This is a genomic window from Psychrobacter sp. 5A.1 (assembly GCF_030407455.1).
Lineage (GTDB): Bacteria > Pseudomonadota > Gammaproteobacteria > Pseudomonadales > Moraxellaceae > Psychrobacter.
Genome location: NZ_JASDDJ010000001.1, coordinates 57,672 through 115,342, shown reverse-complemented (window position 1 = coordinate 115,342; position 57,671 = coordinate 57,672). Strand labels below are relative to the sequence as shown.

Sequence of the window (57,671 nt, the reverse complement as noted above, 5' to 3'; positions counted from 1 at the left end):
CTAAATCTGATCGATACGCTCAAGAAAAACTGGCCGCCAGTCTAGAAAACTTAAAAGCACTGTATCAAAATGATGGCTATATACGTTTTGCAGTAGATAATGCTGTGCTCAATATCAGTGAAGATAAGCGCAGTGTGTTTATTGAAGTTAGTCTGAGCGAAGGCGAACAATATCAGTTTGGTGAAGTGAACTTCTTAGGCAAGCCGACTTTTGATAATGATGAATTAAAAGAATTGGTCACCTTTGCGCCCAATGAAAAATATTCGCAAGCCAAGTTGGATGCAACCACTGCCGCGCTAAAGAGCCGTTATGGTAATGAAGGTTATTATTTAGCGCAAATCAGACCAGTACCGCGTATCAATGATGATACCAAAATGGTCGATGTTGATTACTATATCGATCCAGCACGTCCTATTTATGTTCGCCGTATTAACTTTACTGGCAACTTAAAAACGCAAGATGAAGTACTGAGACGTGAAATGCGTCAATTAGAGGGTACACTTGCATCTAGTGAAAAAATCCAGCTATCACGTACACGTCTGATGCGTACTGGTTTTTTTAAAGCCGTTAACGTTGATGTAAAGCCAGTACCAAACCAGCCAGATCAAGTGGATGTTCATTATACCGTCGAAGAGCAGCCTTCTGGTAGTTCAACGATTGCAGCAGGTTACTCACAGAGTGGCGGTGTAACTTTCCAGTTGGACTTGACCCAAAACAACTTTATGGGTACAGGTAATCGCGTCAAAGCAGCACTGTCACGTTCAGAGACACGTGACTCTTATAGCTTGGGGTATACCGATCCCTATTTTACTGAGAATGGTGTTTCTCAAGGTATTAGTGCTTATTATCGTGAAACGAAATATGATGACAGAAACGTCAGCAATTATGTCACCGATGCCTACGGTGCGACACTGAACTATAGCTACCCTGTCGACGAAACCAAGCGCGTTAGTGCTGGTCTAAACGTTGATAAAACGTCAGTACGTGGTGGTCGTTTCCTTGGCATATCAAATGCTCAAGAAATCATCGATGATGGCGGTACAGTTGAAGACTTTACTGGAGAATTTGAAGGCCGTACAGGCTTCAAAAATGACTATCAGTCTTATAACTTATTGTTTGGCTGGGATTACAGTACTCTCGACCGCCCAGTATTTCCAACTAAAGGTATGAGCCATACAGTTGATGCAACCATTGGTCTTGGTGATGCCAATTATCAGAAACTTGTTTATCGCGGCAATGTATATTATCCACTCTATAAAGACTGGATAGCACGTGGTTATACCAAGCTTGGCTATGGTAATGACTTACCATTCTATGAAAACTTCTATGCTGGTGGTTACGGCTCAGTACGTGGCTATGAATCTTCCACACTAGGGCCCAAATCAGAAAGTTACTATAATGCTATTAATGGTAATACTCAGAATTTGGATGAAGATGTTGGTGGTAATGCACTAGTCAGCTTCGGTAGTGAGCTTATTTTGCCAATGCCATTCAAAGGTGACTGGGCAGATCAAGTACGTCCAGTATTATTTGCCGAAGGTGGTCAGGTATTTGATACTTCTAATAAAGAGGATCGTACTTTTATCAATCCTAGCAATGGGACCGATACAGGTGTGCCACTATTGACTCAAGACAATGACTTCCGCTTTAGTGCGGGTGCGGGTGTGACTTGGTATACGCCAATTGGCCCAATCTCGCTCAGCTATGCTGTACCGTTCGGTGATAAAGAAGGTGATGAAACTGAAAAAGTCCAATTCCAGATTGGTAACACATTCTAAATCAGCAACACCACTCGAATTTATTTGAGCAACTTTAAATGTTGATACAAATAAATTGAGACATCATGAGAGCTTAGTAGGTCGTCAAAACGCATTGTTATTTTGACGACCGTTTCATTTATAACCCTACTTTATTAATAGTCATTATGATAACGATTGAGCAACTTATCACTCGAATTGAGCAGCGTCAGCCTATTGTCAATAAGGCTGAGATGAATACTGAGCAATTGTGCCAGCCATTCAGCAGCGTCGGTAGTTTGACGACGGCCAATCATCAGCAGTTAAGCTTTTTGGCAGATCCTCATTATATCTCTAGTTTGGCCAATAGTCAGGCAGGTGCAGTGTTGGTGACGGCCGCATATCGTGACCAAGTGCCTGCATCATCGATCGCACTAGTCGTCGCAAATCCATATTTGGCTTATGCCAGTGCGAGTCAAATATTCGCCCGTCAATCCTTGGCTAATGGGATTCATCCTAGCGCTGTGATCGCGGATAGTGCTGTGATTGGTGAGCAAGTCAATATTGGTCCTTTTTGTATGATTGGTGACAATGTACAAATAGGCGCACGCAGCTCACTCGCGGCTCATGTGGTGATTGAAGCCAATACTGATATTGGTACGGATTGTGTTATTAAGTCACAAGTGGTCATTGGGCATGATTGCGCGATTGGCAATCATGTGAGATTACATGCGGGCGTGAGCATTGGTTCTGAAGGGTTCGGTTTTGCGCCGACCAAAGACCCTAGTGACACAGGTTGGGAGCGCATCGCTCAGTTAGGCCGTGTGATTATTGGTGATCATGTACGTGTTGGTAGCCAGACCTGCATTGATAGAGGTGCCATCGACGACACGGTGATTGGTAATCACGTGATCATTGATAACTTAGTACAAGTTGCCCACAATGTACGTATCGGTGACGGCACAGCAATTGCTGCCCAAACTGCTATTGCGGGTAGCACTACGATAGGTAAGCGCTGTATAATAGGCGGTGCTGTTGGTATCACAGGTCATATCGAAATTACAGACGATGTCGTTTTATCTGGCATGACAATGGTCACCAAATCCATTAAAATCGCAGGTTCCTATTCATCTGGCACCGCCGCGATGCCGACTGCCAATTGGCGACGTGCTGCTGTACGTTTTCGTCAGCTTGGTCGTAACTAGGGCGTGTCCTCAATTCAATCGATAGTCATCTAAATGGGTTAAAAATGGCTAAATCTTGCCAAACGGCGTCAAATAGCTGACTAATATCTCGATATTATCTGCGCTATTTTCCTTGTTTGACTGCGATTTATCTCATTTTTATCACCATTTTTAAAATGAGGACACGCCCTAATGCAAACACAAACAAATAACAGATATTTAAAACACAGCAAGGAAGCGTCATTATGAGCAGTAACAATATAGATATCCCGACTGATGAAGACGTCAAAAGCTTGGCGGAACAAGGTCTCACGCTACCATTGACGTATCATACTATTAAGCATTATTTACCGCATCGCTATCCTTTTATGCTGGTAGATCGGATTGTTGCTTGCACACCTGGTGAATGTATTACTGGTATCAAAAACGTGACTATCAATGAAGAATTCTTCAGTGGTCACTTTCCTGATGAGCCAATTATGCCAGGCGTATTGATGGTGGAATCAATGGCCCAAGTTTCAGGAATTCTCGGTTTTATTAGTGCAGGTCTGACCGCAGAAGATGGTTATCTATATCTGTTTGCAGGTGTGGATAAAGTGCGTTTTAAACGTCGCGTGATTCCTGGTGATCAGCTTATTATTCGTGCAAAAACTGTGATGCAAAGGCATGGTATTTACAAGTTTGATTGCACCGTTCATGTCGAAGATGAGCTTGCTGCTAGTGCTCAAATTATGATTGCACGTCAAGAGCAACAAAAAATTAATGACACTAAATGACACTAAGAGTGCTTAAATTAGTAGTAAGGTAAAATGTATAAAGAGCGATGTCAAAATCGAACACGCCCTAGTCATCAGTCACATTTAAGTGTAACCACGCAACGGGTATTAGCGTCATTAGCAAAGCTAAAATAGCGATACTTTTTTATTATTTACTCGCATCAAATGATACAAGGGCCCATCTTATGAGTCAGATTCATCCTACAGCACTCATCTCATCGTCCGCACAGATTGATGAGACTGCCATCATCGGGCCTTATTGTATTGTGGGTGACGAGGTATCAATTGGTGCACATACGGTTTTGCATAGACATGTGGTCGTGACTAAGTTGACTCGTATTGGACAATACAATGAGTTTTATCAGTTTTCGAGTATTGGTGAAGATCCGCAGGACTTGAAGTATGCAGGTGAGCGTACTTGGCTGGAAATCGGTGACCATAATACTATTCGTGAGGCTTGTAGCTTACATCGTGGTACGGCTCAAGATGGTGAGTTGACTAAAATCGGTAGCCATAATTTGTTAATGGTCAATACTCACGTAGCGCATGACTGTGTGATTGGGGATCATAATGTACTGGCCAATAATGTTGGCGTTGCAGGGCATGTAACCATTGGTGATCACACCATTATCGGTGGTAATTCAGGCATTCATCAGTTTTGTACGGTAGATGACTATAGTTTGATCGGTGGGGCAAGTCTCATTTTAAAAGATGTGGCGGCTTTTACGATGGTATCTGGCAATCCAGCAAAGACTCATGGGCTCAACGTCGAAGGAATGCGTCGTAAAGGATGGTCGAGAGAAACCATTGATGTGTTGCGTCAAGCGTATCGTATGATTTTTAGATCTGGCTTAACGACAGTGCAAGCGCTTGAGGGATTAAATAGCGAGCTATTACCAAAAGAGCCAAAAATCCAATTGCTTATTGACTCTTTACAAAAGAGCCGTCGCGGTGTGGTGCGCTAAAGATGGGATGGTTTTTTTCTGAAAACCATTGATAGCATTACGGTTTTAATTGTCTAAACGCTTGTCAGTTATAGATAAAATTCTTACGAGCCATAACCAATTGTTATGGCTTTTTATATTTATGAGTGCTTGACTTTTTTGGTCGCTTAGCAGAAACTGAGCGTTTATGGTATTGTAAACAATTCTTTCTTAATGTTGCTGGGCGCTTCAAATCGAGGCGTTTACTAAAGAGTCTCATGGTAAAACTGACTTTTTATGTTGATCAAGGAAGATTATCAGCAACATTAATTGAAGCACGAGGATGGATAAGATGGCTATCAATAAACAAGAACATGCACAGTGGAGCTCAAGTTTTGGCTTCGTGTTGGCAGCAGTAGGATCAGCAGTTGGTTTAGGAAATATATGGAAATTCCCATATATGGTTGGTGAAAGCGGTGGTTCAGCATTCGTCATCGCTTATTTATTCTGTATCGCGCTGGTCGGTTTTCCGATATTGGTTGCTGAGTGGCTGATTGGTCGCCGTGGTCAAAAGAACCCAGTCAATACGTTCGCAGATGTCGCAGCCAGCGAAGGTAAGTCACGTAGTTGGGGTATCATTGGTGCTTCAGGTATCTTAGGTGGCTTCCTGATTCTATCGTTCTATAGTGTCATCGGTGGTTGGGCGCTTAACTATATTACTAAAGTCGCTTCAGGCAGCTTTGCAGGTCAAGATAGTGATTCTGTCGCTGCAACCTTTGATGCCATGCTCGCGTCAGCAGGTACATTGACGATCTGGCACACGGTCTTTATGATTTTGACAGCAATCATCGTTGGTATCGGTGTGACCAGTGGTATCGAAAAAACAGCCAAAGTTTTGATGCCATTATTGGGTGTGATTCTTTTCGTTATCGTTGGTTATAACGTCATGAATGGCGGATTTGGTGAGGCAGTGGCTTACTTGTTCACACCAGATCTTAGCAAATTGACTTCTGATGTTATGCTGGCGGCACTAGGTCATGCTTTCTTCACGCTATCAATTGGTATGGGTATCATGGTTGCCTATGGTTCATACTTGGGTCGTGAAGTGAACCTACTCAAAACAGCACGTACGGTTGTTATTTTGGACACGGTTATTGCGTTGGCCGCTGGCCTAGCGATTTTCCCAATCATCTTTAGCAATGGTCTAGATCCTGCGTCAGGCCCTGGTCTTATCTTTGTGAGCTTGCCGATTGCTTTCGGTAGCATGGGTGCCGGTACGATTATTGGTACGTTGTTCTTCTTACTCATTACTTTTGCCGCTATTACCTCGTCTATCTCATTGCTAGAGCCTACCGTTGAGCTATTAGAAGAGCGTACTCCGATGAGTCGTACGGTAGCGACTATCGTTGCGAGTACTGTCATTTGGTTACTAGGTATCGCCGCATTGTTATCGTTCAACTTATGGTCTGACTTTACGATCATGGGTAATGGTATCTTTGATGTACTGGATAAAATCACCAGTAAGTTCATTCTACCTTTGACTGGTCTTGCCGCGATTGTCTTCCTTGCTTGGAAAATGGATCAAAACAGTATCCAGCAAGAGCTTGGCTTATCTAATGGCGCATGGAAGATTTGGCAAATCGTGGCGAAGTTTGTTGCACCGATTGCCGTTGTTGTGGTATTTGTTACTTCATTGATGGGTTAGTATCCATCATCATTGAATGATTTAGATGTCTGAATCATTCAATGATAAAAGTAGTACACACTAAAAAGGGCCTAAGATTATTCTTAAGCCCTTTTTAGTGTGTCTTGCTAAAGATTAAAAAAGATTAGCGTAAGTTTAGTTCAGGAACCGTTTGACCACGTTTGGTATAGAACTCGATGACAAACTCATCAAATGTGTCTTGTTCAATAGCGTCTCTGATACCCTGCATCAAACGTTGGTAATAGCGCAAGTTATGAATGGTCGCTAGCTGAGCGCCTAGCATCTCTTTGCACTTATTCAGGTGGTATAGATAAGCGCGGCTAAAGTTTTGACAAGTATAGCAATCGCATTCAGGGTCTAATGGGCCTTCATCGTTACGATACTGGCTATTACGGATACGTACCACCCCAGCATTGTCTGTATCGCCTGTCACGAAGTAATGACCGTTACGCGCGTTGCGAGTTGGCATGACGCAATCAAACATGTCTACACCGCGGCGTACCGCTTCTACGATGTCTTCAGGCTTACCAACGCCCATCAAGTAGCGTGGCTTATCTGCTGGCATGGCATTTGGCATATAATCCAAAACATCCATCATCTCGTCTTTCGGCTCACCGACAGACAGACCACCGATGGCATAACCGTCAAAGCCGATGTTTAGTAGGCCTTCGAGTGACTGCTGACGCAAATCGGCATACATACTGCCTTGGATAATGCCAAATAGGGCATTGGTGCTCCCCAGTTTTTTGTGCTCATCAACACAGCGCTGTCCCCAACGTAGAGAGAGCTCTAACGACTTTTTTGCTTCATCGTGAGTTGCTGGATAAGGCGTACATTCATCGAACTGCATGACGATGTCTGAATTTAAGCTGTACTGAATTTGCATGGATTTTTCTGGAGAGAGAAATACCTTAGCACCATCGATAGGCGATTTAAAATTGACACCTTCTTCGGTGATTTTACGCATGGCGCCAAGGCTAAATACTTGGAATCCGCCTGAATCAGTCAGAATGGGCTTGTCCCAATGCATGAACTTATGCAAGCCACCAAACTTATCAATGACCTCAGTGCCTGGGCGTAACCATAAATGAAAGGTATTGCCTAAAACGATATCAGCACCGATGGCTTCGATATCACGTGGCAGCATGCCTTTGACCGTACCATAAGTACCAACTGGCATAAAAGCAGGCGTTTGCACGTCGCCATGATTGAGATGAACTGTACCACGGCGTGCACGCGTTTCACCGCTGGCCGTTTTATGTAAGACAAATTGCATATGATAACCGCTATTTAAGCTATGAAAATGGCACTAATTATAGCATTGTTAGCGTTTTTTTTGGACATAGATATTTAATGTCATTGAGATGCGGTCAACACGCCCTAATGTCACTTTGCCATAACTAAAAAACACAGACAGTACCTCAAAAGATACAGACAGCGCTGATGGTCAGTTGGTAAAGTAGAAGTCATACAGGTGAGATAAGACTCACCAGCCATGATTTGAGAGATTGGAGACATACTATGAAAAAGGCAGTCTACTTATTATTAAGTGGTTCATTATTGATATCAGGAGGGGCTATGGCTACCGAAGAACCAGATTATACTGTGTTGTCGCAAGTGGATGACTTTGAGCTGCGTCGTTATGATGAGCAACTAGTAGCGCAAACGTGGGTAAGTGGTGACCAAGATTCGGCCAGTCGTGAAGGGTTTAAGGTTTTAGCGGACTATATTTTTGGTAATAACACAGCATCCAGTGGAGGCAGTAGTAAAATTAGTATGACAGCGCCTGTCACGATGCAAGCTGATAGCAAAGAAAGTGGGAATGAGTCACAGAAAATTGCCATGACGGCACCAGTGAGCATGCAGCAGGATAATGGCAAATGGCGCGTGCAGTTCACTATGCCTAGTCAATACACTATGCAAACGTTACCTAAGCCGAACAACCCAAATGTTGAGATTATAGAAGTGCCTGCACAGACTTATGGTGTGATTAAGTTCTCTTGGTTAGCAGGAGAAGAAAAAGTAGCGACGAAAACCGAAGCGTTGCAAACATGGATGCAAAACCAGAATCTGACACCTACAGGCGAGCCTGAATTGGCACGTTATAATCCACCTTGGACATTACCATTTATGCGTCGCAATGAGGTAATGATTGCGTATCAACCTAAATAACAATGAACTCATAAAAAAAGACAGCAATTGCTGTCTTTTTTGTACTTCATTTAAGGTATCTGAGTTAGACGTTTTGCTCACGGATGATATTGAGCATGCGGCGTAGTGGTTCAGCGGCACCCCATAATAGCTGATCACCAACGGTAAAGGCACCTAGATATTCAGGGCCCATATTGAGCTTGCGCAAGCGACCTAGCGCAACGGTTAATGTGCCAGTCACTGCCACTGGGGTTAGACGATTCATAGTCGCTTCTTTGTCATCTTCGACCAAGTCCAACCACTCATTACCACTGTTTTTGAGTGCAGCTTCGATTTCTTCTAATGGAATGTCTTTTTTGAGCTTAATGGTTAAGCCTTGCGCATGGCAGCGCATGGCACCAACGCGCACACACATACCGTCGATAGGAATCGTACTGGCGGCGTCATTACCAAGGATTTTATTGGTTTCAACACCACCTTTCCATTCTTCTTTTGACTGTTTGTTCTCTAGTTGAACATCAATATAGGGAATTAAGCTACCAGCGAGTGGCACACCAAAGTATTGCTTTGGAAAATCATCCGAGCGCTGGGTCTGAGCGATTTTTTTGTCAATCTCAAGAATGGCACTAGCAGGGTCAGCCAGCTCGTCTTGGACAGCGTCACGTAGCACACCCATACCATTGATGAGCTCGCGCATATTATTTGCACCAGAGCCACTAGCGGCTTGATAAGTCATGGCACTGACCCATTCAACCCAGCCTTTGTTAAACAGCTCGCCGATAGCCATTAGCATCAAGGAGACGGTACAGTTGCCACCGATAAAATCTTTTTTGCCATTGGCTAGGGCACTATCAATCACGCTGCGGTTGACAGGATCAAGAATGATGATGCTGTCATCCTCCATTCGTAATGAACTTGCCGCATCAATCCAATAGCCGTTCCAACCACTATCACGTAATGGTTGATGGACTTTTGACGTATAGTCACCACCTTGGCAAGTAATAACGACATCACAAGCAGCAAGTGCTTCAATATCATGAGCGTCTTTTAGTTGGCTGGTTTCAATACCCTCAAATGTTGGCGCATCACCACCAGCATTACTGGTTGAAAAAAACACGGGTGTGATACCATTAAAGTCATTTTCTTCCTGCATACGTTGTATCAATACTGACCCAACCATACCGCGCCAGCCTACCAAGCCTACTGTTAAATCACTCATGAAATTCAATCCTATTTACAATTATTTGTTGCACCGTTAACCAATAACAATGCCGTGAATAGTACTAAAAAGCAAGGCGTTTTGGCTATTATTTGGTCGTTTTTTATACACTATTAACTATGCCCTCCATAACTTTAAGTTATTACTATTGGAGAAATGCTTAGATGTCTGATGACTCTAAGCATGTGTGTTTCTTAATAAAGTACTCATTATGTTGCGTGAGCTAATATTGTAACGTTTTATGGTAGTTGTCGCATAATCGATACTCACCAGTAGGCGAGTATCTTTTGAAATGCTAAAGTAAGTCACAAGCTTTGTGTTTTTGAATAAATCCTTTTGTCATTAGGGTGTGTTAAACACTCACAATTAGTCTCTGTCAGTACCATGGTCGCATATCAGACACGACTTAAACGAATAATCATTGAATGTCTATCATCATGAGCCTCATTAATATTTCAATCAACGGTTAGTAGCTACTATGGATCTCTCACTATTATATTACGCCTTACAGTGGCTAGCAGGATTCATTGCATTTGTAACAGTCTGGGGCTGGTTACCTCTCGATAATTGGTGGGTACGCGGCGTTGAGTTTCCACGTATTCAAATAATGGTGCTTGGCATCATTGCTTGGGTCGGCATGATAGTATTTTTCTCAGAGTGGGAGTTAGGGCAGTGGATATTGTTTGCTGTACTGAGCGGTACGTTAGCATTTCAGCTGAGAATGATATTGCCGTATACCAAGCTATGGAAAAAGGAAGTTCAAAAAGCAAAAGATAAACCAGAAGGGCAAACGCATCAATTAAAAATAATGGTTTCAAATGTACTGACACCCAATGATGAAACGCAGAAACTGGTCGATTTAGTCGAGCAAAGACAGCCTGATATCTTGATTACGTTAGAAAGCGATAAAAAATGGGAAAGGGCATTACATCAAATCGAATCTGATTATCCTTATACCGTAAAAGTGCCTCTCGATAATCTATATGGTATGCACCTATATTCTAAGCTTGAGCTTATAGAACCTGAAATTAAGTATTTGATGATCGATGATATACCTTCTATACATACTCAGTTGCGCTTGCAAGGCGGTCGAGTCATTTGGCTGTATTGTTTGCATCCTATGCCTCCTAGCCCAACTGAGGCCGATAAATCAACGACCCGTGATGCCGAGCTATTAATGGTTGGTAAACATATAAAGGAAAATGATCAAACGGCGATACTGGCAGGTGATCTCAATGATGTGGCATGGTCAAAAACAACCCGCCGTTTTCAGCGTATTTCTGGACTGCTAGATCCTCGTATTGGCCGACATTTTATTAATACCTTTCATGTTAAATACCCTTTTTTGCGTTGGGCACTGGATCATATCTTCCATAGTGCTTGTTTTACGGTGGTTGATATCCAGCGTATGCCGTCCATAGGATCTGATCATTTTCCTGTGATGACTACCTTGCAATATGAGCCAGAAGAGACAAGCAAGCAAGAAGGTAATGGGCCTACTGCCCAAGCAAAAGACATTCAAGAGACAGAGCATAAAATCGAGGAAGGCAAAAAAGAAGGCGAAAAAGTGTCAGAGGCACATAGAAAAGAGTAGCGCATTTTTGGTTGATAAGCGATAAGGTTACGGGCTGAAATGTATGGTTATGACGTAAGCATATGCTTACATCAAATAAGGTTTTTAGCTGCTATCGGCACCAAATTCATTGGCCTATAATACAGCCATCAACACAAGGATACGCAAGGATGTAGTGTTGAGACGGTATCAATACAAGCACAGGTCAGCCCGCTGTCTTATACGATACTGTTAATGACTTAGGATGAGTCAACACGGAAGAAAGATAATAACAATAATATGAAGTATTGAAGCCCTGAACCAATCGCCCTAGGTTCGGGGCTTTTCTTTGTGTGTGATTTGCATGAGCTTACAAACGTAATCAAGTTTTTCAATGTTTGGTTACCTCTAGAGTTCAATGTCTAAATGTTTCAACACACCCTATTGATTGCCCCAATAAAAGAAGGGTATATGCCAATGCATATACCCTTCTTTTATTCTAATTTGTCAAATATTTTCGCGAATATCAATATTAACACTCATGTTATTAGCTCATGGTGAGGCATTAGCCAAGTACTTGAATATAAGCACCTGCACGTAGCTCTTGTAACCAGTCTTCTTTGGCTTGAGGTGCTAGGCGTTGGTACAATGCTTGACGCGCCATATTACGGCGGTATTGATCACTGATATCTTGCTGACGCTTACCGTCAACCTTTAAGATATGCCAACCAAACTGTGTCTTAAATGGTGCAGAGTAGTCACCGACCGCTGTGTTTTTCATCGTGGCTTCAAATGGACCAACCATATCTTCTTCACTGACCCAATCAAGATCACCACCGCGCCCTGCTGAGCCTGGATCGTCTGAATAAGTCGATGCCAGACCAGCAAAGTCAGCACCGCCACGTAGTTGCTCGTATAGGTCGTTGATTTTTTGTTCAGCCAGCGCATCAGTTTGTAAGTCATCGACTTTTACTAAGATATGGCGAGCACGCCACTGTGGTATAAGCATCGTGTTGCTGGATTTTTTATCAGCAAGCTTAATGATATCAATACCTTCAGGCGTCAACACAGGGTCACTCACTGCCCCGACGTCTAGCTTGGTAATCTGACTCGACAATTCTGTAGGCAAGGAAGCTGCTTTATGAAAGCCCATGTCTCCGCCTTGTAGCGGGAGAGGATAGCTACCTTGGCTAGCAGTAACGGCTTCAGCGACATTGACGTTTGGTGCAAGCAAGCGCGTACGTAGTGCCTGTGCAACTGTTAATGCCTCTTCACGCTGAGCGGCTGACAGACGGCTATAGTCATCTATATAAGGAACCCGTACATGAATGGTTTGATATTCGTTTTGATTCAGGCGTTTGGCTTCAGGTGATGCCAAAAACGCATCAATATCTTGCTCGCTGATACGTACTCGGCGAGTGATTTGGCGTTGTTGTAACGATTGAATGGCAGCTTCTTCAATCAACTGAGCACGTAGCGTCGCGTAACTACCAGGTCGTGCTGCATCTAAACGTTGCTGCAATGCTGAGATGCTATTCACTCCTTCAGATTGAGCAATTTGGCTTAGACGCTGGTTGATATCAGCTTCATCGGGAGAGACGCCAGTGCGTTTCACCATGGATAGCTGCAATTCACGCAAAATAAGTGCGTTCAGTACTTCAGACTGTAATTGTGCTGAGTTTGCAATAGGCTCTCCAGCAGCTTTCGCACGAGCTTGGGTTTGCGTAATAGCATCAATCAGCTCACTCTTTAAGATAGCGTTTTCATTGACTAAGGCAATAATACCGTCTGTACTAGTGGCAGGCGTCAAACGATTAACGGAGCTTTGCGCAGCAGTGGTTGACGCTTGTGCTGTTGCAGGTTTGACAGTAGCCGCTTGGGCACTTAACGTAAACGCAAGGCCAGCACTCATAGATAGCAATACCGCTCTGCTGGTCTGGCGTAAAGAAAAAAATCTCATGATGCTCCTCATCAATGTCATTGCATCGGATGGTAGTCGGTCAACTCTATCCAATACTCTTAATAATAAAATAGTCAACAGACCCTAATGCCGCAGCACAAAAGACTGATTAATCTTTCCATGCTGTTTGAACAGGCTCAAAACCCAAAATCTTATCAGACAGTAGTCGTGTCAAGCGGCTGCTACCACTGCCAAGACCATTCAATCTAATTTCTGCCATGATAGCTTGTGTCGGTTTGTCTTTCACATTCAAGTCATTGTAATAACGGCGACCATAAACGGCAAAACCAAAACAGCAATCTTCGTAATCAACGCCGATCAGAGAATCGAGCATTTTGTTACGTTTATAATCGTATTGACCTTGAGCCAGCACACGCCAGCTATTATTGATCGGGAAAACTGCAGACGCGGTAAATGCAGATAGTGGCAGTTGTTCGGTGTTTTCATCACGCTGACGTTTGACATAACCCACATTGAACAGGCTATTGTCTGATGGCTGATAACGCAACTCAGTCGTGATATAGTTCAAGTCGTAGCTTCTAGTCAGAGCGCCACTAACGTCAACCCAAAAGTTATTATAAGGCTGAGTACTGGTATCCCATACCATCCCCGAAGAAGACGATGTGAATACTGGCTGCTGATCGTTAAGTGTTACACGTCCATCATCTAGATAGAACTGTTCAGCAATGCTACCATCAAAACGTGTCACACCCGTTGCATCGATGTAACGATAATTGACGCCAGGCGTAATCGAGTGCAAATCTTGCAAACGATCATGACCTAAAAACCAACTGTCCGAAAATAGCTGCTCGTAGTTAGTAGAAGCGATACGGGTATTAAAGTTAGGAATGTCGTTTTGGTTTTTATACGGCGAATATGTATATTTCACTCGCGGGCTCAGTAAGCGATAGCCGCCCATGGTATCGTCAAAAGCACCGAATGGTGAGCCTGCTTGATAAAAATTCAGTCCCGCATCGATACTGGCTTGCGGAACAAATACTGATTGACTGCCATCTTTTTCACTCAGTTGGTTATCTGCTAAGCTGTCCTCATCATAAGAGGTATACAGATGCTGCAAACTGAGCTTGGGTTTGACATAACCCCAAGAGGTTTCCATTGGATAAACGGCACTCAATTTATTGTAAATACGCGCGCCGCTTTTTTCATTTTCAGAGCCATCATCGATGGATTTTTTGAAGTATGCAGAGTCATGCACACCAGTAATATCGAAACGCTCTGCCCAAGGCAGTCGATAATTGAGTTTGAGCTGTGGCAAACGTGAATACGGCTTGTCTTTGTCTTCTAAAGCCTCACCGCTATCAGTGAAAGCCTCCAAAGTCTGGAAGGTTTCTACTTTTAGCTCGCCATCGACATAATCATTGTAGTAGCTGACTCGCGCACGACGTGGCAAGTTTATCGTGCTGTCCGATAGGCCCAAAGTGTCGAAATCATTAAGGTAATCGGCATCCGATACATAGCTATATTTGGCGTCACCGCTTAGTCGAGGAATGCTTTTGGACGACCAAGTGTGATCATAAAATAAGCTGGTACGATTTTCGTCATCATACTCTTTATCATTTGGTAGATATGAGCCGTTAAAAATACCTTCCCCATAATTTTCAGTCAAATAGCGAAACTCGCCTGATAGCATAGGGTTGCGATCAGTATAAATATGCGTGTTAAGCGTGGCATCGTAATTGGGTGCTAAATTGAAATAATAAGGAATATCTACTTCAAGACCGCTCTCACTACTGATGCTCGCGTTGGGTAATAAAAACCCACTACTGCGACGACTGTCTATCGGAAAATTAAAGTAGGGGAGATAAAATACTGGAATGTCAGCGATACGGAACGTTGTGTTATAGGCTTCACCGCGACCAGTATCAGTATCTAAATCAATACTGTTGGCTTCAAACTGCCATTTACGGTTGGTGGGTGGACAGGTGCTAAACATGACCTGATCCAACTCGTATTCATTGTCGCTGCGTTTGTTTAGGCGTTTGGCATAGCCGTGCGCCTGTAGTCCAACACTAGCAAACGCCACATCATTGGCCGTTGATTGCCCAGTTTCAGTATTGTAATTCAAGCTATCTGCGACGCCAATGAGGCCACCCTGTGCTGCTTTATCATTAAAGCTGGCTTGGCTGTTATTGGTAGAGCCATTGCGTGTGCGTTGTATGGGCTGTCCAGTCGCATTATCAGTAAACAGGACGCTGCCTTGGGCAGCAGCAAGGCCATTACTGAGATCAAGCATGACTTTTTCTGCTTCGATATGTTGAGTGCCTTGATCTATTTTGACATTGCCTGACAGCTCAGCATAGTTAACGTTATTGTAATAACCGTAATCTGACTCGGTAAATAAAGGGGCTTGATTGTTTGGAGTACCTGCTACATTGGCTGCTGGACGGTCAGTTGCAGTACCAGCCTCATTCACTGCCCGCTGGTAATTCGGGTTGCTTTGAGGATATACCCATTGACCTTCACAGCGTTGGGCGCTGTCTACTGTGTTTGGCAAAAGGCGTAAGTCTTTGCCCACTTTGGGAATGGTCTGTGCTGCGGGCATTACGGTATCATGAGTATCGTTTGGTTCAACGTCGATAGCGTCATCGACACGGTTCAATGCCGATGTATCGGTATCTGGTGCTAGCTCATAAAATTCTGCTAAGCGCATGAGGCTGGCTTGAATACTCTCATCATTGATATCCAGCTTACCGTTATCTGTCTTTATCGCTTTAGGCGTAAAAGTATTATTGATACTTGAATCATTGTGCGCCTGATTGCTATCCGTGGTATCTAGAGAGGCGGCATCAGCGGTTTCAGTGTTAAAAACTTGGTTGTCAAAAGCGTCACTGTCAGTGGCTTCATTGATATCTGTGATATTTAGAGCATCGCTATTAGATGCGCCATTGTCTGATGTTATATCATTATCATTGAATAAATTGGCGTTATCAGCATCAGAGAAGTCAGAGTTCTCTTGATAATCTTCATTCAAAAACCCTGGCTCTTGATAGCCTTCATCACTACCTTGAATATGACGGTTATCATTGGTGTCAGCCGCTTCGTTAGAGACGTAACTGCCAGTACTATCAGCACTCAATGGCTCGGTTTTCTGCGTGTTGGCGTCACTAATGGCAGCATTGACCGTGAGACTGGATAAGCCTAAGGCACCAAATAGGATCAAGCGAATGCTTTGGTAAAGCGGAGAATATAACAAGGGCACACCTATGATTGCAGAGCTTATTGGATTGCGATACTGAATTGTGCAGATATATCATTTAACAGCATAGAGTAGTCAATGAGCGACTAAAATATGACGAATGTATTCTCAAGAATTCGGGTGTTTTACATATAATGACGACTAATCATAGTCAAAAAAAACCAAATCAGCTACACTATTTAGCAAAATTTATAATACGCCTGCTAGAGCAATTTTTTTGGCGCAAGACGCTACTATTTTAACAAGGTTTTGCCTGACTTATCACTACTTTAATTGTTTGTGATTTATATTTAACCGATGACGCCCATTATGACTGATAAAACGACTTTAGAGACTGATATGATCGACGATAACAACAACCGCCACCAGCAACTAGAACAGTGGTTACAGCAAGTATTTTTAGAACAAACATTTAGTTTGGATAGCCTGCCTGGTGATGCTAGTGCGCGTCGATATCACCGCATTGAGTTATTAGAAACAGAGACTACAGCCAGTAAGCATTATATCGTTATGGACTCTGCTGACGAACAAGACGCGATGCTGCAGTTCATCAATGTTGCTAAGCTGATGTCATCTGCTGTCAACGTGCCGACACTGACGGCGCAAAATGTAGAAAAAGGATTTTTGGTATTACAAGACTTTGGCTCGGTAGAGTTTGCGCATTTGCTCATTGATGCCAGCGCAGATCAAATCAACGAATACTATCAGCTAGCAATGCAGACATTAGTGGCGCTGCAAACGGTGCCAGTAGAAATAGCAAAGTCTCAACACCAGTTGCCAGATTATGATACGGCACTATTGAATCGCGAGATGGACTTGTTTAGTGAGTGGTTCATACCTTATATCGATGTAGCGCTAGCTGAGCAGGTCTGGGAAAATTTAAAAACAGCATTGATGCCCGCGATTTTGCGACAGCCACAAGTGATCGTCCACCGTGACTACCACAGCCGTAATCTGATGCAAGACCAAGCCGATCAATCGCGTTTGGGCGTGATTGATTTTCAAGATGCCGTCATCGGCTCGTATGCTTATGACTTAGTGTCATTAGTACGTGATGCCTATGTTGAATGGCCAGAGCATCAAATAACTGCATGGATTAGTGACTTTTGGCAACTGCAAAAACAAAAATTGCTAACCACCGCTGACAATGTGGGGCAGTTTGAAAATGATGTGAATGTCATAGGCGTGCAACGTCATTTAAAAGTGTTAGGGATTTTTATTCGTCTGTCTGAGCGTGATGGCAAAGACCGCTATTTGGCTGATATCCCTAAAGTCATGCGTGACTTACTCATTGAATTAAACTCGCTTGCCGAACATGGCAGTGATGAACTAAAGCAATCAATCATCCCTTTTAACCAATGGCTACAAGAGGCAGTGCTACCTGCTTATAAAGAGAAGTTTGCTTCAGCGTAGATGATGCTCAGCTACATTAATTTAAATAATAAAAATAGGAGCGCAGATGTCTACCTCTACGATTACACAAGCCATGATTTTGGCGGCTGGCAAGGGCACACGCCTACGTCCATTAACACTTGAGACACCCAAGCCTTTGGTGGAAGTCGCTGGTCAACCGCTTATTGTTTGGCATATTAAAGCACTACAAGCTGCGGGTATTACTGATATCACGGTCAACGCATCATGGTTGGCAGATAAGCTAATGGACAGCTTAGGTGACGGTTCACAGTATGGCGTAAAACTTCATTGGTCAGTAGAAGGTGATGAGCCACTTGAAACGGCGGGCGGTATTTTTCAGGCATTACAAACAGGCAAATTGCGAGATGAGCCGTTTATTCTGGTCAATTCTGACGTATGGACTACCTATGACTTCTCTCAATTACGAGGCTATACATTGGGAGCGGATCAGCGTGCGCATCTATTATTGATTGACAATCCAGAGCATAACAATGGGGGCGATTTCGCTATCAATAATGGTCTGGCTAGTGAACAGCCGGTTAGCGATGCAGACAAGCATACCTTCGCTGGTATTAGCGTGATGTCACCTAAGTTGGTAGAGGGACTGGTCATAGGGCAGCCTGCGGCATTGGCACCATTACTCAAGCAAGCCATGATAAAGTTTCAGATTACCGCTGAAGTGACGACAGATAATTGGATAGACGTGGGCACGCCTGAGCGTTTAACACAGGTTAATGAGTTTATCGAACAGAATGATATCGAGCATGCAGGTAAACCAAACTGATAAATTTAAGATAAATAAAAAGCAGCGTTGATTATTCAACGCTGCTTTTTTTATGCATACAGAAATATTTTTTACGACATGTCTAAGTAAAGTGTATTAGCAAGACAAAAGTGCAAATTTAGCATCTAGCAAGCTACTCATTAGCTAACTGGCACTCAATCGTATGATTAGGCAATTATGCTAAACACCCATGGCCAGTTTAATTAGCTGAGCAATCGTAAACACAACCAAAAACCCTGCCAAATATAGTCCGACGAACCATGCCCATTGCGATTGTTTTTTACTGAGTTTCTTCATAGAGTTCTCCTGATTAGCGTATGAATGTGATCACCATATATCAGCTATGGTGACCACACTTTTTAGCCGATCCATTACCAGTCGCTATCAGCGATTAGTACATTGGATTGTGATCAGATTTACCTTTAAACGTGTAATAGGCAAAAGCCGTATAACTTAAGATAATCGGTAACATAATACCTGCGCCAATGAGCATAAATGATAACGAAGTATCGGCAGCTGCCGCTTCATAAATCGTCATTTGATACGGCACGATGTAAGGGAAGATAGCAGAACAAACGCCGATATAACCCATCAAAAACAAGGCAACCGTCAGCAAAAATGGACGATACTCACGCTCAGTTTTTAAGTCTTTACGCATGATAAAGAATAAGAGCATGACAATGATAGGCATAGGAGCAAGGTACAACAAATCTGGAAAGCTAAACCATCCCTCTAACGCATCAATGTCTGAAAAGTACATAAATGCTGTGACCACAATCATGGCCACTACTAATGCTGTAAGCATCCAGCCAGATACTTTGCGTGCCCATATTTGCAAGGTGTGTTCTGTTTTTATGATGAGCCATGTAGAGCCAAGTAACGCATAGCCAATAATCATGGCAAATCCGCAGACGATCGAGAAAGGCGTGAGCCAATCAAATGGACCACCAGTATATAGACGGTTACTGGCTTCTAATCCTTGCACCAACGCCCCAAGCATGATGCCTTGAGAGAAGGTCGCAACGACTGAGCCGACAAAGAAAAAGGTATCCCATACATGCCGACGTGAAGACGACTTGAAGCGAAACTCGAACGCCACGCCGCGCATGATAAGACCGAATAGCATGGCAGTCACTGGCAGATAAAGACCTGTCATTATGATGCCGTAAGCAACTGGGAACGCAGCGAATAGACCACCACCGCCTAGTACTAGCCATGTCTCGTTACCATCCCAAAAGGGCGCAATAGAGTTCATCATGCGGCTACGGTTTTTATCTGAGCCTGCAAATGGGAACAAAATCCCGCAGCCCAAATCAAACCCATCAAGTAGAACATAGATAAAGACCGCTAAAGCAATCAGTCCGCCCCAAATGAGAGGTAAATCTAATACATCACCGAAGTTAAACATTAGCGTAATCCTCCATCATCGACATCGTTTGTAGGCGTATCTAAGCCTTCTTCCATCCCTTGTTCAGTGTTTTTGTCAGAATTGCCATCACCACTTAATGCGCGGCCTTGGCTCTCTGTCACTGAATGTTCGTAGAAGTTGTCTTTAGAAGGATCGGTGTAAGGCTTCGGCCCTTGAGCAATCAAGCGCAAGATATAAAAACTGCCGGCACCAAAGACAAATATATACAGCACAATAAAGCCAATTAACGTGGTAGCTACTTGTTGTGCTGCAAGCGGTGACATACTTTCAGCGGTACGAATCACGCCATAGACAGTCCAAGGCTGACGCCCTGTTTCGGTCACAAACCAGCCCGATAGTAAGGCGATAAAGCCAAGTGGCGTCATCATCATCCACGCACGGTGGAACCAAACACTGTCAGTATTGAATTGCTGTTTTCTGAAATACTTGTATAGACTGAATAGGCCGACCAGCACCATAAGCATGCCAATAGCAACCATGATACGAAACGCCCAAAACACAATAATGACGGGTGGCTGATCTTCGGGAGCCCAGTTTTTGAGGCCTTTGATTTCACCATCTAGCGAATGAGTTAGGATCAGCCCAGAGACATAAGGGATAGCGATTTCATATTTATTGGTCTGGTTTTCTTGATCAGGAATCGCAAATAAGCGTAGCGCCGCACCGCGTTCATCTTCCCAGATACCTTCCATCGCAGCCACTTTGGCAGGTTGATGCTCAAGTGTATTTAGACCATGCTCATCACCAATCAATACCTGCGCAGGTGCTACAAAGATGGCCATAATCATCGCCATGCCTAGCATCACGCGTCCATGCTCACGGTGTTTAACATGTTTTTTGGATTGGATATAGTAAGCACCGATACCACCAACGACAAAAGCTGTCGTTAGGAATGCCGCTGTCATCATATGAGCGTAGCGATATGGGAATGAAGGGTTAAAGATGATTTCTAGCCAGTTGGTCGGATAGAGCAGGCCATCTGCTCCCATCATAAAACCTTGAGGGGTTTGCATAAAGCTGTTGGCGGCCAATATCCAAAAACCTGAAATTAATGTACCAATCGCGACAATGGCAGTTGAGGCAAAATGCATGCGTTTGCTCACACGTCCCCAACCAAACAACATGATACCCAAGAAGGATGCCTCTAAGAAAAACGCGGTCAATACTTCATAGGCGAGTAGTGGGCCTAAAACGTTACCGGCTTTATCAGAGAATACGGCCCAGTTAGTACCGAATTGGTAAGACATCACCACGCCCGATACCACGCCTAGACCAAAGACGACGGCAAATATCTTGACCCAGTGTTTGTAAACTTCAGCATAGATAGGTTTGCCCGTTCTTAACCAGCGAAATTCGAGTACTGCCAGCCAACTGGCCAGTCCGATAGAAAAGGCAGGAAAAACAATATGAAACGAGATAACAAAAGCGAATTGGATACGCGCAAGCATCAGCGCATCGAGCTGGTCAATCATAAATGTAGCGAACATAAACGGTTACTCTCATCTGTTAGCTGAATAGCGCTGACGTCCATACAACGCTCAAGTAACTGTCCGTAACTATCCGTAGATTAAGGTGGCAAGCATTACGGGCAATAGCTCAGTGACGTGGTCTTAGCACCATTAGACATAAATTTTGGCTAAGTTTGCGATTCACTGTTTAGTTGAATTGAATAATTTATGTCCTTATAAATTTACATATGACGGTCATATACTGTAGGCATATTATGCGCTTACCTAGATATACACGCAAGCAAGCGCGCCTGTTAGTAGCAAACCTAACGGTCACCGAAACCATAGTGAATACATCTCGAAAAATAAAATTAATATCATTAAAAACAATAATTTATGTGTATTTATGTATTTTCTTTAAAAGCGATAATCGCTGTCTGAAGATTACGTTTTCTATGCCAAAACCATGATTCAGTAACAAAAACCTACATCACTCTTGTAGCTGCTTATGCAAAATTCGTCGCAAGGTTAAAATAGTTTGCGGATTGGTCTGGATGCTATGACCACCATTAATAATGGTCTCAGAAGTTGCCCCTTCGAGATGCGCACTATTGTAGGGAACGATGCCATCTGATAAACGCTCGGTCAATGCTTGACTGATATCGTCGTTGACCGTTACGGCGGCGACAAGCGGCTCAGGTGGTAGCTGCGATGCCTCCGTTGTCTCACTGATATCGACAACACTGGCAGTTGCGTTCGTAGACGCTTTTGCGACCGCTTGAGACAAATCAATCTTGGCGCCGTTTGGTTGCGTTTGAGCCAGCCCTTTAGTGATATCGGCATCGTTATTGGCAATGATGGAATGGTAAGTAATACGATTATTAATGGTGATGTCTTTGGTTAATTCTATAAAAGAAGACTTATCACTGAGCTGACTGGCACCATTTTGGAGATACAACGCGCCCAATGGGTTTTGTGTTAGATCGCCTTTCGTTGCAATCGTTGCCAAATTATCAGTAAACGTTTTGACCAAACCCACGGGTAAATAGACGATGCGGCGTAGCGCACGGGTAAACCAGCGATCTGCATAATCCGTGCCCCGAAAAGGCGCGGATAGAAAGACAGCGGTGTCCACTTGTGGTAATGCTTGTAGCTCAAACCGCTCTTTTAACTCATTTTCGCCAAAAGACGTATTGAGCACCTGGCGAATTTGCTGTTTTTCATTGCTAGAGAGTATGTCTTTGTCATTGAGCTTATCTAGGTCATCGGCCAGATTTTCATCAGATAGCATCATACGGGCGATGATGGCACCCATACTGTGACTGATAATCACACTGTTTTTACTGGCACGATTTTGCCCATTGGGATCAGTCTGTTGATACGTGCTGTTAATTAATTGTTGAATTTGATAACGGTTTTCTAAAATAGGCAGATTGGTTGGATAAAATATTTGCCAAACTTGGTAGTTATCGCGCAGCTTGTCATCATTAAAAATATCGTTGGTCAAATTTACCCAAGTAGCTGGACTAGATGCCAGGCCATGCAACATAATCAGCACGCGCTTATCAGGATCATAAGGTTCGAGCATAAATAACTTGGGCAGCTGCGCATCTGGCTGGCGAGTAATCAGGTTCAAATAACCCACACCATCTAATTGGTTCTCTGACAACCACAAGCCATAACCTGCTGAAAAGTTGGCTGCCAGTGGATAGTTGTTGTTCAAGATGTTGACGGTTTCGGTTCGATACGGGTTATATAAATGGATATCAAGGTGACGACTACTCAGTACGTCCAGTACGCTGTCACCACTCGGCTTAATCAATCCCGTCAATAACAGGTGCCCAGTCGGATAAATACGAGTGCTGGGCTTGCTGTCATCGGTGTTGTTATTCTCATTTGTCAATCGACCAGACAGGGACGATGCCAATAGCTGACGAATGGTGGTGGTATAGCGATCATCCAATGACGCAACCAAACTGATTCCTAGACCTGCGCGTTTGCTGACAGAATTGAGGCCAGAGAGACGCAATTCATAGGTCGATACTAAATCTGCCAGTGCAGACGCTTGTTTGTGAGCATTTTGCAGATAGCTGTTTTCGTTGGGCAAATAAATATCAAGGTTGTAGTCATCGACGGTTACTTTCATGACCTGAATCTGGTCGATGGCTTTACCTTTTAGCGGTGGTCGATTGGCAATCGCTGCTTCATTGCTGCTATCACGTTTGGTAGAGGTTATCGGTAGATACTCTACAGCTGTGCTACCCATCAACTTATTGGCATTTTCAGTCGATCTATAAAGCTGAGTAATCACATCATTACTGGCAGCGTTGTAGATGTCTTGAGTTTGAATGTCATTGTCATTTGGAATGCGGTTTTGGGTATGCGCGCCACTACTGTTTTGCTCAGCGTCTTCAAAATCGTGGGTCAGGCTGTCATAAAACAAGTAGGTATAGCTGTATTTTACGGCATCAAATAGTCTCTCTTGATAGTCGGTCAAACACAAATTGGTCTCTACTTGCTGCATTTTAGCCTCATCGTCACTCAAAGGTGCGTTGGCATAATACGGATCAAGTGGTGGGCGGGCGAGCGCATTACGACAGTTTTTAGAATCTGCAAGCTGGCGCGCTTTTGCATAATGCAACTCTGCAAAAATCGCTAAAGTAGGGCGATAATGTCGATTCAATATACTGTCAGAGAGCTGAGTCAAGCATAAGTCAAATTGTTGCATACAGGCTTGCTCATTAAGTCCTGCCGATAATAAAGCGGATGCCGTATCACTGCTTAGCGTATTGTCGGTGACAATATTGCCACGCTGCGCTGAAATAGTCTTGGCAGTGGCTTGTTTGTTCACTGTCACCGTACTACAGGCTGTTAGCGATGCGGCTGCCGCTAATAGTATGGCCGAGGTGATAGGCAGAGTTCTTTTATGAGCATGTAGTACTGTCTGTTTGCTGAGGCCAGCGAAGGTCATAAGTCAGTCCAATAAACGGTAGTCATGAGAGTATGAGCAATGAAAGTAGCAGTTGATAGTGAGTGTAGCGCAACTTGTGGCGTTAGACTATTTTATTTCAGACCATAAAGGCGTGCTATAGTCGGTGAAATACTAAACCGCTACGGCGTTACCCTCCTTAGATGTACTACTTGTACAATCTGCAGTCGGCTGCCTTGTAGCCGTTTTAGAGTTCTTTGACTATATTTGCCAAGTAGGATTTTGACAGTCGAAAAAAAGCGCCTTTGTCTTATGGATATAAAACAAAAGCGCTTGGTACTTTAAGCTTGTATTTTTTATTGATGAGTCTATGAACAAAAGCTTCTAGGGCATGTCCTCAATTCAAACAATAGTTATCTAACTGGGCTAAAAATGGCTAAATTTTGCCAAACATCGTCAAATAGCTGGTCAATATCTCGATATTATCGACGCTATTTTTCTCGTTTGACGGCAATTTATCTCATTTTTATCACCACTTGTGAAATGAGGACACACCCTAGTCATTCAATATTTTATTTATCTAATTAAAGGTCTTATTTATCAAGCCTTCAGCGTGTTACCCATTAGACTCAAGAAATATAGCCAGTCTAAGCACCTGGTTTTACATTAATGTTAGGTGCAGGAATATCCCAAATATAGAATTTGCCTTCTTCAACGAGTTTGATTTGTTGAGGAATGACGGTATTGCTAGGGTATTTTCCTTCGAGGCGGCGTAGGCGCTCCAATGCGTTAGTACGGCGGTCACTGAGTAAGTCTGACTGTGCCAAGCTCTGTTCGGCTTCGGTGTACCCTAAAGCGACAGCGCGGTCTAGATACTTTTGACCTTCTTTGAACCCGCCGCCCTCTGATAGCATCAAGCCATACAGGAAGTTGGCTTCACCGCTATCAGGCTGAATCTTAATAGCGCGATCCACATATTGCCCGCCACGTACCGTGTAGTCTGAGCCCAAATCTAGATTACGACCCATACCATTCAGTTTGGCTGCACGAATCAATACATCGTAAGAAGCATTCGGTGATTTGGCATAGGGTTCGATCCACTCGGCCAATACTTTGATTTTTTCACGCGTGTAATGGCGCTGTGTGCGATTGGGGAAGTTTGGTGGATAATGACGAGCGTTAGGGGAGACATCTTCGATGAAGTCATCGAGTAAGCTGACATCAAGCTTGTCAGTCCCCAGACCTTTTTGTTGCGGGATTAGTACGGTTTTGACAAAGCTCATATCTGAGAGTTGCACCTGCGGTGTGGGGATGTTCGGAAGCTGTCCGCTGCGCAGATCGATGCCGGTGGCAGTCATTGGGCCAGGCTCATAGACGCGAGTGGTTCCGCTCATCACAGGGGCTGCCGCAGGTGTCATCATTTGTGGTGTTTGGGGCTGTACGGCGGTGACAAACGTACTGTTTTGTTGAGCGCGAGTGGTTTGCGTATTATTTGGCGGAGTACTGGTCGGCTGAGCGTTGTTAGCAGGTGCTGCTGGCACGTTTGTTTGAGTAGCACTGGTTTGAGCTGTACTAATGGCTGCATTCGGACGAGCAAGGCGAATCACACGTTTGCTTGAATCTATCGCACTAGGTACAGCCGTTGCATTGGCATCACTTTCTGCAGCGTTCACAGGTGCAGAGAGCAGCATGGCACAAGCGGTGGCCATGACGGTCAACGTTGCAAACTTTGGTGACTTAATAGAGAGGGTTGTTTTCATAAAAATCGTTACCTTATTTAATGTATTTGGTTGTTATTCATTAGGGCGTGTCTTCATTTAGATTGTAAGGCTTAAAATTTAGCCATTTTTAGCCCGTTTAGATGACTATCGAGTGAATTGAAGACACGCCCTAGGTCATTGCTGCAAAATCGTACAAATTTTTAATACCCTAGCAAATTAAGCTTCACGCTATCTGTGGTAGGATTGTTAATCGCTATTACGAAGTAAGTCCAGTCCTGTCAGTCATGGTACGGTGCTCAGTTGCTAGGATAGAAAACAACTATACTGATGGCTACAGGTGGTAAGCAGTGGCTTTCATACGATTTGCCATCCATCGCATGGTGTGGCGTACTGGAGGCGATAGTGCCGCGCCGCCACTGGCCAGTGCTAGCTCGCGATGATGCAGCTCCTCAAGATCCATTTGTGCCAGTATTTCTTTTGAGCGTTTATCATGTTCAGGCAATTGATTGATATGATCTTGCAAATGTTCACTGACTTGGGCTTCTGTCTCTGCCACAAATCCTAGGCTAAACTCGTTTGAGATTGCGCCTGCTACCGCACCCAATCCAAAGGACATACCATACCAAAGTGGGGTAAAGACACTGGCATGGCTACCAAGTTCGCTCAAGCGAGTCTCGCACCAGACTAAGTGATCCACTTCTTCTTCGGCGGACTGTTGCATGGCTTGCTTGACACCATTGTCTTTGGCAGCAAACGCTTGTCCGTGATATAGGCCCTGTGCGCATACTTCGCCTGTATGATTGATCCGCATGAGGCCTGCGACATGCCGCGCATCGGTGATGGTCAGCTCAGGAATTTCGTCGCAACTGACAGGCAACGGACGGGTGCTAGGGTTGGAATGTGGCACGATAGCTCGTAATGCTTTATCAACCCCAAGTAATAATTGGTCGACTTTGGATAAAGGACGCAGGGTCATCATTCACTCCTGATGGTTTAAATACAATCAACAAATTGAGATTTTCTGTTTTTTAAAATAATAGCTTTGGGTTATATGAGTCTGAGCTATGGAGAGGGTTCCTCATGCGTTTGGATAACCGCCTGCTTGATATGCTTATTGAGCTTGATGTATAAAAACGCACCAAACGCAATATTTAATAGCCCTGTTACCAAAAACAGCTGCGGTAGCGTAAACCCAAGCGTGTTCAGAATAACAATCGCAAAAATAGCCGATGTGACCATAAATATCGCATTAAAAATATTGTTAGCACCGACAATACGTGCTCGATGACTTTTGGGTGCGTAGGCTTGCATAGACGCATATAGAGGCACGATATACAGACCGCCACTGAATCCCAATAAAAATAAATCCACAAACACGCGCCAGCTACCATTTATATCAAACAAGTCACTGATGCCAAGCAACGTCTCATTATTCACATTTATATCTAAACCCGAAAGTGAAAAATACAAATCAATAGCAAAGATACTTAAACCAGCAATACCGAAAGGTAGCAGGTGCAAGCTAACTTTGTTTTTGGTCAATGACTTGCACAGTACCGAACCGATGGATACCCCAACAGAAAACAGCGTCAGTAAGAAAATCACCACGGACTCATCACCGAGCAAAATCACCTTGCTGAATTCTGGCACTTGGGTCAAAAACGTCGCCCCATAAAACCAAAACCAACTGTTGCCAAGAATGATAAAGAATAGAAAAGGCAGAGAATATAAGTAGCGTACAGTGGCGATGCTGGTCGTAAAAATATTCCAATTAATCTTAAGGTCAGGCTGCATCGCTGGCATGTTGGGGATATAACGGGCTGCCAAGTACCCTAAAACAGCAATGACCAACACCGTGGCACTAATCCAGTACAGTGATTGTGATAGCTGAGTCAAAATGCCAGCGACAATCATACCGACGAGAATAGCCAAAGAAGTGCCCATCTGAAAAAGACCGTTGGCACCGACCAACTCGTCTTCTTTCATTGCTTGTGGCAAATAAGCGTACTTAATTGGTCCAAAAAAGGTCGAATGTGTTCCCATCAAAAACAATGCGACAAACAATAGCGCATACCACTCAAAGACAAACCCCACTGCTGCAAGCGCCATAATAACCAGCTCGAGTAGTTTGATAAACTGCGTGAGCTTTGATTTTTCATACTTATCAGCAATCTGTCCTGCCAAGGCAGAAAACAAAAAGTAGGGCAGTATGAACAACATGGCGGCCAAGTTATTTAGAATGCTGACCTCTACCCCTAATTTGCTGGCAGCGGTATAAGTCAGTACCAGTATGAGCGCTTGTTTAAAAATATTGTCATTGAATGCGCCCAAAAACTGGGTAAAAAACATAGCGCTAAAACGACGACGCTTAAATAACTGAAACTGATTGGACATGGACATTCCTACCGATAAATCACGACTGATAAAGAAAAGAGAGGCGTTAAACGACACTTTTTGTGTGACAATAATCGTAAATTTTATTAAAAACTATATCAAGCTATAGCATAGGTTTTATCAATATTAAGCCGTATAATAGCAAGGCTTTCGTGAAAATACATGCGGTCAATGCTATGATTTGATATTTAACTCAGTTATGATTTGTAAATTTATCTGGTTACGTTATAGGGTATAAGCGCCAGTAAAAATAAAGCAAGGCTACCCATAAAAACTGTCTATATGACGATGACGACAAGGTGCTAACGCTTGCACTATATCACCAGAAACAAAAATCACCACAAATAAAGTCAAAAGTAGTAAACCATTAATTCCAGATAACTGCTATAAGTTTATTCACCGGTCAGACTTAGCGATTGCTATCGTTGATAAGATTGTGCCGCGTGAGCTGATAGGACGTAAATATGATAAAGCAGCCTTCAACTCGAGCACGAAATGTACTGATGATACAGCGTGATACGGTCATTATCCAAAACGATAGCACTACTTTACGCACACGTACTGCAGTGCCGCGTATACATTTTACGCGTTCGGCACTTTTTACTGCGCTTGCCACCAGTCTAGTGGGTATTGCACCTGCGGCATTGGCAGACACTATTAATCATACCAATACCAGCAATCAATCTATCAATAACCACATTACTAATAACCAAACCGCGAATGCTCAAGCATTTAGTAAGCAAGCAGTCACGTTGTCAGAAGATGATACGCAGTTAGATAGGGCCTTAGATGCGCTGCGTCTAAAAAAAGCAGTAGATCAAGGTATCGTTGATGAGTCGGTATTGGATGATTATAGTGAGCAAAGCCTAGGAATAAAAAAGTCTGGCTCTAAGAAACCAACCCTAAAAAATCCCAGCACGCAAGATATAGAAGGCCTCAACGGCAGTTCAAGCACTTCATATACCCAAGATGAGTCTCAAGCGAATCTTTCTAACGATGACTTGTTGCAACAAGCCGCCGCGATACAACAGCAGGGTTATCAGATGATGACACCTGAGCAGATAGATCGTGAGCTGGCGGCGATGGATAGGCAAAACGCTCAAGATATTGATAGTATCAATGGTCATCAAAATCGCAACAATGACAGCGATTTTGATGCGCCAATCGCAACATTAAATGACACAGCATCGCCAATCGGTCTCGATGTAGAGCTAGATGCCACAAACTTGCCAGCCCCTAGCAATCTTGATACGTTAGGTAGAGGTGAAACGACAGTAAAAAAGGCGACCACTAAAGCTGTCTCTGCGACTGATGATGTCAGTGATGAAACAGTCGCCGGTACGAATGCGCCTACCAATGCAGAGGGCACAGCGACAGATATTATCAACCCTAATGATTATTTGCCCGACTATCAGAACGATACGGATGCCAGTAATCAAGGTATCGAACAGGCCAACAGACCAAAGCCGCGCGCCCGCAATCGAGGCAATATCGTCAAGCGCCTCTACAATCGCTTATTTAGTGATGGCGGTGTGATGGCTCTGCCAAATGTGGAAACCACCATTTATATAGAGCAAGTAGCGGCTGAAGATGCTGCCAATGGTAAGGCGAAACTCATCGAGGCCGACCAAGATATTCAACCGATGAAAAATATCAAAGCGGCACTCGAAGACACCAACGTTCAGTCGGTCATTGACTTTACCGCCGCGCTGCCACGTCTACGTGAAACAGCGCTGAATGCTGCTAAAGCCGTTGGTTATTATGAGGTTGAGCTGCGTTTGACCCAGCCTGATCCTGACACGATTAATGTGGTGATTGAGGAGTTGGGAGAGCCGGTACTGGTAGATAGCCGTATTGTTGAGGTTCGCGGTGCAGGCGCTGAGCAAGAAGAGTTTGCCACGCTGGAGACGGATTTACCACCGCAAGAAGGCGATATTTTCAATCACCGTGTCTACAAGAGCAGCAAAGCGGCCCTAGAATCTTTGAGCAATACTTATGGGTATTTTGATCAATATTGGTTAAATAAATCCGTTGATATCATCTTGCCAGACAATAAAGCAGATGTCTCATTGGTTTATAACACAGGTGATCGTTACAAGTTTGATGATGTGGTGTTTTTTACCTATGACAAAGACACCAATACGCTGACCCAAGATCCTGACAAGCTACCAGTAGAGCTGTCATTATTACAACAGCTCTATGGTTTTACACCAGGTGATCCTTTTTATCGCCCAGCGGTCACGAATTTTAGCAATGATTTATCAGCGACCCGTTACTTCAACACGGTCAACGTCGAGTCCATACTACCGCCAAATGATAGCAGTGAAGCCACTACCTTGGCGTTTGATAATGCTGCTACCGATGGCAACGGCACACTAGATGCTGATATCAATAATGTTGATAATGCTGGCATCGCAGACTTGGATAGCAATGCTGGCTTAGCCGCTTCTGATGTGCTGGCTCGCAGAGAAGATACGGTGAGCGATAATAGTGATATCGGTGGAGAGGGCGATAATGCGTTGAGTGCCAATAGTGGAGAAACAGTCAATGAAGCCGACATCGCTGCTATTGAGTTTGAGGCTGATGAGGCCACCCTTGATAAATTGCAGGCCGTCAAACAAAAAGCAGATCGTCTAAGTCGCTTGCCAAATGATCGAGTGTTGGATGAAAAAGATCAAGAAGCCGAAAATCTATTGGGCAAAATCAGTGACTCAATCAGTAATGTCGCTCAAAAAATATTCCCTGATGAAAAAAGCCTGCTTGCGGATGAAAACTTTGTACCGCCAACGCTAGTAGGACGTAAAACGCCGCAGGAAGTGGCCGCAACCAAAAAAGTACCGCTGTATGTTTTTGTATCCGCCAATAAACCGCGCGATGCCCAATTGGGGCTTGGTTACGGGACAGATACGGGCGTTCGCGCCACCGCAAAAATAGACTATAACTTGCTCAATCGCCAAGGCTATCAAGCAGGTGCAGAAACAGAAGTTTCAAGAATCAATAAGAACGTCGCCGTTTATGCGAGTCGGCCGTGGAAACATCCGCTCAATGACAAGCTAGATGCGCGCCTGACTTATGAAGAAGAGGTCATCGATCAAGGTAAAGGTAACTTTGACTTGTCTACCCAGACGCTAAAGGCGGCCTTGGCACGTAATATCCGCCGCGATAATGGCTGGAATCGCAGCTATTCTGTGCGTTACCGTTTGGATAAGCTTGAAACGGGTGTTGAAGGTGCAGCGCTGGATGATCTTCCTATACGCTTTACTTCCTCAAATCCCAAGCAGCGCGCGCTATTGTTTGGTTATGGTATGAATAAGACAAGTACCGACAACGCTACCAACCCGACACGTGGTATTCGTCAGTATTACTCAATAGAAGCGGGCACGGATACCGCCTTTAGCGATACGGACATGGCGATTGTGCGTGCAGGTGTGAGTGGTATTTATAGCTTTGGCGATGAAAAAAAGCACCAAGTACTGGGTAGTGTGAATGCGGGTTATATCTGGGCAGATGATTTTTATGATGTGCCTTATAAGTTGCGCTTCTTTGCAGGTGGCGATCAGAGTATTCGTGGTTATGACTATGAGAGCTTATCGCCATTAGACAAAGGCTATCTGACAGGTGGGCAAGTGCTGGCGGTCGGTAGTGCAGAGTACAACTATGAATTCAAACCAGGGTTTCGCGGTGCATTTTTTACTGATGTCGGTAATGCCTACGACAAAGATTTTGACACTGATACAAAAGTGGGTGTCGGCGTCGGCATTCGCTGGGCATCTCCAGTAGGAATGGTGCGTGTCGATGTGGCTGCTGGCGTGACAGAGGAAAGTATTCCAATACGCCTGCATTTCTTTATTGGTTCACCGCTATAATTGCTTAATGTAGTTGCTCCAAATGTTTTTTTATGACTTATCGTACCGATTGCTGGTCTTCATTTTTTAACGTAGTTGAGTGTCATGCTGACAGAAAATACCCCGCCTAATAACGCACCAGATGAAGACCCAGCACAGCGTGATGCTCGTGCCGTTAGGCGTTGGTACCCGTTATCTTTTTTATTCAAACTCCTAATATTGATTCTGATCGTACTGGCGATTATGTTTGCCCTATTCTTTTATGCAGCAGGCACTGACGCTGGTACAAAGTTTATATTAGAAAAAATCAGTGCTGAAACAGGTATCGATTTCAAATACGGGCGCGGCAATTTACGTGATGGTATTTGGATCACTGATATCGATATCGAAGCGACTGAAGATCTTGAGATATTAGTGGACAAAGCCTATGTCAAAATAGGCTGGCGCGCGGTGTTTGCAAAAGAAGTGCATTTGAGTGATGCCACTATACAGACCATCGAAATTATCAATAAAGAACCGCCCACTGATGAGCCATTTGATTATAAAACCTTAAGCCTGCCAGTCAATCTACGTTTTGATCAAGCAAAAATCAAGAAAGTTACTTATAAGCAGGTGACTAAAGAGCCTATCATTATTCAAGATATTATCGCTCGTGATCTAACGTGGGTAGGCAGTACGGTCACAGTAGGTCGTGGTGACTTGCAGTATGCTGATATCGTGAAAGTCAGTGCTTTAAAAGGTGAAATTGATTTACAAGGCGATTATCCATTAGATTTGAGTGCGATTACGGAAGTCAGTGCGCTTGAAAAAGCCTACATCGACCCATTAAATATCTCTGCAACAGGGACGTTAAAACGTACCGTCGGTAAAGTACGTAGTCGTTATAATGATAATGACGTCAGGGGCGACTTTGTGGTTCAAGGGTTAGATGCAGGTGTGCCGTTTGACGCAAAACTACAGTGGGATGATATTCTTATCCCTTATGCTGATAGCCAAAACATTCGTCTACAAAGTGGTACAGCCACTGCCACTGGTGTCATCTCTGAAATACGGTTGCGTATCAATACTGAATTGACTGCCAAAGACATTCCGTCAGGAAATTATCAAGGCCGCGCTGTCATTGCAAACAGTCAACTGCGTATAGATCGCTTAAATGCTGACGTGCCAGCTGGACGTTTGGCATTGCAAGGTATTTTGGATTGGAAGGACAGCTTTAAGGCCACAGTACGTGCGACGGGTAGTAACTTTAATATTCGCCGTGCTATCCCTGATGAGTATGCTGACTTTAAAGCTTATGCCCCGCAAAACCTCGATGGTAGGCTGTCAGTGCGTTATCAGCAGCAGAATAGCGCTGGTAATACGCAGATTGATGCAGACTTGCGTCAGCGTGATGGCGAGCATGTCAATGCCAATATAGCCAGTGGCAAAACGTCAGCGAAATCTAAGCAGGCCGCGCCTTGGTATATTGATGCCAAATGGGAAAACCTAGTGCGCCGTGATGTGCCTGATGTCGGTAATATCAATAGTCCTAGCGGGCAAGCGGATGTCATCATCCGTGGTTCACGATTATCAGTCGATGCCAATGCGGTGATCAATGAGCTCAATGTTGCTCCCAAAGGTAACTACGATGTACGTGTACGTAAGGCTGGCGACGTCATTGATGTCAGTCGCCTTAACTATAACGGCATAGTAGGGGATCTATCGGGTACTGGCCAAATTCAATTAGCAAATAAGAAGCGCCCATTGACGTGGCAGATTGATGCCAGTACCAAAGGTCTACTTCCTAACAAGTATCGAAGCGATTTACCGCTTGAGCGCCTAACAGGTAATATAAGCGCACGTGGTCGATTGTTAAATATCACCAAAAAAGGTGTCAGTGGTCAGCGCCACGTCGTTACTTTGAATAATACTGATATGCGAGTACAGCTCGATGTCACGCAAGACAGTCGCACGATTGGTGTGACGGGTGCTGGTGATGCCAGTGTCGATATCGTAAATGGTGAGCTGTCGGTATTTGATGCGCGTTTTGACGGTCAAGTTGATACAGCAGATGTACCAAAAGGACAGCTGTCTATCGATGCAGCTGGTACGCCAACGCTAATGAGTATTCGTAAGCTGAATTATAAGGGTGAAGCTGGTGCAGTCAATGCAAAAGGGGTCATCGACTTACGTAAAAATATCGGCTGGAATGTAGATGGTCGTTTTGATCAATTCAATTTGGGTTATTTTTTGCCCAACAATCCAGCGATTATCACAGGCGATCTAAAAACCAGTGGTGAATGGAAAAATGCGCCAAAGAACAGCAAAAACACGGCAGGTACCTTGCAACGCTTTGCCATAAATTTTGACGGTATATTGGATGCCGAGCAACTGCCAGCAGGCAAGCTGAACATTGAAGCCAGTGGTGACAGTCAGCTGATACGTATCAATCGTTTCCGTCATGTGGGCGCGGCAGGTAGTATCGATGCTAGCGGAACGGTCGATGTGCGCCAAGGTATCGCGTGGGATATCAACGCGGTGATGGATCGCTTTAATGTTGGGTATTTTCTAAAAGATACCCCAAGCCTTATCACCGGTACGATTGATACAGATGGCCGCTGGAGTGATACGCAGCAACAAATCAATATTAAACAAGTCAATCTAAAGGGTATGTTAAAAGGACAGACGCTGAGTGCCAAAGGTAGCCTATCAGCGAAGATGCGTTTGCCAAAAGACTTAGCAAGCTACTTCAAACAACTTCAGACCCAAGATGCCCAAGCACAATATAAGCAAGTAAATGCTCTGATCGATAGCTTAAACGCTGATAATTTGGTGCTGCGTTGGGGCGACAACTATGTCACGGCCAATGGTAATGCCAAACAGCTACAAACCAAAATTAATATCACCAGTCTAGATCAGCTGTCTAACCAACTGGCTGGTAAAATCACTGGCGGGGCCACTCTGTCTCAACCAGCTGGTCAAGCACTGCCTACTATTTATATTGATTTGGTCGGTGAGCGACTCGCGCTACCAGGCTTTATATTGCGTCAAGGCCGTGTACGCGGCAAGCTCGTTAACTTAGCCAATAGCCCCAGTCAGCTAATCGTGACGGCTGAAGGTTTGGATGCTGCTGGTCAAAGTTTTGATAGCGTCAAAGCGTCCTTTAATGGCACAGAGAAATCTCATGTGGTCGATCTAAATGTAGCCAATAAGCAACTCGATGTCGGCGCTAGGCTAAAAGGTGGCTTTGATCGAGACAGATTAAGCTGGTCAGGTGTCATTGGAAAAGGTCGCATCAAATCCAAATACGCCACTTTAAATCAATTACAACCTGCACAATTGGTTGTGGATTTGCCCAATAATCAAAAAGGTAATAACCGTGACCTAAAAGTACAGCTCGCCGCTCATTGTTGGCAGGCCACGGATCAAACGGGCAAACTGTGTCTACGTGAAAAACTGGTTGCATCGCCAGACCAAGGTGACGTCAACGTAGCCTTGCAGAATTTAGATACATCGTTATTCTCAGTGTTTTTGCCAAAAGATATTGACTGGAATGGCAAGATTAATGGTAAGGCCATTGTCGGATGGCAACGTGGTCGTCCACCAACCATTAACACCACGCTATATTCAGACAATGGCAAGATTGGCCTCGTTCAAGATGGTGAAAGCACATCAGTGACTTTGCCCTACAAGCGCGTCTCTCTCATTGCTCTGTCTGTGCCTGAGGGCATCAAGCTGCGTACTGATATCAATACTGGACGCGGCGCTCGTGGCTATGCTGAAGTGGTTGTAGATCCTTATAAAGATCCTAAACCAATCTCTGGAGCCTTGGTACTAAACGAGCTTGATTTAGCGATATTTAAGCCTTTCTTCCCTGGTATGCGCGTACTAAGAGGTAGCGTCACAATGGCAGGCGGCCTAGGCGGTACGTTAACCAAGCCCCAGTTCTATGGTGACGTAAAACTCTCTGATGGTCGTGTCGCAATGCTCGATCTGCCAGTAAATCTGTCCAATGTTAATGCTGAGGCCAAAATACGCGGCACGCAAGCGACCATTGATGGCACGTTCAATAGTGGTAAAGGGGAAGCCGCCTTAACGGGTACGGTCAATTGGCAGCAAAAACTACAGGCCAAATTAAGCATCGTTGGTGAAGGTTTGGTCATTACGCAGCCACCGCTACTGGTGGCCGAGATTGATCCTGATATCGATATCATCGTGCGCCCAGGTGATCGTTATGTCGATATAAAAGGGGCAATCAGCGTGCCGTCCGCCACCATTCGTCCGCCAGAAGCCAGCGAAGACATCATCACTCAAACCGAAGATGTGGTTGTGTTAGATCGTCGTTTGATCGGCAATATCGATGAAGTATTGGCCATCTCAAAACCTTGGTCGATCAATGCTGATATTGGTGTCGACTTGGGTGACGATATCAATTTCCGTGGCTTTGGTGCAGTCATTCCATTAGCAGGTGCGATTAACATAAATCAAAGTGGTACGGGTATCATGCGTGCCAAAGGCGTTGTGCAGGTCTCACGTCGTACCAACATCAATGCTTTTGGTCAGAGCTTAGAGCTCAACTATGGCCAAGTGCGTTTCAATGGTGATGTGATGAAGCCCAGCTTGAGTATTGAAGCAGCCAAAACCATTAATGGCAAGACAGTAGGTCTGCGTGTCAAAGGAACCACCGAAAGCCCCAATATTGTCGTCTTTAACAATGCAGGGCTGACCCAGCAGCAAGCAATGAACGCCTTGGTGACAGGTCGCATCGATAATAAGAGTGCAACGCAAATTAGCGAACAAGGATTTAAGTCGCAAGTGACCAATAATTTGGCTGCCGCTGGCTTGAGCTTTGGTCTTAGTGGCACTCGTAGCCTGACCAATCAAATCGGTCAAGTTTTTGGCTTACAGAGTCTGACAGTTGATGCCTCAGGCAGCAGCGAAGACACCAATGTCAATGTCACAGGTTACGTGACGCCTGATTTGTACATTCGCTATGGCGTGGGCGTTTTCAATGCCCAAAACAGCCTGTCTGTTCGTTATCAGCTGACACGTCGTATCTATGTCGAAGCAAGCTCAGCAGCGGAAAATGCAGTGGATGTGGTCTATAGTTGGCAGTTCTAAATTGTTTATTAGGGCGTGTCCTCAATTCAATCGATAGTCATCTAAATGGGTAAAAAATGGCTAAATCTTGCCAAACGGCGTCAAATAGCTGACTAATATCTCGATATTATCTGCGCTATTTTCCTTGTTTGACTGCGATTTATCTAGGGTCTGTTGAACATTCAAATGTGGTGCTGGCAGTCACTATTTTTTAGACAATATGCAGTGAAATTTTTGACGCCTAGTGATTCTAGGTTAAACAATTTCGCCATATATTGGCAGAAAATAGTACTGCCCTGAAAGGCTGATGCTAAAATCACCCCAAACGTTGTTGCAATCCTAGTTAAGGTCTCGACATTATCGTCGGCTTGCGCCTAATTTGGTGCAATTTTAGCAATCAGCAGCCCTAATATTTGAATGTTCAACAGACCCTAATTTTTATCACCATTTTTAAAATGAGGACACGCCCTAGTAAGACAACTGCTTTCTAGTTGATGTCAACTGAGAGAACTTTTGAAATTATTTTTAAGTTGTATAGCCTATAAAAAAACGCCTTCGTTATGAGGCGTTTTTTTATAAAAGTATAGAAAGGGAGGCTATTTGGTTAGAATCAAGCGATTGTTGCGAGTTAGGCGTAGTCGATACTCTTCGCCTTCATGCTCGATACGTACCTCTTTAGTAAGGGCAAATAGATGCTGTGATTGTAAAGTCGGTAGACGGTTTTCACGGCAGTTTAAATAACGAGAGATGACCATGCTCATAGTAAATTCCTTTTGATAAGAAGTGGCTTTAAAATTGGCTAACCATAAAGTAATTGCTTTAACGATAATAATTATCATTTAGATTGAATCAATTTGCAAGACAATTGATAAAATAAATTGCCGTTATTATGTAAACTTATCTATGCCTACTGTCATAAAAATGCTCGAGTTTATTTTTTATCTATATAAATGAATGGTTTAGGTGATAAGTCTCAACGAAAAACCTGGCCTATAAATGTTATAAAATTATTAAAAATAATCAGAGTAAACACCGAAATAGAGGATATCAGCATGCCGAATGGGCCAAATCAACCGTCAAAAACTAAGACAGACACCAAGACGAAAACTAATAAACCAAGCATCGTAAACGTTGCAGTGGCTGTTATTCATCACGGCGACAAGTATTTGCTTGGGTTTCGAGACGCGACTCAGCATCAAGGCAACCGCTATGAGTTTGTAGGCGGGAAAATAGAAGCCAGTGAGTCAGCAGAGCAGGCATTGGTCAGAGAAGTGGCCGAAGAGACAGGTATCCTAATGGACAGCAATACCATCGTTAAACTTGGGCGCTTGCATCATGATTATGGGGATAAGCAGGTTAGCTTACAGGTTTATAAGATTGAGCTGACAGCAGAGCAGTACGAGCAGCATAAACACCATGAGCAGGGTTTAGAAGGGCAGGCATTAACTTGGGTAAGCCAGTCTCAGCTTTTGGCAGGAGCGTATCATTTGCCCGCTGCTAATAAGACAATTCTGGATTGGTTAAGGCTGCCATCCACCATCGCCATTACTTACCCTTTGGCATACTTTAGCGCCCACACAGATGCTGCGATGGCATGGCGACAGTATCACCAAGAACACATAGCATCAGAGTCGTGGGTATATATTCGCTTGCAGCACTCTGACTCAGAGCATCTTGCTGACCAGCTGATGACAGCACGCCCAGATATTCTAGCGATTTTGCCCTACGACAACGAGCAGCAGCCGTCAAATATCGAAAATTTACCAACAACTCATGATGTAAAAATTGGACAGCAGATAGTCGCCAAACACCTAACACACTCGGTATTGATTCAGTGCTGTGAGGACATTGAAAACCTGCCGGCTTCTGTGCAGTTGCTACCTAGTGATTATCCATTAATCGTCAGCTGCCATGATGTCGCTAGCATCATGGCGGCCAATAAACTTGCCCGCATGAGGATACAGCGAGCGTTGCCACCAGTGATTGGCGCTTTTTTATCTCCTGTGCTCGCGACCAAAACCCATCCTGATACGCCGCCACTTGGCTGGGAAGTATGGTCAGCGTTAGCAGAGTTAGCTGATATGCCTGTCATTGGGTTAGGTGGTTTGGAGCCTGTAATGCTCAATCAAGCATTGCAGTATGGCGGTATCAGTGTGGCAGGTATTCGTCAGTTTATATCATAGAGAACATCCAAAAAATCTCTATCAGTCTCAAGGAAACATTGGCAGCCAATAAAGCCCCTGCAGTCAATAATGGCATTTGCATGAATGTGAACGCCTATTAGGGCGTGTCCTCAATTCAATCGATAGTCATCTAAATGGGTTAAAAATGGCTAAATCTTGCCAAACGGCGTCAAATAGCTGACTAATATCTCGATATTATCTGCGCTATTTTCCTTGTTTGACTGCAATTTATCTCATTTTTATCACCATTTTTAAAATGAGGACACGCCCTAAAAATTAGTAAGTAAAAACGACAGGTTTTTATTTTATTTATCCAAACAGTAACTATGTGGTTGTGATGTGTGCATAAGACACCTTATCCACATAGTTACTTACAAACCGTTGCGTTTTCCTACATTGCGACACTGTTTTAATAGTCAAGTTGTCCTTAATATAGAATACCTAATTAAAGAGTGTTTACTCTATCATTCGTAAGCAAGCTGCCTATTATTCAAAAGCAAATTGCCTATGAAAATATATTTTGACCTTTGTAATAACATCAAATTCTATAGCGTTGGTTTACTTGTTAGACACGCTTTTTGAGTTTGACGACGTTCAGAGAGTTAGACTAGGTGGATAAATACACAAAGAATTTTTCACAGTCATTATTAATAACGGTAATTCTATGAAAACCAACAAGTTACCTAAGTCAGGATGGTCTGATTCACAGGAAGCTGGTTCTCAATCTCAGCAGACTAGTCAGTCAAGCAGTTATTATCTGAATAAAGATAGTGCGCGAAAGGCAGGCTATGCCAGCAATGATGCTAGCTACAACCATGACGAATCGAATGATGAGTATCCGAGCCATTCGGTAAAAGACACGTCTTCGCCAGACAGCTATTTTGGGTACAAAAGCGTTGTCAAAAGCCTGCTAAAGGCAAAAGAGTCTGCTATGTCTGATAATGACATTACGAAAAATAATGATTTGAAGAGCAGTCTTGATCAGTCCCAAGGACTGACTCTGCCTGCGCCACTCATCTCAGCATCTGTAGATGACCAAACGGATCTCTCGACAGATACGTCTGAGCATAGAGACTTCGAACAAGAAACCGATTCGTCATCGGATACCACTCACTCATCATATAAAGAAATACCGGAGCGCATATTTATGAATGGACTGATTAAGCATACAGGTATTGCCTTAGCGATTATTATACCATTGGCTGCGTTTTCAGCTTATGCTGCTACGCCTCCAGTCAATGCAGCGTCTATGGCTGCTACCAATGCAACGATGGATAAAACGCCAACAGAGACTCTGTCTATCGAACCAAGTAACATCATTCATAAGTCTGCAAATACCCCAACGACAGTCGATAGCGTCGACCTCGAAAAATATGCTGGAACATGGTACGAGATAGGGCGCTTACCGATGTATTTTCAACGTAAATGCGCAGGTGATGTTACCGCCAATTATGCCCAAAAAGCTGATGGAAAAGGTATAACTGTCACTAACAAGTGTATGGCCGAAGATGGCTCGGAGATTGTTGCTGAAGGCCTTGCCAAGACAGCGGATGAGACTGGCAGTAAGCTAAAAGTAACCTTCTTGCCCTCATGGATTCGTTGGTTACCAGTCGGTCGTGCCGATTATTGGGTACTAGCACGTGATGCTGATTATAAGACGGCATTGGTTGGTACACCTGATAAAGATTATCTATGGCTATTGGCTCGTTCGCCTAATGTCAGTCAAGAAACCTATTCTAAATATCGTCAGATTGCACAACAACAAGGTTATGACTTAAAAGAATTTAAGCTCACACCGCAAACCAATCAGACGGTAAATTTAACGCCATAGTTGATGTAAATATAAAACGTTAAATTTTAATTGCAGAATGAGTTTGTATACCTGATTGATAACCAGTTGTTATCAGGTTATTTCAATGAATAAAAAGTCATAGTAACTCTCATTCAAAAAAACTAATAAGGCAGCATATATGGCTGCCTTTATTTTTATCCCTATTTATATATGAGTCTGTATATGAGAATGAAACCTATTATGCACACCAGCTAATCGGTTACTACTGGCAAAATGAGGCGTTTTAGGCTAAAATCTATGCGATTCAAATACTCTAGTGTCAATAACCCATATTGATAGCGGTTGATTATCATATTAGAGTCACCATTTAGAGCATACACAACCCATCTATTTCATACTTCTTCATATTTTATTGATCATACATTACTGACCATAAGGATGTTTCTCGTGAGCAACGCTGATACCTTACGCCAATTACATCAAGACCACTTAAGCAACTATAACAATCAAGAGCAACAAGCGATTGAGCTAATGGGGTTATTGAATAAGCTCTATAATGCGCAAGACGTACAAGTGACCTTGTTCGGCGAAACGCTAGACTCTACCTCAGTTGGTCAAATACTCGCTTTGCATCAAAAAGTTGCGTTGCGTGACCATGGCGCTAAGTCTATTGATATCGCTGATACTTTAGCGATGGTAAAAGTCATCGCAGAGAGCAAAGACATTCAAGCCACTCGTATCGATGTGGGTCAATTGATTGCTAATGACACTGACGTACAAGCCGCTCTACAGTCTATCAACAACGCTGGTGCTGTGAATGGCGCAACGGATGTTGTGTTATACGGTTTTGGTCGTATCGGTCGTATTTTGACCCGTTTATTGTTGTCGCAAGCGTCAAGCGCAAAAGGTTTGCAACTAAAAGCCATCGTTGTACGCCCAGCTGCTGCTGGCGACTTGGCCAAGCGTATCTCATTGCTTGAGCGTGATTCGATCCATGGTAGATTCTTGGGTGGCATTAGTATCGATGATGACAACAACGGCATGATTATTAACGGCCGTTTTGTACAAGTTATCTATGTGAAAGACCCTAGTGAAATCGACTACACCGCTTATGGTATCAATGATGCTCTCGTTATCGATAACACGGGTATCTGGAAAGACGAAGCAGGCCTTGGCAAGCATTTACAGTCTACTGGTGTGAAAAAAGTGCTATTGACTGCCCCTGCTGGCGGCGATATCAAAAACGTCGTTTATGGTGTGAACAATGACACGGTTGGTGATGACACTATCGTTAGTGCTGCCAGCTGTACGACCAATGCTATTACACCAACGTTGAATGTGTTGAATGATGAATACGGTATCGAAAACGGTCACGTAGAGACTATTCACTCATTTACCAATGATCAAAACTTGGTTGATAACTATCATAAAGCAGACCGCCGTGGTCGTAGTGCAGTGATGAACATGGTTATCACGAGCACAGGCGCAGCAAAAGCAGTGGGTAAAGCATTACCAGAATTAAGTGGTAAGCTAACGGGTAACGCTATCCGTGTACCGACACCAAATGTCAGCTTAGCAATTTTGAACTTGACGCTTAAAACAGCACCAGAAAGTGCTGAAGCGTTGAATGAATTCTTGCGTAAAATTGCTAACAGTAGCGCTTGGCAGTCGCAGATTGCTTATACAGATTCTACAGAAGCCGTATCAACTGATTTTGTTGGCACAACTCATGTCGGTATCATCGATGCGCAAGCGACTATTCTGACTGGTAATCAAGCCATTGTGTATGTTTGGTATGATAACGAAGTAGGTTATAGTACTCAGGTATTGCGTCTGGCGACACAGATGGCCGGAATTAGCTACACTCAAATTCCTGCATAGAACGCCGAATACAGTAGAGCAATAACGTCATACCAAGTATAGTACAGTAGAGCAATAGCATCGCAAAATATGCGTTGTAATAGATTCTACTTTGCATAGCTTGGTATGACTTTAACTGTCATACTTAAACACCCGATAGTCCGATTGATTATCGGGTGTTATTGTCATAATGGGCACCGGGTAAAAGTAGTATTGATACAGTGCTCGTTGTGCCACAACAAAATAGCAAAACCCCAAAATACAACCGTTGGTTGTAACCAGTTTATAGACTGGATTGTGAATTAAGGAATGTAAGATGCGATTTATTGATGAAGCCGTCGTAACGGTAAAAGCAGGTGACGGTGGTAACGGAATCGCCAGTTTTCGCCGAGAAAAGTATGTCCCACGTGGTGGACCTGATGGTGGCGATGGTGGTAAGGGCGGAGATGTTTATGTCATTGCTGAGGATAACACCAACACCCTAGTTGACTACCGTTATACCCGTCGTCACGATGCCATGCGAGCTGAAAATGGCCATAGTAGAAACTGTTCAGGTAAGGGTTCTGATGATCTTTTTTTACCTGTACCTGTTGGTACGACGGTCATTGATACCGAGACAGATGAAGTATTGGGCGATTTGATTGAAATTGGTCAGACACTATTAATTGCTAAAGGTGGTGATGGTGGCCTAGGTAATACCCATTTCAAAAGCTCGACCAACCAAGCACCGCGTAAAGCGACGTCAGGTTTTGAAGGTGAGCTAAAAGTTCTTAAGTTTGAGCTAAAAGTAGTGGCTGATGTTGGCTTGATTGGTTTGCCTAATGCTGGTAAATCTACCTTTATTCGTCAAGTTTCTGCTGCTAGACCAAAAGTTGCTGACTATCCATTTACCACACTCGTCCCGAATTTGGGCGTGGTTGATATCGGTCGTCATCGCTCATTTGTGATGGCAGATATTCCGGGTTTGATCGAAGGTGCTTCAGAAGGTGCCGGACTTGGTATCCGCTTCTTAAAGCATGTGGCTCGTACACGTCGTTTGTTACATGTGGTTGATGTAAAACCAATTGACGGCAGCGATCCGGTAGACAACGCTCGTGTTATCTTGAATGAGCTTGAACGTTTTTCGCCTGAGTTATCCAACTTGCCTCAGATTCTGGTATTAAACAAAATCGATCAGGTGCCTGAAGAAGAGTTAGATGAGCTCTGTACCCATATTGTCGCCGAGCTTGATTGGACAGGCGATGTATTTCGCACGTCAACCTTAATGGGTGAAGGGACTGATGCGGTTAAATATCATTTGATGAATGAGATTGAACTAGAGCGTGAGCGTGAACTAGAAGATCCTATCTTCGCTGAAGCACAAAGAACACGTTTTGAGCGCTTAGAAGTAGAAGTACGTCTGAACACTGAAGCCCAGCGTGAAGCCTATCGTGCAGCTCGCAAAGCGGCACGCGAAGGGTTGGATTTAAATGATGATGACGATGACGACTTTGATGATGAAGACGGTGTCGAGGTGGTTTACGTTCCATAAGTAAACAAGCTTGAACTGATGTACCTGAATTTTTTAAATCAATCCCCTAATCAATTCATAAGATAAAAAGGAGTTTATATGGCAGCTGACATAGCACAGACGACCGAAGAAGCAAGGTTTGTTAAACAGCCCCGCAACTTTGATATCCAGCGCGTTATTGTCAAGATTGGCTCATCGTTGTTAACCAATAACGGTCGAGGGCTGGATCGAACTGCCATATATGAGTGGGCAAAGCAGATTGCCAAGCTGCATAAAAAAGGTGTTGAAGTGCTGCTGGTATCATCAGGTGCCGTTGCTGAAGGTGTGGTACGTATGAACCTTGAGGAGCGCCCCAAAAAATTAGCTGCACTACAGGCCTGTGCCTCCATTGGTCAAATGGGATTGATTGAAACGTGGTGGTCAGCATTGATTCAGCATGGTATTCAAAGCTCACAGCTGCTCCTGACTCATGATGATTTGTCCAATCGTAGCCGTTATCTCAATACGACGGGTGCATTGACGCAGTTATTAGAATGGCGCGTCCTACCTGTTATCAATGAAAACGATACCATCACGATTGATGAGATTAAATTCGGTGATAACGATACCTTAGGGGCAATGGCAGCGGCGATGGTCAATGCTGACTTGTACATTATCCTCACCGATCAAGATGGGGTGTTTACAGACAACCCACGTGACAATCCTAATGCAAAAATGATTCGTCAAGAACGTGCGATGGCGGATTATTTGTTTGATATTGCAGGGGACGGCGGTAAGCTCGGACGCGGCGGCATGTTGACCAAAATCCGTGCTGGTCGCCTTGCTGCAATGGGCGGCTGCCCAACCGTTATCGTAAGCGGTGCAATTGATGATGTCATTACTCGCGTGGTTTCAGGCGAGGCAGTTGGGACATTGCTGACGACCAACGATGAAGACAAAATCATCGCTCGCAAGCAGTGGCTAGCTGCGCATCTGCGTATGTCAGGCAGCTTGGTGGTCGATGCTGGTGCAGCAAAGGCATTGACAGAACACAATAGAAGTCTGCTACCTGTTGGTGTGGTAGAGGTACATGGCGGCTTTGATGAGGGTGATGTGGTAGAAATCATCCATCAAGATACAGGCGAACGTATCGCCGTTGGACAGGTGAATTTTTCATCGAATGATGCGCGCCGTGTGGCTCGTGAGCGTACCGAACAGTTTGACAAGATCTTTGGTAGTAGTGAAGAGCGTGTCGTGATGGTACATCGAGATAACCTTGCGCTAACCGTATAACGCTTTTATTTAATATTTTTTATTCCACCTTATTTTATCCGACATAGTGTCCATCAATAAGCATGGATGGTGTGTTGTTTTGGAGATTTGTACATGAGTGCTTCAGACAGTAGTAACTCGGTTCAGCAACAGTTTGCACCCTTAAAAAATGATAGGTTACTACGTGCACTACGCTTTGAGCCCATTGATACCACGCCAGTATGGATGATGCGCCAAGCTGGTCGTTATTTGCCAGAGTACAAGGCAACTCGAGCTGAAGCAGGGGACTTTATGAGTCTGTGCAAAGATACAGACCGTGCTACTGAAGTGACTCTACAGCCGTTACGTCGCTATGACTTAGATGCTGCTATTTTGTTTAGTGATATTTTGACCATTCCTGATGCGATGGGGTTGGGTTTATACTTCGAGGCAGGTGAAGGCCCTAAGTTCAAATATCCTATCCGTGAGCAGGCCGATCTTGATAGATTACCAGTGCTTAAGCCTAACGATTCTCTTGACTACGTTATGCGCGCCGTAACCAGTATTCGCAAAGCACTGAATGGTCAGGTTCCGTTATTTGGTTTCTCTGGCAGTCCATGGACACTGGCCACCTATATGATAGAAGGCGGTAGCTCAAAAGATTATCGTTATACCAAAGGGTTTTTGTATAGCAATCCTGACTTTTTGCATCAATTATTAGATAAATTGGCGACTTCAGTCATTGACTATTTAGACGCCCAAATTGTAGCTGGTGCTCAGATTGTACAGATATTTGATAGTTGGGGTGGCGCGCTTGCTCACCGTCAGTTTATTGACTTTTCACACGTTTATAATAAGCGTATTGTTGCTGAATTAAAGGTACGCCATCCACAAATACCAGTGGTGTTGTTTACCAAAGGTGGTGGATTGTGGCTTGATACTCAGGCTGATAGCGAAGCTGATGCACTGGGTCTTGATTGGACGATGCCGTTGGATCAAGCACGTCAAGTATTGACCGAAAGTCAGCGTCAATTGACCAAGCAGCATAAAAAACTGCAAAGTAGCAAGGCTATTCAGGGTAATCTAGATCCTGCGACACTATATGGCTCACCTGCGACTATCCGTTCTGAAGTCAATGCGATGCTTGATCGTGCTTATGCCAATGGTGAAAAAACTGGTTACATAGCAAACCTAGGCCATGGTATCACTCAATGGGTCAACCCTGATCATGCCAAAGTATTTGTTGATGCAGTACATGACTACAAAATTTAAGAGCTAGAAGACTGAAAGGTTAGAACATTTAAAAGCTGTTCTAATTTTTGCAGGATTGCATGAGTCATATGCAAAATTTATCGATGTATATTTAGTATTTACCAAGGAAAAAGGGTGTCTTATGATTTCAGCAGCGATTGTTGGTGGTACAGGCTATACGGGTATTGAGTTGATTCGCTTATTATCTGCTCATCCAGAGGTTTCTATTGATTTACTGACCTCACGTAGCGAAGCTGGCACTCGTGCTGATGAAATCTTCCCAAGCCTACGCGGTATCTCTAACCTTGTTTTTAGTGACTTAGGTGATAACACACTTGCCGCATTACAAGAGTGTGATGTCGTGTTTTTTGCGACTCCGCATGGCGTTGCGATGCAGCAAGCTGAGGCACTTACCAAAGCTGGCGTTAAGGTCATCGATCTGGCGGCTGATTTTCGTTTGCAGTCGTTGTCTGACTTTGAGCACTGGTACAAACAGTCACATGCGTGTCCTGAACTGTTAAAGACTGCTGTGTATGGATTGCCAGAAATCAATCGTGACAAGCTTGCCAATGCTTCATTGGTAGGCAATCCTGGCTGTTATCCGACCACAGCGATTTTGGGTTTAAAACCTATTATCGACGCCCAAAATAAGCAAGCAGAACGTTTGATTGAATCCCGTATTGTTATTGATGCTAAGTCTGGCGTGTCTGGAGCGGGTCGCCAAGCGTCGCTTGCGCTCAATTATGCTGAATCAACAGATAACTTTAAAGCTTATAGCGTCGAGGGGCATCGTCATCTACCTGAGATTGAGCAGGGTGTTGCACAATTATTAGACAGTCAATTTACCCATCGTATTCGTTTTTTACCGCATTTAGTACCGATGATACGCGGCATGCTCAGCTCTATCCATATGGAACTGACGGATGCTGGGGCTGCTATCGACTGGCAACAGGCGTTTGAAACTAGCTATGCGTCAGAGCTGTTTATTGATGTCATGCCAAAGGGGATTTATCCAGATACACGTAGTGTACGCGCCAGCAATCGTTTACGCATTGCGATACATCAGGATAATGAGCGCGCTGATCTGACGGTTATTGTGGTACAAGACAACTTAGTCAAAGGCGCCGCAGGGCAGGCTGTGCAAAACATGAACGTTATGTTTGGGTTTGATGAGTCAATGGGACTGAACTTTGCGCCGATTGTTCCTTAACATCGACAGCTTTATATTCCAATCATTCACATTTACGGTGCTAGGTATTGATTATAAATTCGGCTATACTAACTTGTCCTTACTCTTAAGAGATATTGTCTAAATGAGTGTTCAGCTCGTACTACGCTTTTTTTCACAGCCAGCACGGCCGTTGTGCAAAGATTCTGTTATATATAGCTTGGAGTGCAAATTGCATTCCTGCAAAAGCAATCATATCCCTATAAGTATTAATGCACCTATAGATCATAACGTCGCTATAAACAGTATTGCGAATACACAGCGAGGGGCGTCTATCCTAGTATTGGCATTGTTTGTGGTTGCTATATTAGTGACGGCAGCGGTCGGTCTGATATTTGGTCACAAGCTTGGCTACCAGCGTGGCCTTCATTCAATGGAGACGGAAGCCAAACAAGCGATTATCGATAGTAATGAGGCGACACAAGCGCTAGAAGATTTGCGCCTGAGTAATAAGATAGCCACCAATCAAGCAGCAACGGCCAAACAAGAACTTGCCATCAGTTTGGCTAATCTGAATGAGCTGCGTGAAAATCAGCAAGCATTGACAGTAGAAAACAGACAAGTGTCACAGCTCAATGAATTGTATTCCGATGTCATTAGGGACAAAGGTGGGATGCCTCTACAGTTATTGGGCGCAAAGATATCGCCATTGCCTGAAAACGCGTTTGAGTACGGTTTTGATATTGGCATGCTCAGTAGTGATGGTCAAGCCAAGCGCTTGAAGCCAGTATTGACGCTGCTTAATGATGACGATCTTGTAGAAGTGCCCCTAGATCCTGCGAGTTATGCGATCGAAGGTATCGTCCGTATACGTGGCCGTTTTATCATGCCATCAGGTTTTAGACCTTTGCAAGTTAAATTGACTTTGCAAGCTGGTGATCAGGAAGTAGAGCAGCTGTATGATTGGAAGCTCGGCGGCAATGTGGATAACATGTTACCATCGCTCTTGGGTTTACCAGAAGTTGATGAAAGCCCTATCATACCTTAAAGCCTGTGTCTAAAAGTCTGTGTCTAAAAACAACACCCAATGACGACGGTGTCGTCCAATAAGAAATATAATGGCGCTATCATAATGGTACTATATAGCGATTATGCTTCTTTAAACGATGATAGACCGCCTGCCTTGACAACCTCTTCTATTTTAAACTTACCTTATAATTATATTTTGATTATGATGAAAAAAATGATATCACAAGCCACGCCAACTGTTTCTGATTGGCATTTCCCGAATCTGCCTGCTCATCGTGCCCAAGATGGCGATACAGATGGTGAAACGTCACCTCAAGCAGATGTATTGGTTGAAGAACCAGAAGTAGCCAAACCGCCCATGTATGCCGTGGTTATGTATAACGATAACTACACGCCCATGGATTTCGTTGTATACATATTACAGTCAGAATTCCGTCATAGCATGGATTCTGCAGTCGAGATTATGCTGACCATTCATAATAGTAGCAAAGGTATTGCTGGGATTTACCCCAAAGATATCGCTGAGACCAAAGCCAAAAAAGTGAACAGTCTGGCACATCGTGAAGGTTATCCATTGTTGACCCAAATCGAACCACATCAAGGCGAGTAGGGACTTCTATCGATTGTTTATAGCGTTGTTTTACGCTTGTAAAATATCAGTCTTGCTTTTAGCCAATAGTCGTCATTAGCTCACTCACATAGTGGGCTTTGTCAATTTTACGTCACTCGTGCTATATTCGACGTTCCTCACATAATGACCATTTGGCCACTATATTCACCACTTGTAGAGTCTTGTTTTTCTTATCAGACAACCCTATTTTTTAAATCTATTCAACAGGTCCTAGGGTGTGTCATCAATTAGCACATTAATACAGTTAGTGGCCTTAAAATGGCTAAATATTTGCCAAACTGCGTCAAATGACTTGCTAATATCTCGATATTATCTGTACTACTTTGCTTATTTGGCCACCATTAATCTCATTTAATCACCATTTTAAAAATGAGAACACACCCTAAAATCTTGTGTTTTTTGGCTCCTCATTTATCAATTTCTTTTTCTATCTGTTCAGTTTTCTAACCTTTGATATTCGCTGTCAGGTCTGCTGCTACTCACTCGCAGCACGCTTTGATACATTTTAGTCTGCGTTAATAGATTGACTCCGTCCAAGTATCGTGTTGATATAAAGAAAAGCGGCCATGAATTATTATAATCACTGTTGGCTGATAGGTAGATTGTAGTGTTTGTCAAACAGTCTACGGCTCATCTCATTTATCCATGACTTCTAATAATGCGAATACAGCCCTTGAACAATCCATCTATCGCCCTGATTTACTTACTAACTCATTCATAAAACTATCAATTATAAAGATAGATATAACCGTAGGAAGTTGTTATGTTAAGTCGTCATCTTGAAGTTTCTCTGCGTTTAGCAATGACGCTTGCGCGCCAAAAGTCGCATGAGTATCTCACTGTTGAACACCTGCTTTTGGCCTTATTAGAAAACACTCATGCTGCCAATACGTTGACCGCTTGTAATGCTAATGTCTCGGCGCTGCGTACTGAGCTTGAGGTTTATATCAATAAACACACGCCCACCATCGACGCTGATACAGAACAGTCACCACAGCCAACGCAGAGCTTTGATCGTATTTTGCAACGTGCTATTTTTCACGTGCAGTCTATCGGTGGTGGTCGTTTGGTCGAAGGCTCCGATATTTTAGTGTCTATGTTTTCAGAGCATGATACTTATGCAGTGTATCTGCTCAAAAAACAAGGCATCAGTCGCCTTGAGCTAACCCAGTACTTATCACACGGTCAAGATAAAGAAGAGCCGTCTGAGTCGCGTGCTTCTACAAGCGGTGAGCGTCGTAGTGCCTCTGAAAAGACCAGCAAAGACCCATTGGTTGAGTTTGCGACCAACCTAAATCAGCGAGCCGCTGAAGGTAAAACAGACCCTTTGATTGGTCGTGCGTCTGAGATTGAGCGTGCCGCCCAAGTATTGTGTCGTCGCCGTAAAAATAATCCATTGTTGGTGGGGGAGCCTGGTGTCGGTAAAACCTCTATCGCTGAAGGCTTGGCATGGTTAATCATTAACGATAAAGCACCAAAGCCACTTAACGGTTGCGTGATTTATAGCCTTGATATTGGTTCGCTTATCGCTGGAACTAAGTACCGTGGTGACTTTGAAAAACGTATGAAGTCACTGCTTGATGCGCTGAAAAACAAGCCCAATGCAATTTTATTTATCGATGAGATTCATATGATTATTGGTGCGGGTTCATCGATGAGCAGCAATATGGATGTATCAAACCTCATCAAGCCTGCCCTTGCCAATGGTGAGCTACGCTGTATAGGTTCTACGACCTTTACCGAATATCGTCAGGTATTCGAAAAAGACCATGCGTTGTCGCGTCGTTTCCAAAAAATCGATGTTAAAGAACCCAGCGTAGATGACACTATCGATATCTTACGTGGCCTCAAACCTCGTTATGAAGAGTTTCATAATGTTGAGTATACGGATGAAGCACTGGTCACCGCCGTACAATTATCAGCCAAGCATATTCATGAGCGTTTCTTGCCTGACAAAGCCATTGACGTGATTGACGAAGCAGGTGCCTATAAGCGCTTGGGCGTGGTTGCTGATGTCGATGATATCGAAGCTGAAGAAAGTTTTATTGCTGATTTAGAGCAAGATTTTGATGCACAGATTGATGCGGATGTCGAAGGTATCGATAGTGATGCAGACAATGAAATGCAAGATGAAGCCGCGACTGCGAAGGCAAGCGACAGTGCCAACTCAGATGCTGGTGAAACCGTATCGAAAAAACAAAAACCACCGATGAAAATTGATGTCGCTGATATCGAAGCCATCGTTGCTAAATTGGCGCGAATTCCACCAAAATCTGTATCAAGTGATGATAAGAGTATTCTTCAGCACTTAGATCGTGATCTTAAACATTTAGTGTTTGGTCAAGATGAGGCGATTGCCACGCTTGCTGATGCGATCAAGCTGTCTCGTGCAGGATTAAAAGCGCCAGACAAGCCAATTGGTTCGTTTATGTTTGCAGGCCCAACTGGTGTGGGTAAAACTGAGGTATCGCGTCAGCTAGCCAACTTATTAGGCGTAGAGTTAGTACGCTTTGATATGTCAGAGTACATGGAAGCGCATACTGCATCACGCCTCATCGGTGCGCCTCCAGGTTATGTCGGTTATGATCAAGGTGGTTTGCTCACCGAAAAAATCAATCAGCATCCGCATTGTGTCTTGTTGCTTGATGAGATCGAAAAAGCGCATCCTGATGTGTTCAACTTGTTATTACAAGTAATGGATCATGGTACGTTGACTGATAATAATGGCCGCGTTGCTATCTTCAAGCAGGTTATTGTCATTATGACGACCAACGTTGGTGCGGACAGTATCAGTCGCTCGTCGATGGGCTTCACTCAGCAAGACCATAGCCGCGATAATACAGAGGCTCTTAAACGCGTCTTTACGCCAGAGTTCCGCAATCGCTTAGATGCCATCATTCAGTTCAATCCACTAGATACGTCAGTCGTCGTATCGGTCGTTGATAAGTTCTTGGTTGAATTACAAGTACAGCTTGATGACAAGCAAGTGACGTTAGAAATTGACGATGATGTGCGTGATTATCTGGCTGACAAAGGCTATGACCGTCTGATGGGTGCGCGTCCGATGCAGCGCCTGATTCAGGATGAAATCAAAAAGCCATTGGCAAGTATGATTTTATTCGGTGATTTGGTGAATGGCGGGGTAGTGCATCTGACCTTGGAGCCTCAGGCAGACGACGAGCAAGAGAATGATACGATGAAGCTGGATAAAGCCTCGGACAAAGGGTCAGCTGACAGTCGCATTATCCTGACAGTCGTTGAAACTCATGAGCCACATCCAGACTCTGAGTCATTAGCCAGCTAAATGGTTACATGTTGATATGATCGAAACGGTTATCGTGTTGTCACGGTAGCCGTTTTTTTATGGCTATAATTTATCAACAAAGCGCCTCTCATTTTTTGTTACTATAAGCTAAACTAACTTATTTATTGTTTAAATTGAAGACACAGCATAAGCTAGCTATAAAGCATTTATCCAGCTTATAACAAATATAAAAAGGAAGCACTATGGCACTGTTTGACGAACAGCCAACCAAAACCGAAGAGCAAAAACAAGCGATTTTAGACAATGTCCGTTTGCCAGAAGATTGGAAAACGGTGCTAGCAGATGAATTAACGTCTGAAAATATGGATAATTTGCGCGCGTTTTTAAAAGAAGCCTATCAATCAGATGAAAGTATTTATCCACCCGCACCGCTGATGTTTAATGCGTTGAATCTAACACCTTTATCAAAGGTCAAAGTCGTGATACTAGGTCAAGACCCTTATCATCGCCCAGGACAGGCCATGGGATTGTCATTTTCTGTTCCCAAAGCTATTCCCAAGCCCCCATCATTGAATAACTTGCTGAAAGAGATGGCGAGTGATATTGGTATTGCGCCGTCAGCACATGGCGATCTGACTTACTGGGCACAGCAAGGGGTTTTATTGCTTAATAGCTCGTTGACCGTACGAGAAGGTGAGCCGAACAGTCATCAAAATAAAGGGTGGGAGCAGTTTACCGACGCCGTGATTGATGCAGTCAATGAACAGACAGAGCATACCGTGTTTATTTTATGGGGCAGTAAAGCCCAGAAAAAAGGCAAGTATATCGATACAGATAAGCATCTGATTTTGACCGCCGTGCATCCTTCACCACTTGCCGCAAACCGTGGTGGGTTTTTTGGTTCCAAACCCTTTTCTAAAACAAATGACTATTTGGTGCAGTACGGCCAAACCCCGATTGATTGGCAGTTACCACAATAAATGCAAAATAGACAGCATATGAGCTTGAAACCGTATCCATCCTTGAATAATCAGCCAATTATCGAAGGTATTCAAGCCAGCACATTTTGGTCAGTTGTAGATGTTCAATGGATGCAAGAAGCACTCAGGCTTGCCAAGCGCGGTGCTGAGTGTGGAGAGGTGCCAGTAGGGGCTGTATTGGTTCATAATCAGCAAGTTATCGGCCAAGGGTTTAATCAACCAATTAGTAGCCATGATGCTACCGCTCATGCTGAGATAGTGGCATTGAGAGATGCCTGTACACGTTTGGGAAATTATCGTTTACCGCTACAGACCACTTTATATGTAACTTTAGAGCCGTGTACGATGTGTATTGGGGCATTGATTCATGCACGCGTAGATAAGCTGGTATACGCGGCAAGTGAACCTCGGGCAGGTATGGTTGGCAGTCAGATGGACTTGTCAATGCAGCCTTTTTATAATCACAGTATTCAAGTAAACAGAGGTCTTTGTAGCGAGCACAGTAGTCAAACGTTAAAGACGTTTTTTCGTGAGCGTAGGCGAGCGGCAAAAAAGAATAAAGCCAATATGTAAACTAAAAAATACTAATAAACAAGATATCAGTCTTGGCGCTAGTGGTCACGATGATTTTTTGCTATAATATTGCCCTATTTGATAGCGAACGCTTTGATATGCTATCAAGAATTTGATAGAGAAGTAAGTATTGCTTTATGGCTATCATATAATAAGGCATATAAGTAGCATCCACTATTGAGTGAGTATTATGACCGTTTCTACAACTGATAACACCGCACTTCATGATGATAATAGTCAAACGCAACCATTGCGTTATCCTGTTATTTGTATTGATGGGCCGAGCGGTGCAGGCAAAGGCACGGTTACATGGCGCTTAGCTCAAGCATTGGACTATCAGTTGCTTGATTCGGGTGCTCTATATCGTATTGTAGGACTTAAAGCTTTCGAAGCTGGTTTGGTTACCGCAGATACCAGTCAAGCCATTGATGAGATGGCGGTATTAAAGTTGACACAAAGCTTAGATATTGCGTTTGTGCCTAATAATGCGTCAGGACGTGTCGATATTTTGGTGAATGATGAGGCAGTCGGTGAGCAGGTACGTAACGAAACAGTTGGAGGCTATGCCTCACAGATAGCTGTTTTTCCAAAAGTTCGTGAGGCGTTGTTAAAGTTACAACAGGACATGGCCACTCGTTCAGGTTTGGTTGCGGATGGCCGTGACATGGGAACGGTAGTATTCCCAAATGCTGATGTTAAGGTGTTTTTGACAGCCAGTGCTGAAGCGCGTGCTGAGCGCCGTGTAGCACAGTTATCGAATGCTGGGCAAACAGCAGACTTTGACGCAATCTTAACAACGATTAAAGCGCGTGACGATCGAGATGAAAACCGTAGTACAGCGCCATCAAAGCCTGCAACAGATGCTTTATTGCTCGATAGCTCAATGTTTGATGCTGATGAAGTCTATGAACAAGTAAAAAAACACTGCCAAAGTCAGGGTATTATTTTTAATAGCTAGTAAAAACAATCTATTAAGTATTAAAAAGTTTCCTATTAGTCGGTGTTTTAGTATAAAATAATACGGTTAAGTTCAATATTTATCAGGAAAATGAATAGATTGTATTTATTCAATGAAAGATATTTAAGATAAGACAGTTGTTGTTAGTAATCTTTATGCGGGTGAGCTCGCTAACAACAATCGTTTTTTTTATATGATTGTATAGGATATAAAACCAGTATTGCGTTCTATACAATCATAAATTTGATCCGTACTGTGCTGGACAGGATACGGCTATACAAAGGTAGACATAATGGAATCATTTGCTGAACTATTTGAAGCGAGCATTGAAGAGCAGGGTCTGGATATCGAGCGTGGCTCGGTAATTACAGGTGCTGTTGTGGCCATCGATAGTGATTGGATCACAGTAGATACTGGTCTTAAATCTGAAGGTATCGTCGCTCGTGAAGAGTTTTTAAGCGAAGAAGGCGAACTTGAAGTTGAAGTTGGCGATAGCGTTGATGTCGTAGTGGAAGCAGTTGACAACGGTATGGGTCAAACCCTACTGTCACGCGAAAAAGCCAAACGCGTTGAAACTTGGAATATCCTTGAAAAAATCTCTGACAATGATGAGATCGTAAAAGGTATTATCTCAAGCAAAGTTAAAGGCGGTTTCACTGTAGATATCGGTTCAGTACGCGCGTTCTTACCAGGTTCATTGGTAGATGTACGTCCTATCCGTGATACGACGCATCTTGAAGGCAAAGAGCTAGAATTCAAAGTCATCAAACTTGATCAAAAACGCAACAACGTTGTTGTTAGCCGTCGTGCAGTTATGGAAGCTGAAAACTCAGCTGAGCGCGAAGAGCTATTGAACAAACTTGAAGAAGGCATCGAGATCGAAGGTATCGTTAAGAACCTTACTGATTACGGCGCATTCGTTGATCTAGGTGGTATTGATGGTCTATTGCACATCACTGACATGGCATGGCGCCGTATCAAGCATCCATCTGAAGTTGTTGAAGTTGGTCAAGACCTAAAAGTTAAAGTATTGAAGTTTGACCGTGAGCGCAATCGCGTAAGCCTAGGTCTAAAACAACTTGGTACTGATCCTTGGGACAATGTTGGCGGTACTTATCCAGTAGGTAGTGTTGTTAAAGCACGTGTTACCAACTTGACGGATTATGGTTGTTTTGCTGAGATTTCTGAAGGTATTGAAGGTCTAGTACACGTATCAGAAATGGATCATACCAACAAAAACATCCACCCATCAAAAGTAGTTCAAGTGGGCGATGAAGTTGAAGTAATGATTCTTGATATCGACGAAGAGCGTCGCCGTATCAGCCTAGGTATCAAACAGACTCTAGCCAATCCATGGGATGAGTTTGATAAGAAACATGAGCGCGGTGATAAAATCACTGGTACGATCAAATCAATCACTGACTTCGGTATCTTTATCGGTCTAGACGGTGGTATTGATGGTCTAGTTCATCTATCTGATATCTCTTGGAACGAAACTGGCGAAGACGCTATCCGTAACTACAATAAAGGCGACACCGTTGAAGCAATGGTATTGTCAGTAGATGCTGAAGCTAACCGTATCAGCTTAGGCGTGAAGCAGTTAAGCTCTGACCCATTCAACGAATACCTAGTCAACAATGACCGTGGTGCTATCGTTAATGGTAAAGTGAAAGAAGTAGATGCTAAAGGCGCTACTATCGAACTTGCTGACGAAGTTGAAGCGTATCTACGTGCCTCTGAGATCCAACGTGACCGCGTTGAAGATGCAACTAAGCA

General features: G+C 43.7%; 37 protein-coding genes (2 of these 37 cut by a window edge). 25 read left to right on the top strand and 12 right to left on the bottom strand.

The genetic code is table 11. The features are described 5' to 3' along the window. The 5 genes from bamA to QL982_RS00400 form a co-directional block, all read left to right on the top strand. Positions 1 to 1,778, top strand: the 3' portion of a protein-coding gene (gene bamA, locus QL982_RS00420) for an outer membrane protein assembly factor BamA (RefSeq protein WP_290164661.1). It extends 637 nt beyond the left edge of the window; only the last 1,778 of its 2,415 coding nucleotides appear in the window; its start codon lies off the left edge, out of view; the stop codon is at positions 1,776 to 1,778. A gap of 146 nt (positions 1,779 to 1,924) precedes the next feature. Continuing rightward, positions 1,925 to 2,941 (top strand): UDP-3-O-(3-hydroxymyristoyl)glucosamine N-acyltransferase, encoded by a 1,017-nt coding sequence (gene lpxD, locus QL982_RS00415; RefSeq protein ID WP_290164663.1) that lies wholly within the window; start codon positions 1,925 to 1,927, stop codon positions 2,939 to 2,941. Positions 2,942 to 3,165: 224 nt separating this feature from the next. Beyond that, a complete protein-coding gene (gene fabZ / locus QL982_RS00410; protein WP_290164226.1) occupies positions 3,166 to 3,696 on the top strand; it encodes a 3-hydroxyacyl-ACP dehydratase FabZ in 531 nt (176 codons plus the stop codon). Positions 3,697 to 3,881: 185 nt separating this feature from the next. Then, a complete protein-coding gene (gene lpxA, locus QL982_RS00405) occupies positions 3,882 to 4,661 on the top strand; it encodes an acyl-ACP--UDP-N-acetylglucosamine O-acyltransferase (RefSeq protein WP_290164227.1) in 780 nt (259 codons plus the stop codon). Between the two features lie 310 nt (positions 4,662 to 4,971). Then, the gene (locus QL982_RS00400; RefSeq protein WP_290164228.1) at positions 4,972 to 6,324 is read left to right on the top strand and encodes a sodium-dependent transporter; all 1,353 of its coding nucleotides are present in this window, start codon (positions 4,972 to 4,974) and stop codon (positions 6,322 to 6,324) included. A 124-nt stretch (positions 6,325 to 6,448) separates the two neighbouring features. On the opposite strand, the gene tgt is transcribed toward QL982_RS00400, so the two are convergent. Beyond that, positions 6,449 to 7,600: a tRNA guanosine(34) transglycosylase Tgt gene (tgt, locus tag QL982_RS00395; protein ID WP_290164229.1), complete on the bottom strand. Its 1,152-nt coding sequence runs from the start codon at positions 7,598 to 7,600 to the stop codon at positions 6,449 to 6,451. Positions 7,601 to 7,902: 302 nt separating this feature from the next. On the opposite strand from tgt, the gene QL982_RS00390 reads away from it, so the two are divergent. After that, positions 7,903 to 8,496, top strand: coding sequence for a heme-binding protein (locus QL982_RS00390; protein ID WP_290164230.1), 594 nt, complete (start codon positions 7,903 to 7,905; stop codon positions 8,494 to 8,496). A 64-nt stretch (positions 8,497 to 8,560) separates the two neighbouring features. Here the strand turns inward: QL982_RS00390 and asd are convergent, their stop codons facing one another. After that, positions 8,561 to 9,694 carry an aspartate-semialdehyde dehydrogenase gene (gene asd / locus QL982_RS00385; RefSeq protein WP_290164231.1) on the bottom strand — a complete coding sequence of 378 codons (1,134 nt, stop codon included), beginning with the start codon at positions 9,692 to 9,694 and terminating at the stop codon, positions 8,561 to 8,563. Positions 9,695 to 10,172: 478 nt separating this feature from the next. On the opposite strand from asd, the gene QL982_RS00380 reads away from it, so the two are divergent. Beyond that, a complete protein-coding gene (locus QL982_RS00380; RefSeq protein ID WP_290164232.1) occupies positions 10,173 to 11,288 on the top strand; it encodes an endonuclease/exonuclease/phosphatase family protein in 1,116 nt (371 codons plus the stop codon). Between the two features lie 523 nt (positions 11,289 to 11,811). Here the strand turns inward: QL982_RS00380 and QL982_RS00375 are convergent. Then, positions 11,812 to 13,206, bottom strand: coding sequence for a peptidylprolyl isomerase (locus QL982_RS00375; protein ID WP_290164233.1), 1,395 nt, complete (start codon positions 13,204 to 13,206; stop codon positions 11,812 to 11,814). 109 nt (positions 13,207 to 13,315) lie between these two features. Continuing rightward, positions 13,316 to 16,426, bottom strand: a complete 3,111-nt coding sequence (lptD, locus tag QL982_RS00370) for an LPS assembly protein LptD (protein WP_290190112.1) — start codon at positions 16,424 to 16,426, stop codon at positions 13,316 to 13,318. Positions 16,427 to 16,732: 306 nt separating this feature from the next. Between lptD and QL982_RS00365 the strand changes: the two genes are divergently transcribed. Both QL982_RS00365 and murU read left to right on the top strand, forming a co-directional pair. After that, positions 16,733 to 17,836 (top strand): phosphotransferase, encoded by a 1,104-nt coding sequence (locus QL982_RS00365; RefSeq protein WP_290190111.1) that lies wholly within the window; start codon positions 16,733 to 16,735, stop codon positions 17,834 to 17,836. A gap of 46 nt (positions 17,837 to 17,882) precedes the next feature. Next, complete coding sequence (gene murU, locus QL982_RS00360) at positions 17,883 to 18,620, top strand: N-acetylmuramate alpha-1-phosphate uridylyltransferase MurU (protein ID WP_290190110.1); 738 nt, start codon at positions 17,883 to 17,885, stop codon at positions 18,618 to 18,620. A gap of 180 nt (positions 18,621 to 18,800) precedes the next feature. Here the strand turns inward: murU and QL982_RS00355 are convergent, their stop codons facing one another. The 7 genes from QL982_RS00355 to QL982_RS00325 all read right to left on the bottom strand — a co-directional run bounded on the left by QL982_RS00355 (position 18,801) and on the right by QL982_RS00325 (position 28,541). Next, a complete protein-coding gene (locus tag QL982_RS00355) occupies positions 18,801 to 18,917 on the bottom strand; it encodes a DUF2474 domain-containing protein (RefSeq protein ID WP_290164237.1) in 117 nt (38 codons plus the stop codon). Between the two features lie 94 nt (positions 18,918 to 19,011). Further along, entirely contained in the window at positions 19,012 to 20,028 is a 1,017-nt protein-coding gene (gene cydB / locus QL982_RS00350) for a cytochrome d ubiquinol oxidase subunit II (protein WP_290164238.1), read from the bottom strand. Further along, positions 20,028 to 21,536 carry a cytochrome ubiquinol oxidase subunit I gene (locus QL982_RS00345; RefSeq protein ID WP_290190109.1) on the bottom strand — a complete coding sequence of 503 codons (1,509 nt, stop codon included), beginning with the start codon at positions 21,534 to 21,536 and terminating at the stop codon, positions 20,028 to 20,030. Before QL982_RS00345 ends, cydB begins: the two co-directional genes overlap by 1 nt. 451 nt (positions 21,537 to 21,987) lie before the next feature. Continuing rightward, positions 21,988 to 24,468, bottom strand: coding sequence for an alpha/beta hydrolase (locus QL982_RS00340; RefSeq protein WP_290164240.1), 2,481 nt, complete (start codon positions 24,466 to 24,468; stop codon positions 21,988 to 21,990). Between the two features lie 605 nt (positions 24,469 to 25,073). Beyond that, positions 25,074 to 26,186 carry a hypothetical protein gene (locus QL982_RS00335; RefSeq protein WP_290164897.1) on the bottom strand — a complete coding sequence of 371 codons (1,113 nt, stop codon included), beginning with the start codon at positions 26,184 to 26,186 and terminating at the stop codon, positions 25,074 to 25,076. Between the two features lie 292 nt (positions 26,187 to 26,478). After that, entirely contained in the window at positions 26,479 to 27,117 is a 639-nt protein-coding gene (gene coq7, locus QL982_RS00330; RefSeq protein WP_290164898.1) for a 2-polyprenyl-3-methyl-6-methoxy-1,4-benzoquinone monooxygenase, read from the bottom strand. A 92-nt stretch (positions 27,118 to 27,209) separates the two neighbouring features. Beyond that, a complete protein-coding gene (locus tag QL982_RS00325; protein WP_290164896.1) occupies positions 27,210 to 28,541 on the bottom strand; it encodes an MFS transporter in 1,332 nt (443 codons plus the stop codon). A gap of 464 nt (positions 28,542 to 29,005) precedes the next feature. Between QL982_RS00325 and QL982_RS00320 the strand changes: the two genes are divergently transcribed. Together QL982_RS00320 and QL982_RS00315 are read left to right on the top strand one after the other, a co-directional pair. Next, the gene (locus tag QL982_RS00320) at positions 29,006 to 32,407 is read left to right on the top strand and encodes a BamA/TamA family outer membrane protein (protein WP_290164895.1); all 3,402 of its coding nucleotides are present in this window, start codon (positions 29,006 to 29,008) and stop codon (positions 32,405 to 32,407) included. Between the two features lie 84 nt (positions 32,408 to 32,491). After that, on the top strand, positions 32,492 to 37,486 hold the full coding sequence (locus QL982_RS00315) for a translocation/assembly module TamB domain-containing protein (protein WP_290190108.1): 4,995 nt from the start codon (positions 32,492 to 32,494) through the stop codon (positions 37,484 to 37,486). Positions 37,487 to 38,061: 575 nt separating this feature from the next. Here the strand turns inward: QL982_RS00315 and QL982_RS00310 are convergent. Next, the gene (locus QL982_RS00310) at positions 38,062 to 38,226 is read right to left on the bottom strand and encodes a hemin uptake protein HemP (protein ID WP_010200173.1); all 165 of its coding nucleotides are present in this window, start codon (positions 38,224 to 38,226) and stop codon (positions 38,062 to 38,064) included. Positions 38,227 to 38,517: 291 nt separating this feature from the next. Here QL982_RS00310 and QL982_RS00305 point away from each other — a divergent pair, with 291 nt between their 5' ends. From QL982_RS00305 to rpsA, 14 genes are all read left to right on the top strand, one after another. Continuing rightward, positions 38,518 to 39,648: an NUDIX domain-containing protein gene (locus QL982_RS00305; RefSeq protein WP_290162911.1), complete on the top strand. Its 1,131-nt coding sequence runs from the start codon at positions 38,518 to 38,520 to the stop codon at positions 39,646 to 39,648. Positions 39,649 to 40,312: 664 nt separating this feature from the next. Next, entirely contained in the window at positions 40,313 to 41,479 is a 1,167-nt protein-coding gene (locus tag QL982_RS00300) for a lipocalin family protein (RefSeq protein WP_290162909.1), read from the top strand. 399 nt (positions 41,480 to 41,878) lie between these two features. Continuing rightward, positions 41,879 to 43,321, top strand: coding sequence for a glyceraldehyde-3-phosphate dehydrogenase (locus QL982_RS00295; RefSeq protein WP_290162906.1), 1,443 nt, complete (start codon positions 41,879 to 41,881; stop codon positions 43,319 to 43,321). A gap of 295 nt (positions 43,322 to 43,616) precedes the next feature. Next, positions 43,617 to 44,831 carry an Obg family GTPase CgtA gene (gene cgtA / locus QL982_RS00290; RefSeq protein ID WP_290162905.1) on the top strand — a complete coding sequence of 405 codons (1,215 nt, stop codon included), beginning with the start codon at positions 43,617 to 43,619 and terminating at the stop codon, positions 44,829 to 44,831. Positions 44,832 to 44,909: 78 nt separating this feature from the next. Continuing rightward, positions 44,910 to 46,082 carry a glutamate 5-kinase gene (gene proB, locus QL982_RS00285; RefSeq protein WP_290162903.1) on the top strand — a complete coding sequence of 391 codons (1,173 nt, stop codon included), beginning with the start codon at positions 44,910 to 44,912 and terminating at the stop codon, positions 46,080 to 46,082. 93 nt (positions 46,083 to 46,175) lie between these two features. Beyond that, positions 46,176 to 47,312 carry a uroporphyrinogen decarboxylase gene (hemE, locus tag QL982_RS00280; RefSeq protein WP_290162901.1) on the top strand — a complete coding sequence of 379 codons (1,137 nt, stop codon included), beginning with the start codon at positions 46,176 to 46,178 and terminating at the stop codon, positions 47,310 to 47,312. 121 nt (positions 47,313 to 47,433) lie between these two features. Beyond that, on the top strand, positions 47,434 to 48,501 hold the full coding sequence (gene argC, locus QL982_RS00275; protein ID WP_290190107.1) for an N-acetyl-gamma-glutamyl-phosphate reductase: 1,068 nt from the start codon (positions 47,434 to 47,436) through the stop codon (positions 48,499 to 48,501). 103 nt (positions 48,502 to 48,604) lie between these two features. Beyond that, a complete protein-coding gene (locus QL982_RS00270) occupies positions 48,605 to 49,507 on the top strand; it encodes a hypothetical protein (RefSeq protein ID WP_290190106.1) in 903 nt (300 codons plus the stop codon). A gap of 195 nt (positions 49,508 to 49,702) precedes the next feature. Then, entirely contained in the window at positions 49,703 to 50,098 is a 396-nt protein-coding gene (locus QL982_RS00265; protein ID WP_290190105.1) for an ATP-dependent Clp protease adaptor ClpS, read from the top strand. 784 nt (positions 50,099 to 50,882) lie between these two features. Further along, complete coding sequence (clpA, locus tag QL982_RS00260) at positions 50,883 to 53,423, top strand: ATP-dependent Clp protease ATP-binding subunit ClpA (RefSeq protein ID WP_290162893.1); 2,541 nt, start codon at positions 50,883 to 50,885, stop codon at positions 53,421 to 53,423. A gap of 203 nt (positions 53,424 to 53,626) precedes the next feature. Continuing rightward, entirely contained in the window at positions 53,627 to 54,364 is a 738-nt protein-coding gene (locus QL982_RS00255; RefSeq protein WP_290162891.1) for a uracil-DNA glycosylase, read from the top strand. 18 nt (positions 54,365 to 54,382) lie between these two features. Further along, positions 54,383 to 54,937 (top strand): tRNA adenosine(34) deaminase TadA, encoded by a 555-nt coding sequence (tadA, locus tag QL982_RS00250; RefSeq protein WP_290162889.1) that lies wholly within the window; start codon positions 54,383 to 54,385, stop codon positions 54,935 to 54,937. A gap of 190 nt (positions 54,938 to 55,127) precedes the next feature. Next, positions 55,128 to 55,895: a (d)CMP kinase gene (gene cmk, locus QL982_RS00245; protein ID WP_290162887.1), complete on the top strand. Its 768-nt coding sequence runs from the start codon at positions 55,128 to 55,130 to the stop codon at positions 55,893 to 55,895. A gap of 292 nt (positions 55,896 to 56,187) precedes the next feature. After that, on the top strand, positions 56,188 to 57,671 hold the 5' portion of the coding sequence (gene rpsA / locus QL982_RS00240) for a 30S ribosomal protein S1 (protein WP_290162885.1). The gene runs 205 nt beyond the window's last position; the window shows 1,484 of its 1,689 coding nt (coding positions 1-1,484); it begins with the start codon at positions 56,188 to 56,190; its stop codon lies beyond the right edge, outside the window.

Coding starts and splice junctions, on each gene's coding strand:
- lpxD (WP_290164663.1), top strand. CDS start 1,925: ATGATAACGATTGAGCAACTTATCACTCGAATTGAGCAGCGTCAGCCT.
- fabZ (WP_290164226.1), top strand. CDS start 3,166: ATGAGCAGTAACAATATAGATATCCCGACTGATGAAGACGTCAAAAGC.
- lpxA (WP_290164227.1), top strand. CDS start 3,882: ATGAGTCAGATTCATCCTACAGCACTCATCTCATCGTCCGCACAGATT.
- QL982_RS00400 (WP_290164228.1), top strand. CDS start 4,972: ATGGCTATCAATAAACAAGAACATGCACAGTGGAGCTCAAGTTTTGGC.
- tgt (WP_290164229.1), bottom strand. CDS start 7,600: ATGCAATTTGTCTTACATAAAACGGCCAGCGGTGAAACGCGTGCACGC.
- QL982_RS00390 (WP_290164230.1), top strand. CDS start 7,903: ATGGCTACCGAAGAACCAGATTATACTGTGTTGTCGCAAGTGGATGAC.
- asd (WP_290164231.1), bottom strand. CDS start 9,694: ATGAGTGATTTAACAGTAGGCTTGGTAGGCTGGCGCGGTATGGTTGGG.
- QL982_RS00380 (WP_290164232.1), top strand. CDS start 10,173: ATGGATCTCTCACTATTATATTACGCCTTACAGTGGCTAGCAGGATTC.
- QL982_RS00375 (WP_290164233.1), bottom strand. CDS start 13,206: ATGAGATTTTTTTCTTTACGCCAGACCAGCAGAGCGGTATTGCTATCT.
- QL982_RS00365 (WP_290190111.1), top strand. CDS start 16,733: ATGACTGATAAAACGACTTTAGAGACTGATATGATCGACGATAACAAC.
- murU (WP_290190110.1), top strand. CDS start 17,883: ATGTCTACCTCTACGATTACACAAGCCATGATTTTGGCGGCTGGCAAG.
- QL982_RS00355 (WP_290164237.1), bottom strand. CDS start 18,917: ATGAAGAAACTCAGTAAAAAACAATCGCAATGGGCATGGTTCGTCGGA.
- cydB (WP_290164238.1), bottom strand. CDS start 20,028: ATGTTTAACTTCGGTGATGTATTAGATTTACCTCTCATTTGGGGCGGA.
- QL982_RS00345 (WP_290190109.1), bottom strand. CDS start 21,536: ATGTTCGCTACATTTATGATTGACCAGCTCGATGCGCTGATGCTTGCG.
- QL982_RS00340 (WP_290164240.1), bottom strand. CDS start 24,468: ATGACCTTCGCTGGCCTCAGCAAACAGACAGTACTACATGCTCATAAA.
- QL982_RS00335 (WP_290164897.1), bottom strand. CDS start 26,186: ATGAAAACAACCCTCTCTATTAAGTCACCAAAGTTTGCAACGTTGACC.
- QL982_RS00325 (WP_290164896.1), bottom strand. CDS start 28,541: ATGTCCAATCAGTTTCAGTTATTTAAGCGTCGTCGTTTTAGCGCTATG.
- QL982_RS00320 (WP_290164895.1), top strand. CDS start 29,006: ATGATAAAGCAGCCTTCAACTCGAGCACGAAATGTACTGATGATACAG.
- QL982_RS00315 (WP_290190108.1), top strand. CDS start 32,492: ATGCTGACAGAAAATACCCCGCCTAATAACGCACCAGATGAAGACCCA.
- QL982_RS00310 (WP_010200173.1), bottom strand. CDS start 38,226: ATGAGCATGGTCATCTCTCGTTATTTAAACTGCCGTGAAAACCGTCTA.
- QL982_RS00305 (WP_290162911.1), top strand. CDS start 38,518: ATGCCGAATGGGCCAAATCAACCGTCAAAAACTAAGACAGACACCAAG.
- QL982_RS00300 (WP_290162909.1), top strand. CDS start 40,313: ATGAAAACCAACAAGTTACCTAAGTCAGGATGGTCTGATTCACAGGAA.
- QL982_RS00295 (WP_290162906.1), top strand. CDS start 41,879: ATGTTTCTCGTGAGCAACGCTGATACCTTACGCCAATTACATCAAGAC.
- cgtA (WP_290162905.1), top strand. CDS start 43,617: ATGCGATTTATTGATGAAGCCGTCGTAACGGTAAAAGCAGGTGACGGT.
- proB (WP_290162903.1), top strand. CDS start 44,910: ATGGCAGCTGACATAGCACAGACGACCGAAGAAGCAAGGTTTGTTAAA.
- hemE (WP_290162901.1), top strand. CDS start 46,176: ATGAGTGCTTCAGACAGTAGTAACTCGGTTCAGCAACAGTTTGCACCC.
- argC (WP_290190107.1), top strand. CDS start 47,434: ATGATTTCAGCAGCGATTGTTGGTGGTACAGGCTATACGGGTATTGAG.
- QL982_RS00270 (WP_290190106.1), top strand. CDS start 48,605: ATGAGTGTTCAGCTCGTACTACGCTTTTTTTCACAGCCAGCACGGCCG.
- QL982_RS00265 (WP_290190105.1), top strand. CDS start 49,703: ATGATATCACAAGCCACGCCAACTGTTTCTGATTGGCATTTCCCGAAT.
- clpA (WP_290162893.1), top strand. CDS start 50,883: ATGTTAAGTCGTCATCTTGAAGTTTCTCTGCGTTTAGCAATGACGCTT.
- QL982_RS00255 (WP_290162891.1), top strand. CDS start 53,627: ATGGCACTGTTTGACGAACAGCCAACCAAAACCGAAGAGCAAAAACAA.
- tadA (WP_290162889.1), top strand. CDS start 54,383: ATGAGCTTGAAACCGTATCCATCCTTGAATAATCAGCCAATTATCGAA.
- cmk (WP_290162887.1), top strand. CDS start 55,128: ATGACCGTTTCTACAACTGATAACACCGCACTTCATGATGATAATAGT.